Below are 55,139 nucleotides of genomic sequence, written 5' to 3'. Positions count from 1 at the left end.
CCCGCGTTTGGCCTCGGGCGCCTTGACCACCTCCAGGGCGATACCGTGCGCCTGGGCCGCGTCCGCCGCCCGCGCGCCGGTGTAGCCCTGATCGACGAAGCCCGTCTCGACGCTTCCGTCCGTCTCCGCTTGCACAGCGCCGGTCAGGCGATCGACCTCGCCGCGATCGTCGGCATCGGCCGGGGTGACATGCAGCGCCACCACGTGGCCTGGCGTGTCCACCGCCAGATGCACCTTCGAACCGCGCTTGCGCTTGGCCCCGTCGTAGCCCGCCCGCTCGCCGCTCTCGGGCGAGGACCGCAGCGTCCGGCTGTCCAGGATCACCGCAGACGGCTCCGGCTTGCGATCCCCTGCCATGCGTAGAACCGCCCGTAGATCCCCGGCCACATCGGTGAAGCACTCCGCAGCCAGCCAGCGCTGCGTCTGCTGGTACACCGCCGCCCACGGCGGCAGGTCGTGCGGCATGAACCGCCACGGCGCCCCCGTCTTCACGATGAACCGCAAGCCGTTGAACACCTCGCGCAGGTCGTGGTCACGCTGGCCCGAACTCTCCCGCAGCAGCGCCAGATACGGCGCAACCAGCGCCCATTCCTCATCGGACACGTCAGAGGGATAGCCGGCACGACCTGCGCTCATGCCCAAAAACGCAAACCTCACCCATTCAGTTCATAACAGCCTCTAGGTTGCGCGCCCCGTCCGGCGTGTCACGCTCCGAAGCGTCCCCTGTCAAACGGAGGCCGTGCGTCCGGGTCGAATCCTACTCGGCTGGGACCTTCTTGCGTCCCCGCGTCTTCGGTGCGGTCGGAGCCGGCTCCTCCGGCGCAGGCGCGGCCGCCGCTCCCCGGGACTTGCGCCGTTGCTGGCCGAGGCCGAGGGCGCGGGCGAGTTCGGATCTCTGGGCCGAGTAGCTCGCCGCCGTCATCGGGTAGTCCCGCGGCAAGCCCCATTTCTCGCGATACGCCTCCGGGCTGAGCCCGCGCAGCGTCAGATGGCGGCGCAACGTCTTGTAGGGCTTACCGTCTTCGAAACTGACGATGTAGTCGTGCGTGATGGATTTCCGGATCTGCGCCGGGCTCATCTTTTCCACGACGGTCGTCGTCGATGACCCCGAAGCCGCGAGGCTGTTCAGGGCCGCGTGTATGCCGCCGATCAACCCTGGAAGTTCCGAGGGTGGCACCGAATTGTTGGACACATAGGCCGCGATGATATCGACCGCTAGGTCAATGTGTTCGGCCTGCTCAGCTTCAGCGCTATCGTTCACGTTGAACCTCTGTCGTAGCAACTATCCGGTGCGGCGTATCCCGTACGGAATATGACGAATTCTGGGATAGGCTAACGGATCCGCGATAAAAGCTCAATCGCAACTTTCTTGCAGTATCGAAATTTAGGAGTGACTGCACCGGGGCTGTAACAGCCGTCGGGGCTCGGTGTTGACCGCGCATTAACCAAGCGGGCGCTAGCTTGCGTTAACCATATCGGCGACCGCGCAGGCGGCGGCGTGATCTGTTGATCCCGGCTCTTGGCGCCCGGGGCTTAGGTGGAGGCCAAGAACAGGTGCGGATGGCGGGCGCTGATCGGCGGCGACGGCAGGAGATGCGGCTCGCCTTTGCGGCGCTGACGCTCGCGCTCTCCGCATCGCCGTCCGCAGGCCAGCGCTTCGACGCGATCAGCCCGGTCACCGGCCAACCCGACAATCCCGGGATCGGGCAGGACACGGCGCCCAACGGCCTTCCCGCGCTCCGGCGGCGCGTGCCGGACGGACTGTCCCGCGACGACGGACCCGCATCCACCGGTGGTGACGCCACGAGCGGCGAGCGGACCGGCGGCGACAGCCTGCGCTCCCCCCTCTCCCCGGCGATCCCGACCCAGACTCAGCCGGGGCTCTCGCAGCTCGGCACCCGCATCACCGGCGGCGGCCAGCGCACTGGTGGGTCCACCACGGCCCCAAACAACCGGACGCCGTCGAGTCTGCTGCGCACCCGCGCCGCGCCGCCCCGGCGCATCGGCTCCCCGACCCGCCGGGTCACCCAGGAGGTGACACAGGTTCCGGCCCCCGCTCTGCGCCTGACCCCGGTGGTTCAGCAGGCCGTCGTCGGCGTGCCGGTGTCGCAGGTCCTGGCGTCGCGCCCGATCCTTCCGCTCTTCGCGATCACTCCGGCGCTAGGTCTGCTGACGCCCGGCTTCATCCTCGGCACGGACCTGGCGCGGCCGATCCCGACCGACCCGGCCTACGCACCGATCGGCTATCGGATCGGGACCTTCACGGTGCTGCCGAGCTTCACGCAGAGCATCGGGTACGATTCGAACCCGGACCAGACCAGCCGTCAGCTCGCCAAGGGATCGGTGGCCCTGCGTACCGAAGCGGCCGTCGACTTCCGCAGCGACTGGTCGTCGAGTTCGTTCCAGGGAGCGCTACGCGGTTCCTACCTGGAGACGCCCCAGAACGAGGCCGCCAGCCGGCCGGCCGCGGACGGAACGGTGCGCCTGCGTATCGACGTCAACCGCGACCTTCACGTCGATGCCGAAGGCCGGTTCTTGGTCGACACGCAGCGCACGTCGAGCCCGAACCTGCAGGCAGCCGCGGCGACCAGCCGGCCGCTGCTCGCGGTCTACGGCACGTCCCTCGGTGCCACGGAGACGTTCAACCGGCTTTCCGTGACCCTGCGCGGCTCGGTCGATCGCTCCCAGTTCGACAACGCTCAGCTCCCGGGCGGCGTGACCATCAACCAGGCCGACCGCAACCTGAACCAGTACAGCCTGCAGCTGCGCACGGCCTACGAGGTCAGCCCGGACCTGAGTCCATTCGTGGACCTCCTCGGCGATACCCGCGTCTACGACCTGCGCCGCGACACCAACGGCATTCAACGCGATTCCGACGGCATCGCACTCATGGTCGGAGCGAGCTTCGGGCTGGCCCGCTCGATCACTGGCGAAATCTCCGCCGGCATCCAGCACCGCTCCTACGTCGACCCGTCTTTGCGGGCGATCGACGCGCCGCTGGTCAATGCCGCGCTGGTCTGGTCCCTCAGTCCGCTCACCACGGTCCGCCTCACCGCGGCGACGGGTGTGACCGAGACCACCGTGCTCGGCTCCAGCGGCATCTTCACCGAGGTCGCGACCCTGGAGCTCCAGCACGATCTGCTGCGCAACCTGTCGATCGTCTTCGGGGGCTCGTTCCTGAAGAACGACTATCAGGGCAGCACCATCCGCGAGAACGGCTTCTCCGCCACGGCGCGCCTCGACTACCGGTTTACACGCTGGCTGACCTTGCGCGGCACCTACATCTACCAGCAGATCGACAGCACGGTGGCGGGCTCAAGCTTCCGCGACAACACCTTCCTGCTCGGCGTGCGCGTGAATCCCTGAACCACCCTCAGAATCGCTCGACCCAGGGGCGCAGCTCGAGCTCCGTCGTCCAGGCGCTGCGGTCCTGGCGCAGCAGGTCGCGGTAGGCGCGGGCGATGGCATCCGGATCGAGATGGCTGTCGGGGGCGTCCACCGGCTCACCGCCGCGCGCCGGGTTCCGGATGGCGCCATCGATCACCACGTGGGCGACATGGATGCCCTGCGGCTGCAGCTCGCGGGCGAGGCTCTGGCCGAGTCCCCGCAGGGCGAACTTGCCCATCGCGAAAGGCGCTGAGCCGGCAAAGCCCTTCACGCTGGCCGACGCGCCTGTGAGCAGGATCGCCCCGTGCCGGTGCGGCAGCATCCGGCGTGCTGCCGCCTGCGCCACCAGAAAGCCGCCATACGCGGACACCATCAGCGACTGCGCCACCGCTGCCGGATCGAGGTCGACCACCGGGCCGCGCAGCCGACCGCTGGCATTGTAGACCACCACGTCGGGCGGGCCACCCAGCGCCGGCTCCATCCGGGCGAACAGGGCCTCGACCTGGCCGGGGTCGCTCGCATCGCAGGCGTGGATTGCGGCGCCGGTCTCGGCCGCCAGCGCGGCGAGCTTGTCGATATTGCGGGCCGCGAGGCCGACCTTCAGCCCGTCCACCGCCAGCAGTCGGGCGAGCGACGCGCTGAGGCCCGAGCCGGCTCCGACGATCAGCGCGCGGGAATAATGCGGTGTCATGGGCGGACGCTCCGTTCGATCCTGTGAGGATGCCGCGCGGCGCCGCTTCTTCAAGCCCTCGCTCGCTTCAGCCCTCACGCGCGGCGCACGGCGAAGAACCTGCGCAGCAACAGGGCCGCCTCGGTCTCGCGGAACCCGCCATAGACCTCCGGGGCGTGGTGGCAGGTCGGCTGGTTGAAGACACGCGGGCCGTGCTCGACGCCGCCGCCCTTGGGATCGGGGGCGCCGTAATAGAGCCGCCGGATCCGGGCGAACGAGATCGCGCCGGCGCACATCGGACATGGTTCGAGGGTGACGTAGAGATCGCAGCCGGTCAGGCGCTCGTCGCCGATGGCCGCACAGGCGGCGCGGATCGCCAGGATCTCGGCGTGGGCGGTCGGATCGTGCAGGGCCCGCGGCTGGTTATGGGCGACGGCCAGCACCACGCCGTCGCGCACGATCACCGCCCCGACCGGAACCTCGCCGGCCTCAGCGGCCGCGCGCGCCGCTGTGAAAGCACGGTCGAACGCCCCCGCGGTGTTCGCGGTTTCGTGCTCAGCGTCCTGGATCGGATCGACCGTCACGGTGTTTATCACCCCATCGCCGGGACAGGCACCGACCGGCGCCGGAAACCGATCCAGGTCAATGTTAATGCCTGGAACATTCCCCTCATCGTCACCGTTGCCTTTACGATTGCGGCGCCGCCGCGAGAGATTGTACGGAAGGAAACGCCATGAGCAGCACCACGGACAAGATCAAGGGCGCCGCCAACGAGGCCCTCGGCAAGGCCAAGCAGGGCCTGGGCGACGTGACCAACAATGACAAGATGAAGGCTGACGGCGCGGCTCAGGAGCTCAAGGGCAAGGCCCAGAGCACCGTGGGCGACGCCAAGGGCGCCGTGAAGTCGGCCACCGACAAGATCTGATCGTTCAGGCTAGATCTGATCGCTCGGGCAAGATCTGATCCTTGAGGATCGATGGGATCGGAATCCACATCTCGCGGGTTCCGATCCTGAACCGGCTGAACTTCGCGAGGATGCCATGATCGGTTGGGCTATCACGTTTCTCGTCGTCGCCCTCGTGGCGGCGCTCCTGGGTTTCGGCGGCATCGCCGGCACGGCCGTCGAGGCGGCCAAGATCGTCTTCTTCGTGGCGATCGCCCTGTTCCTGATCTCCGCCGTGTTCGGGGTGATGCGGGGGAGATCCCCGAGGCTTTGAACGGCGCTCCGCGGCGCGGATCTTTCGGGGCGGTCCGGCCGGGCCGCCCCTTTTGCGTTCGCGGGCTGCGCGTTGTCAGGTTGTGCATCCGTGGATGCTCAACCCGTCTCGCCTGTCCGGGCCGGCTCTGATATGGCCGGCTCATGAGTGACTTGCCGAAAGACGACGGTCCGGGGGCTTCTGCCCAGCCGGACACCGACACCACGCGGACCGAGCGCTGGACGCCCGCAACCGACGCGGGCAGCGAATCCGAGACGAAGCCGAAGGGTAAGTCTTCGCAGAGCGAACCGCGGCCGCCTCAGCAGCCGGTCGCTGCCGAGCCCGTTGCCGAGGACGCCGCCGAGGCCGCGGAACCGGAGGCCGAGGCGCCGACCCCTCCGGGCGAACGCATCGCCAAGGCGATGGCGCGGGCGGGCATCGCCTCCCGCCGCGACGCGGAGGCGATGATCCTGGCCGGTCGCGTGAGCGTCAACGGCGAGACCCTGACCTCCCCGGCGCGAAACGTCTCCGACGACGATACGATCCTGATCGACGGCGAGCGCATGCCGGCGCGCGAGCGCAGCCGCCTGTGGATCTTCCACAAGCCGCGCGGCCTCGTGACCACGGCCCGGGACCCGGAAGGCCGCCAGACGGTGTTCGAAGTCCTGCCCGAAGATCTGCCACGGGTGGTCGCGGTCGGCCGGCTCGACATCAACACCGAAGGCCTGCTGCTTCTCACCAACGACGGCGGTCTCGCGAAGGTGATCGCCCATCCCGATACCGGCTGGCTGCGCCGCTACCGCGTCCGCGCCCACGGCGACACCGACCAGGCCCAGCTCGACAAGCTGGCGAAGGGCGTGACCATCGACGGGATGGAGTACGGCCCAATCGAGGCGACCCTCGATCGCGTCCAGGGCGACAACCTCTGGCTCACGCTAGGCTTGCGCGAGGGCAAGAACCGCGAGGTCAAACGCATCCTCGAGCATCTCGGCCTTTCGGTGAACCGGCTGATTCGCCTGTCGTTCGGGCCGTTCCAGCTCGGCGACCTCGAAGTCGGCCTGGTCGAGGAGGTGCGCATGCGCGTGCTGAAGGACCAGCTCGGCAAGGCGCTGGCCGAACAGGCCGGGGTCGATTTCGAGAGCCCCGTGCGCGAGCCGATCGGCGCCTTCGGCAGCCCCAAGAAGGCCGAGCGCGCATCGGCGCCCTCGAGCACCCGCAATGCCGCGCGTCCCGCGCCGGCACCCCGGGTCTCGACCGGTGGGGCTGGCTCCGGTCCGCGCCGCTCCGCGTGGCGGTCGGATGAGGAATCCGGCAAGCCGCGGGCGGCCCGCGTACCGCGCCGGGGCGAGGATCCCCGCGCGTCCCAGGCAGCCGCGGCCGAGCGCGGTCACGAGCGGGTCGGCTCGATTCGCACCGGTGATCGTCGCGTCGTGGTCGAGCGCCTGTCGGCGAGCCCGGTTGCGCCGGCGCCGGAGGAGCAGCCCCGGCGTCGCTACGCCGATCGCGGCGCCCCCGATGGCGCACAGCGGGGCGCGCCCGGCCGCTCGGATCGCGAGAGCTGGGGCAATCGCGGGCCGGCTCCGCGGATTGACAGAGGTGCGAGCGATCGGCCGGGGTTCGGTGACCGTTCCGGGCCACGCGACGCCCCCCGGGGCGCGCCTGGCCGACGGGACGACGCGCGACGGGACGACACGCGACGGGACGATCGCCGTGACGGCAGGCCGCCCGAACGCCGGGATCGGCCGTTCGGAGGTTCGACTGCAGACGGCCCGCCCCGCGGCAATGGCGGTTTCCGGAGCGAGCGCTCCGGCCCTGGGGGCAAGCCGGCCTTCGGCGGACCGAAGCCGGCGGGCGCGCGACCCGGCGGCAAGCCCGGTGGATTTGGCGGCAAGCCCGGCGGGTTCGCGGGGAAGAGCGGGGGCTTCGCCGGGAAAAGCTCTGGCGGTTTCGGGGGCAAGAGTGCTGGCGGGTTTGCCGGCAAGGGCCCGGGCGGCAAGCCGGGCGGGCGTCCGGGCGGCTTCAAGGGCGGCGGCAAGCCCGGCGGCGGTGGTGGCGGCGGTGGCGGTCGTCCGCCGCGCGGAGGCCGATGAGGATCGTCGGCGGCGCGTGGCGCGGCCGCAAGCTCGCGACCCCGCGCTCCGACGCGATCCGGCCGACCTCCGACCGGCTCCGGGAATCGCTGTTCAACGTGCTGACCCACGCCTACGACGAGGTCGTCGCCGGGGCGCGGGTGCTGGACCTGTTCGCCGGCACTGGAGCGCTGGGCTTCGAAGCGCTGTCGCGCGGCGCGGCCTACGCCCTGCTGGTCGATGAGGGGGCCGAGGCCCGGGCGGTGATCCGGTCGAACATCGAGGCGTTCGGCGCCGAGGGCGTGACTCGGCTGTTCCGGCGCGACGCGACGCGCCTCGGTCCGGCCGGGACCACGGCTCCGTTCTCGCTGGTCTTCTGCGATCCACCGTACAATCGTGGGCTTGCGCCCCAGGCGCTGGCAAGCGCGGCCGGCGGGGCCTGGCTGTCGCCGGGCGCCCTGGCCGTGGTGGAGGAGGCGGAGGGCGTTCAACTGGACTGGCCCGAGAACTTCACCGCGCTGGAGCGGCGGGTCTACGGCGACACGGCGGTATCGGTGGCGCGCTTCGCCGGCTGACGGCGCGTCGGTCGCGAACGCCCGCCCCGCGTTCGGGCCTGAAATGTATCGCGAGCCAGATCGCCGGCGGATCAGCCTGTTCGACGCGGTGCCGACGACGGGGCTCGATCAGGACGGTTCGCGAGTTCACACGGTTCGCCGGCTCCGTCTCGTCGGCCAAGCGCAACGCGGGAGATCTCTCGCAAGCATCGCAACCCCTTCGCCATGGGGCTGGTCGTCTTCGAATCCAGGCGGGCTCGCCTGTCCCGTCGAAACGATGTGCTCAGCGCAGCCCCAGCGCCGACTACCGAACGGTGACGACGTCCTCAGAGGCCGCAAGGTCGCGATCGGCGTAGAGGTTCGTCAGGTCCAAAGCAGACATCGCCGTCGCCTCCAGAAACAACTTCGCGAGACGACGTGTGCGAACGGCCGGGGCCGGTCAGCCGATGTCGGTCAGGCTATCAGGCCGACGGTGCGGCGGCGCCGTTGGTGACAATCCGCTGCGGGGCGCTGTCCGCGGCAGCGGGACCATGGCCGATCCGGGCCGCGGACTTCACGAGCGCAATGACGTCCCGGCGCATCTGATCGTCGCCGATCTGGTTGTAGGCGCGGAGCAGTTCCACGGCACCGGCGATCCGGAGCAGCGTCGGGCCGTTCTCGGAGGCGGCCTCCGGCTCGGGTTCAAAGAAGCTTGAGACCGGGACGCCGAGGCGCTCGGCAATCGCCTGAAGGCGCCCCGCGCCGACGCGGTTCTTGCCGGTCTCGTACTTCTGGACCTGCTGGAAGCTGACGCCCAGCGCGCTCGCCAGTGCGGATTGGCTCAGCCCGTTGGCCGCGCGCAGGAACGCGATGCGGCTGCCGACCCCGTGATCGATGGCCGTGGTCTGTTTCGGCTTGGGGGTTGGGTTGGACATGGTGGAGAGTCCGAACTTCTTCAGGTTGCGGCAGGCGTGTGGTCGTGCGGAACTTAGCCGCCGCTCACAACCCACAGGTGCAACATTGAGCGGCCAAGGTCCAGCCGAGCCGCATGTTGATGCCACAGTGCAGCCGAGTGTGCAACGAATGGTCACGCTTGCGCGACCATGCAGTGTGAGCATAGCCGCCTCGGTTTCTCAATGACTTCAAGGCGATCGACACAGAGTGCGACGGCCCATCAATTCTGACGACACCGACTACGCAGACGGGGACTTCTCGCAACCGGTCGCCTTTGCACGATTGCCTACTGCGCAAGTGATTCGGTTTTGCCTAAACTGACGGGATGCGGATCGGCGCCGATGCGCTCGGCGCGGATCCTTGACGATCACGCGGCCGGGCCGAGCCAGTCGGTGACGATGCGAAGTTGTTCCGCGTCGAGCAAGGCCGGGGCGTGGCCGCAATCCGGGATCTCGATGCGCTCGGTGGGCGGGCCACGCCGGCTCATCTCGTCCGCGGTCGAGGCGAGGAGCAGCTCCGAGCGCTCGCCGCGCAGCAGCAGGACCGGGCAGGTGATCGCGTCCCAGTCGCGCCACATGCTGACGCTGTAGACCCGGCCCGGCCGGAAGGCGTCACCGATGCCGGGATCGTAATGCGGGCGCCAGCCGCCGTTGGGCTCGGGGAAGAAGCTGTGCTTGGCGATATGCCGCCACTGTTCGTCCGTGAGCGGGCCGAAGGCTGCCAGGACGGTCCGAAGCCGCGACTCGCCCGAGGCCAAGTTGTGGTGAAGCCGCGGAGCATCGCGCAGCCGTGAGCCGATATGGCGGATCGGCGCCCAGGGCAGGAACGGCCCGATATCGTTGATCACCATCCGGCGTATCGGGGTGTTGGCGGAGGCCGCCAGCACCATCCCGGTGAGGCCGCCGAGCGACGTGCCGACCCAGTCGATCTTGCCCGTGATCCGCAGGTGACCGATCAGCGCCGCCATGTCGGCGGCGTATTGGGGCAGGCCGTAGAGTTCCGGATCCTTGAGCCAGCCGCTCAACCCACGCCCGGGCAAATCGGGACAGACCACCCGGTAGCCCATCTTCGCCAGCATGTAGCCGAGGGGATCGAAGTCCCTGCCCTGCCGGCTCAGGCCGTGGACGCACACGACCACGTGCGGGCTGTCCGGGTCGCCCCATTCGACATACGCGATCCGGTGGAAGTCATGCGGCGCGTAGGCGGCGAAATGACCGGTCCGGAACGGAACGTCGGCGCGGCTGAGGTCGTCGAGGCGCGGCATCGCCTCGGGCGCGCCCGCTTCAGGCCTCTCGGCGGCGGAGGAGGTCACGGGGTATCCGTGCGGGATGCGGCCTCACGCGCCAGGCGGGTCGTAGTCTGGTGCAGGTCGACCATCTGGTCGGTGAGGCGACGCGACTGCTCCTGCATGAACGTCACGTGCAAAGCCGCCATCTCGCGGGCGTCGGCCGCCTTCGCGAGGCGCTCGGCGAAATCCAGTGAGGCGCGGACGTTGGTGTCCGAGGCGACCAGCATGCGGTGCCCGATCTCCCGCATCGCCGCCATCGAGTGGCCGGCATTGTCCTCGAACGCGTTGTAGAGGCGCGCCCCGGCGGCCTCCCATTGCTCGCGCATCCTGCGGGTGCCCGCGACGTTGCTGTCGGAAAGCTGGTGCGCGGTCTCCCGGCTCGAGCCCATGACCGAGCGCCAGCCCTCGAACGTCTGGGCCATCGAGGTTTCGAAGGCGTTCAGCGCCATCTCGCCGGCCTCGGCGAAGTGTTCGTAGGCCTCGCGAACCCGCGCAAGACTGCCCTCGGCCATCTCGCGCCCGGCCTGTGGCGGCCGAACCATCGGCAGATTGTCGTCCTTCACGAGCTCCTCCCCCCGTCGACTGCCATGACCGCCCGGTCAGGCACCGGGTCCGGCATCCGTCAGGGCGGGGCCGCCGTCAACCGCAGCGGCGTGACAGACCTCGGACCGCCCCGCCGGGTACTCCGCGCCCGTGCGGCCCATGATGACCGGCACCGGCTGTAACCAGCGCCCCGATTGACAGTCCGGAGGGACGCGACGTCATCTCTCTGCCTGCGCACGCCACGCCAGCCGCCCGATCAGAAGGCCCACCGATGACGGAGACAGTTCCGCCCCAAGCGGGCGCCCGGGACTCCGATTCTCATCCGTTCGAGACCGGGCTCGACCGGAGCCCGGCGAACTACGTCCCGCTCACGCCGGCCAGCCTGCTGGCCCGGGCCGCCGCCTCCGTCGGGGCGCGGGTCGCGGTCATTGATGGGGATCGCCGCCTGTCCTACGCCGAGTTGTACGCGCGGTGCCGCCGGCTCGCCTCCGGCCTGGCCGGGCGCGGGATCGGGCACCTCGACACGGTGGCGATCCTGGCGCCCAACGTACCCGAGATGATCGAGGCGCATTTCGCCGTGCCGATGCTGGGCGCGGTGCTGAACCCGCTCAACACCCGCCTCGATCCGGCGACGATCGCGTTCTCCCTCGACCATGGCGGCGCCCGGGTGCTGATCGTGGAGGCTGAGTTCGGTGCGCTGGCCGCCCGGGCGCTCGCCGACCGCGCGAAGCCGCTCCTGGTCGTGGAGATCGGCGCCACCGGCATCGCCGGCGCGGTCCCGTACGCGACCCTGCTCGCCGAGGGCGACCCGGACTATGCCTGGCCCGGGCCGGCCGACGAGTGGCAATCGCTCTGCCTGCTCTATACGTCGGGCACCACCGGCGATCCGAAGGGCGCGATCTACAGCCATCGCGGCGCCTACCTGCAGGCGCTCGGCAATGCGGTCACGTTCGGCCTCACCACCGAGAGCGCCTATCTCTGGACCCTGCCGATGTTCCATTGCAGCGGCTGGTCGTACCCCTGGGCGAGCGTGGCGGCCTGTGCGACGCAGATCTGCCTGCGCAAGGTCGAGCCGGCGGCGATTTTTTCGCTGATCGCCCAGCACCGCGTGACGCATTTGTGCGGCGCGCCGATCGTGCTCTCGATGATCGCCCACGCGCCGGCCTCGACCCGCGTGCCTTTCCGGCATCGGGTGCGCTGCGCGGTGGGCGGGGCCGCGCCATCCTCGACCATCATCCGCACCATGGAGGAACTCGGCTTCCAAGTGACGCACCTCTACGGCGCCACCGAGAGTTACGGCCCCGCCACCGTCTGCCTGGAACAGCCCGACTGGGCCGACCTCCCGGAGCAGGACCGCTACGCCCGGATGGCGCGCCAGGGCGTCGCGCTGGCGACCCTGGAGGGCGTCGTCGTGTTCGATGCCGCCACCGACCGGCCGGTGCCGCAGGACGGCACCACGGTCGGCGAGATCTGCCTGCGCGGCAACACTGTGATGAAGGGCTATCTCGGCAACCCCGAGGCCACCGCGCGGGCGCTGGCCGGAGGCTGGTACCGCACCGGCGACCTCGCGGTCTGGCACCCAGACGGCTCCGTGGAGATCAAGGACCGGGCCAAGGACATCATCATCTCGGGTGGCGAGAACATCTCCAGTCTCGAGGTCGAGGAGGTGCTGATGCGCCATCCCGCCGTGATGCTGGCGGCCGTGGTGGCACGCCCGGATGAAACCTGGGGCGAGAGTCCCTGCGCCTTCCTGGAGATGAAGCCCGGCGCGGCGGCTCCCACCGACCGCGACCTGATCGATTTCTGCCGGGAGCGGATGGCCAGGTTCAAGGTGCCCAGGACGGTGGTGTTCGGCCCCCTGCCGAAGACTTCGACCGGCAAGATCCAGAAGTTCATCTTACGCGAGCAGGCTCGGGAGCTGTCGGATCCTGTCTGACGCCGGGTACCCCAGCGGCCACCTCAACCCGAGGTGCTGCGCAGCTGCCTCGAAGGAATCCTCCAGTTCGTCGAACGATCGCTGGAGGCTTCCTTCTTCGAGGGCCCCGCTTCGCGGCGGCGTCTCAGGGTTAGGCGCTGGGCTGGATGTCTCCCGATATGAGCGTCACGCCGCGGGCTTCGACGGCTTCCAGATGTCGGCGGCGGCCTCCGTCGCGGCGCTGAGGCGGGTGTGCAGTTCCGGGTCGGCATCGCGCGCGCCGGCTCGAATTGTACCGATCAGGTCGTCCAGGGCGTCATGGCCGGCGCCGCCCAGCAGTCGAGCGCCGGTCTCGCCGAGCCGGTCGGCCTGGGCGATCTCCCGGGCAGCGATTCCGATCGCGTTGGCGACCATCAGGGCGACGTAGCGGGGGCGGCCGGTGAGGCCCGGGGCGACCTCCTCGGTCAGCGCCCGGCGGGCGGCGTCGAGGAGAGCGGCGCCGGAGGGTTCGTCCTGCATGCTCAGCTCCAGTTCTCCGGGGCGGTCGCCCGCAAAATCGTGCGTTCCAGCTCGGGCACCATCCGGCCGGTGAGCGCCAGTTCCAATGAGAATTCCCGGCCCGAGACGTGGCGGGCACCCTGTTCCAGGGCGATCACCGCCCAGCGCAGATGCGCCATCACCTCCCAATAGGCGACGCTGTCCGGATCGATGGTCCGGCCGCTCTCCTGCGTGTAACCCCGGTAGAACGACGCCCGGGAGCCGATGCCGCCGGCCTCCAGATCCGTTCGGCCGAACCGCCAGCAGGTTGCGCAGAACCAGCCGAGATCCTGCGCAGGATCGCCCCAGCCGGCGAACTCCCAGTCGAGGATCGCGGTCAGGCCCGACGCATCCACCATGTAGTTGCCGGTGCGGAAGTCGCGATGCACCAGGGACGGCGCCCGACAAGCCGGGGCCCGCACCTCGCCCCAGCGCAGACCCCACTCGATCGCCGGGCGCTTGGCGCCAATCCCGTCGAGGCTGGCACGCAGGCGGGCGATCTCGGCCAATGCCGGCTGCGGCTCGGGCGCCCCGAGGAAGGCGAGTGCAGCCGGCACCTCGCGCGGGTCGAGCGCGGCGTGGATCCGGGCGAGTTCGCGGCCAAGGGTCTCGGCCAGGATCTCCCGGTCACCGCCGAGGCTCAGGTCCTTGGCGATGCGCGGCCCCAGGCCCACGCCCTCGACGAGGCCCATCAGCGCGAAGGGCGCTCCGACGATTGCGGGATCGGCGCAGAAGGCGACCGGCTCCGGCACCCGGACGCCGGCTTTCCAGACCGCGTCCAGGATGTGGAACTCCTCCGTCCGGGAACGGCTCGACGCGATGGTCGCGGCGGCGTCCATGCGCAGCACGAAGCCCCGAACGGTGTCGCCGATCCGGCAACGGACCAGCCGGTTCTCCTGGATCGAGCCGCCGCCGAGGGGTTGGACCGCCTCGATGGCGAGATCCGGACAGCCGAGATGCGAGGCGATCCAGTCGCGCAGCTGCGCCTGTTCCATCCGCTAAAGCCCCGAGACGAGGTGGCCGCCATCGACCGCGACGACGCTGCCGGTCATGTACGAGCCCGCCCCGGAGGCGAGCAACAGCAGCGGCCCATCGAGTTCGGATGCCTCACCCAGCCGGCGCTGCGGGACGCGCTTGATCAGCGCCTTGCCGGGTTCGGATTCGAAGAACGCATCGTTCAAATCGGTGGCGATGTAGCCGGGGGCGAGGGCATTCACCCGGATCCCGTGGCGGGCCCATTCCAGCGCGAGGCTCTTGGTGAGCTGGACGACCCCGGCCTTGGAGGCGGCGTAGGGCGCCAGCCCACCGGCGACCCGCAGGCCGAGGATCGACGCGATGTTGACGATGCTGCCGCCGGAACCATGCCGGACCATGCGCCGCCCGGTCGCCTGCGCGACGAGCCAGACGCCCTTCAGGTTGGTGTCGAGAACGAAGTCCCAATCGGCCTCGTCCAGCTCGAGGGCCGGCTTCGTTGCGGTGACGCCGGCATTGTTGACGAGCACCGCCACGGGCCCGAACCGCGCCTCGGCGGCATCGAGTGCCCGCTCGACGCTCGCGGCGTCGGTGACGTCCATCACGATTGCCTGCGCCTCGCCGCCCTCCCCTTCGACCCGGGCGACGGTCTCGGCCAGCGCGTCGGCCCGGCGGGCGCAGAGCGACAGGCGGGCGCCGGCTTTAGCCAGCGTGCCGGCGAAGTGGCGGCCGAGGCCGCTGGAGGCCCCGGTGACCAGCACGTGCCGGCCGGTGAGATCGAACAGGCCGGCCATCTCAGTGCAACCGCTCGATGGCCATGGCGATGCCCTGTCCGCCGCCGATGCACATGGTGACGAGGCCGTAGCGGCCGTTCACCCGGGCGAGTTCGTAGAGCGCCTTGACGGTGACGATCGCCCCCGTGGCGCCGAGCGGATGGCCGAGCGCGATGGCGCCACCGTTCGCGTTGACCTTGGCGGGGTCGAGATCCAGGGCGCGGGAGACCGCGCAGGCCTGGGCCGCGAAAGCCTCGTTCGATTCGATCACGTCGAAGTCGGCAGCGCGCAATCCGGTGCGCGCCAGCAGGCGCTCAACGGCCGGCACCGGACCCATGCCCATCTCGGACGGATCGACCCCGGCATGGGCGTACCCGACGATCCGGGCGAGAGGCTTGGACCCATCACGCTCGGCCGCGGCGGCACTCGCCAGCACGACGATCGCGGCGCCGTCATTGAGGCCGGAGGCGTTGCCGGCGGTGACGCTGCCGGTCTTGGAGAAGGCCGGACGAAGCTTGGCGAGATCCTCGACGCTGGTGGCCTTCGGATGCTCGTCGGTCTCGAACGCCACCGTCTCGCGCTTGCGCTGGACCGCGACGGCCAGGATCTGCTCACGGAATCGGCCCTCGCCGATCGCATGGGCGGCCCGGGCCTGGCTCTCGGCCGCGAACGCGTCCTGCATGGCCCGGGAGATGCCGTAGCGCGCGGCCACGTTCTCGGCGGTGACGCCCATATGGCCGTTGCCGAACGGGTCGTTCAGCACGCCGACCATGTAGTCGACCAGGGTCGCGTCGCCCATGCGCTGGCCGAACCGCCCGGTCGTCAGGAGATGCGGCGACCGGCTCATGCTCTCGGCGCCCCCGGCGACCGCCACCTCGGCGTCGCCCAGCATGATCGCCTGCGCGGCCGAGACGATCGCCTGCAGCCCGCTGCCGCACAGGCGGTTGACCGTGAGCGCCGGCACGGCCTGGGGGATCCCGCCCTCGATCGCGGAGACCCGGGCGATGTAGGCGTCGCGCGGCTCGGTCGGGATGACGTTGCCGATCACGACGTGGCCCACCGCCTCCGGCGCGGTCCCGGACCGCTTCAGCGCTTCCGCGATGCATTGCGCTGCCAGCTCGGCCGGCGGGATCGCCGAGAGCGAGCCCCCGAAAGTGCCGATCGCGGTGCGCACCGCGCCGGTGATCACGACATCTGTCATGTCTCGCGGACCTTTCCTCTCGTCGGCTGAACACCGATCCTGGCGTTCCCGCTACCGAATTCTAGTCTTCACCGGCGAATGAGCAGACAAACGGTCCTCTCACCGGCGCCCTCATCCGGAGGCGCCCGTGTCAGGGCGCCTCGGAGTAGCCAAGCATTCCGTTGCGCGATCCCCGGGGCCTCCATCAAGGCGGCTTCGCCGCACATCACGAGTGCGGACGGTGGGTTGTTCTTCCACCCTGCCGAGGTGGAAGAACAACCGTCACCCCTCCACACCCCAGGTCCAAAAAGAATCACCCTCGGCTTCGAGGTTGTGGTTGAGCACCATCTTGTGGACTTCGTCGGCACCGTCCACCAGACGGGCTTGGCGTGCGTAGCGGTAGATCCATTCGAGCGGCGTGTCGGTGGAGTAGCCCCGGGCACCGTTGATCTGGATGGCGATGTCGGCTGCCGCGTGCACCAGGTTGGCGACGTGGACCTTGGCCATCGAGACCTCCTTGCGGGCAAAGCTGCCCTGGTCGAGCGCCCAGGCGGCCTTCATCACCAGCAGGCGGCCGATCTCGATCCGCATGGCGAGGTCGCCCAGCATCAACTGGATGCTTTCGCGGTCGGCAAGACGGATGCCGAAGCCGTGGCGCTCCCCCGCATAGGCCCGGGCGATCTCGACGCAGCGCTTCGACAGGCCGAGCCAGCGCATGCAGTGGGTCAGACGCGCCGGGCCGAGGCGGATCTGCGTCAGCTTCAGCCCGTCGCCCTCGTTCATCAGGACGTTCCCGGCGGGGATCTCCAGCCCGTCGAACAGCAATTCGCAGTGGCCGCCGTGCTCCTCCGGGCCCATGATCGGGATCCGGCGCAGGATCTCCCAGCCGGGCTGATCCTTGTGGAACAGGAAGGCGGTCAGCCCCTTGCGCGCATCGTCGGATGTACGCGCCATCAGGATGAAATGCGCGGCCTCCTCCGCTCCGGTGATGTACCATTTGCGGCCGGTGACCACGTAGGTGTCGCCCCGCCGCTCGGCCCGGGTCTGAATCATGCCGGGATCGGAGCCACCGCCGGGATGCGGCTCGGTCATCGCGAAGGCCGAGCGGACCTCGCCGCGCACGATCGGGTCGAGCCAGCGGGCCCTCTGGTCCGGAGTCGCGACCTTCTCCAGCACCATCATGTTGCCGTCGTCGGGGGCGGCCGAGTTGAACACGACCGGTCCGAAGATCGAGCGGTTCATCGCCTCGTAGCAGACCGCCATGCCGACCTTGTCGAGGCCGGCTCCACCAGTCTCGGGCTTGAGCTGCAGGCACCACAGCCCCTCGGCCTTCGCGAGTCCGCGCAGCCGCGCCAGCTCGGCGAGGCTGATATTGCCGTGCCCGTCATAGGCCTCCGGGTCCGATTCCAGCGGAACGATATGCGCGTCCACGAAGGCCGCGATCCGCGCGCGGTATTCCTCGACGCGGCGGGAGATGGTGAAATCCATGGTCGCGGGCTCCGATGGATGCCTGTTTGCGGGAACTTACCGGCGGCCGAACAGCCGCTCGATGTCGGAGAGCTTCAACTCGATCGAGGTCGGGCGGCCGTGGTTGCACTGCCCGGAATTCGGCGTCGCCTCCATCTCGCGCAGGAGCGCGTTCATCTCCTCCGGACGCAGGCGGCGGCCGGCGCGGACCGAGCCGTGGCAGCTCATGCGCGACAGGATCGCGTCCAGGCGCCGGCCGAGCGGGCCACCCTCGGTGGCGGGGGCGCCGCCCTCCTCCTCTCCGCTGGCCTCCAGCGCATCGAGGATGTCGGTCACGAGATCGCGCACGGACGCGCCGATCAGCGCGGCCGGCACTTCGCGCACCAGCACCGCACCGGTACCGAACGCCTCGATCGACAGGCCGAGCCGGTCGAGGTCCGAAGCCGCGGCGACCAGGCGCTCGGCGGCGTCCGGGCTCATCTCGACCACGTCGGGGATCAGCAGGCCCTGGCGGGCGATGCCGCCCCGGGCCCGCTCCGCCTTCATGCGCTCATAGACCAAACGCTCATGGGCGGCGTGTTGATCGACGATCACCAGGCCGTCCCGGGTCTGGGCGAGGATGTAGGTCTCGTGAATCTGGGCGCGGGCAGCGCCGAGCGGGTGATCGACGGCCTCGGCCGCCTCGACCACCGGCCGGACATCCGCCTGGGGCGGGGCCGCGAGATCCGCCTCGGGCGAGTGCGCGAACGGCGCCTGCGGAGCCTCGCCGAACCCTTGCGCGTCGCCGAAGACGGGCACCGGCTCGCGGTCGTCCGGCTCGGTTGCCGGTTGCCAGCTATCCGGCCGCCAGGCTTGGGCTCGGCTGTAGCCCGACGGCGCCGCCACGGAGGGCGTGTTCGCCGGGAAGAAGCTCGGGCGGGCGGACCGGAACAGGCTCGGCACGGCGGCGCCGGTATGGGTCGCGAGCGCGGGGCCGGCCGGACGCAGGGCGTCGAGGGTCCGGCTGGCCCCGGTGGTGGCCGAGCGGGCGCCGCCCCGGCGCAGGGCGTCGTGGATCGCGCTGACCACGAGTGCCCGCACGAGACCGGGCTCGCGGAACCGCACCTCGGTCTTGGCCGGGTGGACGTTGACGTCGACCAAGTCGGGATCACACGCGATGGCGAGCCCGAGCACCGGATGCCGGTCTGAGGCCAGCGTGTCGGCATAGGCGCCCCGCACCGCACCGAGCAGCAGCCGGTCGCGCACGGGGCGGCCGTTGACCACGAGGTGGATGTAGCCGGCCGCCCCGCGATGATAGGTCGGCAGGCCGACATGGCCGGTGACCGCGAATCCTTCCCGGGCGAGCGATACCGGCAGCGCGTTGGCGGCGAAATCCGCGCCCAGCACCGCTGTTAAGCGGCGGAGCTCGCCCTCGGGTCCGGTCTCGGACGGCAGCAGCAGCGGCTGCCCGGCATCGGCGCGCAACGTGAAACGGATGCCGGGCTGGGCCACGGCGAGCCGCCGCAGAGTCTCCGCGATGGCGGCGTTCTCGGCCCGGTCGGATTTCAGGAACTTCAGCCGCGCCGGCGTCGCTGCGAACAGCTCGGTCACCTCGATCCGGGTGCCGCGCTGGGCCGGGGCCGGACGGACCGGACCCTTAAGGCCGGCCTCGACGGTGAGGCTCGCCCCGGCATCGGCGCCCTCGGGACGGGTCGTGATCGCGAGCCGGGACACGGCACCGATCGAGGGCAGCGCTTCGCCGCGGAATCCCAGCGTGTCGATGGCCGAGAGATCGCCGCCGGGCAGCTTCGAGGTCGCGTGGCGTTCGACGCACAATGCGAGGTCGTCCGGGCCCATGCCGCGGCCGTCGTCGATCACCCGGATCAGCCGGCGACCGCCGTTCTCCACCACCACGTCGATGGTACGGGCGCCGGCATCGATGGCGTTCTCAACCAGCTCCTTCACGGCCGAGGCGGGGCGCTCGACCACCTCGCCTGCCGCGATGCGGTCGACGAGGATCGGGTCGAGACGGCGGATGACGGGCGCAAGGGTGGACATCGACGCGCACGATAGCGGCTGGGCGGCGGCGCTCCTAGCGGACCGGATGACAGGGATCGTGTCGCGACGCCGCGGCGCTCAGGCGCGGCGGCTCGATCCGCCCAACGAGATGCGGCTGCCCGCAGGCCGGGCGCCGTGGCTCGGCGCCTTGTAGGGGCGGCGCGACGCGTCGTAGAGGGCGGTACCGACGACGCCGGCGGCCCGTCGCAGCGTGGCGCCGTCGCAGGTCGCCGCGACGCGCACGCCGATCTCGTGGGTATGGCTGCGGCCATACAGCCAGACCGCGAGGCGTGCTCGGGTCGCCTCGGGGATGCCGTCGAGGATGTACGTCGCGGTGTCGGCGTCGGCCTTGATCAATTGTCCGACGGTTTCTGGCGGGATCGGGCAATCCGCCGCCGGATCGTCGATGCTCAGCGGCTGGGTCTTCGTCATGGTCAAACCTGTCAGCCTGGGAACTGCAGGTTGAGGGGGTGTGGTTAATGATCCGTCAACGAACCGGCACCCGCCGCGTCTCACAGCGGCTTGCGGATGATCCGGGCGATCAGGCCGACGATGCCCTCGCGGAACAGCAGCACGCAGAGCACGAAGACGCAGCCCTGAATGATCGTCACCCAGGCGCCGAACTGCGCCAGATACGTTTCCATCGTGACGATCACCAGCGCGCCCACGATCGGCCCGAACACCGTGCCCATGCCGCCCACCAGCGTCATCAGCACCACCTCGCCGGACATCGACCAGTGGACGTCGGTGAGCGAGGCGAGCTGGAACACGATCGCCTTGGTCGAGCCCGCAAGCCCCGCGAGCGTCGCCGAGAGCACGAAGACCGCGAGCTTGTACTGGTTGGCGCGGTAGCCCAGCGAGATCGCCCGGGGCTCGTTGTCCCGGATCGCCTTGAGCACCTGCCCGAACGGCGAGTGGATGATCCGGTAGATCAGCAGCATCCCGGCCATGAAGACCACGCAGACGACGGCATACATCGCCCGGTCGTCGGCGAGGCTGAACACCCCGAACAGGTTGCCGCGCGGCACCGCCTGGATCCCGTCCTCGCCGCCGGTGAACTTCGCCTGCAGCGAGAAGAAGAACGCCATCTGGGCGAGCGCCAGTGTGATCATCGAGAAGTAGATGCCCTGCCGGCGGATCGCCAGCGAGCCGAAGACCAGCCCGAGCAGGGCCGCGGTGGCGGTGCCCGACAGGATCGCCAATTCCGGCGTGAAACCGAGGCTCTTGGCCGTGTAGGCGCAGAGATAGCTCGCCATGCCGAAATAGGCGGCGTGACCGAACGAGAGCAGGCCGCCGTAGCCGAGCAGCAGGTTGAAGGCGAGCGCGAACAGCGCGAAGCACAGCACCTTCATCAGGTAGACGGGATAGAGGATCAGCGGCGCCGCGGTCAGCACGACCGCGATGCCGACAAAGATCATCCAGTGCAGCGCCTTGTCGTCGCGGCGCGTCGGCAGCGCTGCGGCGATCGGGGCGACGTCGATGGCGGCGGTGTCGGCCATGGGGATCGAGCCTCTGATCTCTTTCAGGCCGTGCGCCCGAACAGGCCGGCGGGTTTGACGAGCAGCACCAGCACCATGATCACGAAGATCACGGTGGCCGACGCCTCCGGGTAGAACACCTTGGTCAGGCCCTCGACCAGGCCGAGGGCGAAGCCGGTGATCACCGAGCCGATGATCGAGCCCATGCCGCCGATCACCACCACGGCGAAGACCACGATGATGATGTCGGCGCCCATGTTCGGGTTCACCGAGTAGATCGGGGCGGCGAGGACCCCGGCGAAACCCGCGAGCGCCACGCCGAACCCGTAGGTCAGGGTCAGGAACAGCGGCACGTTCACCCCGAAGGCCTGGACCAGGGTCGGGTTCTCGGTCGCGGCCCGGAGGTAGGCGCCGAGCTTGGTCTTCTCGATCACCAACCACGTCGCGATGCAGACGGTGAGCGAGGCCACCACCACCCAGGCCCGGTAGTTCGGCAGGAACATGAACGGCAGGCGCTGGCCGCCCGACAGCTCGGCCGGGATCGCGTAGGGCAGCCCCGACACGCCGTACTGGTTGCGGAACAGGCCCTGGATGATCAGCGCCAGCCCGAAGGTCAGGAGCAGGCCGTAGAGGTGATCGAGCTTGTAGAGGCGCGCGATCAGCACCCGTTCCAGCAGAATGCCGAAGGCCCCCACCACCAGCGGCGCCAGCCCGAGCGCCCACCAGTAGCCGAGCCCGACATAAGTCAGCAGCATCCAGGCCACGAACGCGCCCATCATGTAGAGCGCGCCGTGGGCGAAGTTAATGATGTTGAGGAGCCCGAAGATGATCGCGAGACCGAGCGACAGAATCGCGTAGAACGAGCCGTTGATCAGGCCGAGCAGCAACTGTCCGAACAGCGCCTGGGTCGGCACGCCGAAGATCGTGGTCATAGCCGTCCTCCGTGCCGGACCCGCACCGTCAGCCCTTCACCAGCGGGCAATTGCCGTCGTTGAGCGGCCGGAAGACCTGATCGCCCGGGATCGTCTCGAGCTTGTTGTAGAGGTCCCACTCACCCTTCGACTCCGAGGGCTTCTTCACCTCGAACAGGTACATGTCGTGGATCTTGCGGCCGTCCGCGCGGATGGTGCCCTTTCCGAACAGCGGGTCGTCGGTGGGCATGGACTTCATCTTGGCGACCACAGCGGCACCGTCGGCTCCGGATTTCAGCTCGGCCATCGCCTTCAGGTAATGAAGCACGTCGGAGTAGACGCCCGCGTGGTTGGCGGTCGGCTTCGAGTTGCCCTTCATCTGCTTGGCGAACCGGTCCGAGAAGGCGCGGGTCTGGTCGTTCAGGTCCCAGTAGAACGGCTCGGTGAGAACGAGGCCCTGCGCGACCTTGGTCCCGAGCGAATGCACGTCCGAGGAGAACACGAGGAGCCCGGCCAAAGCCTGGCCGCCCTCGGTGATGCCGAACTCGCCGGCCTGCTTGATCGCGTTGATCGTGTCGGTGCCCGCGTTGGCGAGCCCGATCACCTTGGCGCCGGACCCCTGCGCCTGCAGCAGGAACGACGAGAAGTCCGAGGTCGGGAACGGGGTCTTGACCGAGCCGATGACCTTGCCGCCGTTCTTGGTGATCACCGCGCTGGTGTCGCGCTGCAGGGTCTGGCCGAAGACGTAGTCGGCGGTAAGGAAGAACCAAGTGTTGCCGCCGCGCTTGACCATTGCGCCGCCGGTGCCGTTGGCGAGCGCCACCGTGTCGTAGACCCAGTGGATCGTGTTCGGCGTGCATTGCGGGCCGGTGAGGTCGGCGGTCCCGGCGCCGGTATCGATGAAGACCTTGTTCTTCTCTTTGGTCACTTGGCTGATCGCCAGGGCGACCGACGAGGTCACGCCGTCGGTGATCATGTCGACGCCGTCGCGGTCATACCATTGCCGGGCGATGCCGGCCCCGACATCGGGCTTGTTCTGGTGGTCGGCGGAGACGATCTCGACCTTCAGCCCGTGCTCTGTCGGCTTGAAATCCTCCACCGCCAGCTTTGCGGCGACAACCGAGCCTTCGCCGCTGATGTCGGAATAGGCGCCCGAGCGGTCGCCCAGGATGCCGATCTTCACGTTCGTCTGCGCGCTCGCGCCGCCCATCATCAGGGCACCCGCGAGGGCGGCGAGGGACACGGACCCGATGAGACGTCCGAACATCATGGTCTTCCTATCCTCCAGCGGCGCAGCGGATGACCGCCTGCCGAGCGTCCGACGCCGTTCTCCGGCGCTGATCAGGTATTGGTCGTCCGCCTCAGACGCCGAGATAGGCGTGAAGCTTGTCGATATTTGCGTCAAGCTCGGCATTCGGGATCATGTCGACCACCCTGCCCTGCTCGATGACGAAGTGCCGGTCGGCCAAGGTCTGCGCGAAGCGAAAATTCTGCTCCACCAGCACGATGGTGTAGCCCTGTGACTTCAACTGTTGGATCGTCCGGCCGATCTGCTGCACGATCACCGGCGCGAGACCTTCGGTGGGCTCGTCCAGCAGGATCAGCTTGGCGCCGGTCCGCAGGATCCGGCCGATGGCGAGCATCTGCTGCTCGCCGCCCGAGAGCTTGGTGCCCTGGCTGCCCGCACGCTCCTTCAGGTTCGGGAACAGGGTGTGGATCTCGGCCACCGTCATGCCGCCGGGCTTCACCCGCGGCGGCAGCATCAGGTTCTCGTGGACCGTGAGGCTCGCGAAGATGCCGCGCTCCTCCGGGACGTAGCCGAGGCCGAGCCGGGCGATGTTGCGCGAAGCCATTCGGATCGTCTCGACACCGTCATAGACGATCGATCCGGAGCGCTTACCCAGGATGCCGATGATCGCCCGGAGCGTCGTGGTCTTGCCGGCGCCGTTCCGGCCGAGCAGCGTGATCACCTCGCCGGCCCGGACATCGAGGTCGATGCCGTGCAGCACGTGGCTCTCGCCGTACCAGCCCTCCAGGCCGCGGACGGTGAGGAGGGCATCGGTCGCCGCGGCCGGCGCGGGTCTCTTCACGGCGGCCTCAAGCATGTCCCGACCCGATATAAGCCTCGACCACGCGCGGATCCTTTGAGACGGTGGCGTAATCGCCCTCGGCCAGGACCTGTCCGCGCGCGAGAACAGTGATGCGGTCGGACAGCGACGCGACCACCGAGAGATTGTGCTCGACCATCAGGATCGTCCGATCCTTCGAGACCCGCCGGATCAGCTGCGCCGTCCGGTCGACGTCCTCGTGGCCCATGCCGGCCATCGGCTCGTCGAGCAGCAGCATCTCGGGATCGAGCGCCAGGGTCGTGGCGATCTCGAGGGCGCGCTTGCGGCCGTAGGACAGTTCCACCGCGAGCGAGTCGGCGAACTCTGACAGGCCCACGGCCTCGACGAGCGCCAACGCCTCACCGTTGAGCGCCCGCAGCACTTTCTCGGGGCGCCAGAAGTCGAACGAATCCCCCCTGCGCCGGCGCTGGAGCGCGATGCGGACGTTTTCGGTGACCGTCAGGTGCGGAAATACCGCCGAGATCTGGAAGGAACGCACGAGGCCGAGCCGAGCCACGTCGGCGGCGCGCAGCCCGGTGATGTCCCGATCCTTGTACCGGATCGTGCCCGCGGTCGGGATCAGGAACTTCGTGAGCAGGTTGAAACAGGTGGTCTTGCCGGCGCCGTTCGGGCCGATCAGCGCATGGATCGTCCCGCGCTCGACTTCCAACTTAACGCCGTTGACGGCCCGGAATCCCTTGAATTCCATCGTCAAGCCATCGGTCGCCAGGATCACGTCCCGTGCCAAGCGCGTCCCTCCCGCGTATGATTTATTGCCTGCCATATCGCCGATCCGGCCCTGAACAGTCCATCGCAAACGCTCGGCGCGGCGGGACAATCCCCGGCTCATGATATGCTGATGCTTTCCGGGGTCGGGCGAACATCCCGTCGGGATGATGATACCGGCGCGGAGGGCATCTGACGGCCGGTCGATCCGGGCCGACCGGGTGTCGGCAAGCCGCTTGACCCGACTTCGGCCGAGCCTGTAACTCATACAAATCACGGGCAGGGAGGGCGCGCATGGTCGGCCAAGCGGCCTACATTGCCGTCGACTGGGGCACCACCAACCGGCGCGCCTACGCGATGTCGGCGGAGGGCGTCGTGATCGACACCCAGCAGGACGATCGCGGCGTCCTCGCGCTATCGCCCGACGATTATCCCGGCGCCATCGCGCGGCTGCGGGAGCGCTTCGGCGCGCAGGTCGTGGTCGCAGCCGGCATGGTCGGCTCGACGCGCGGCTGGCGCGAAGCTCCCTATATCGATGCGCCTGCAGCGTTGCGGGACCTCGCCGCGGCGAGCCTCGCGGTCGCCCACGACGTGCGGATCATCCCGGGTGTTGCGCTCCGGAGCGGCCCGCGGCCGGACGTGATGCGGGGCGAGGAGGTCCAGGTGCTGGGCGCGATCAGCAGCGGCGCCGCGCCGCCGACGGCGTTGTTCTGCCAGCCCGGCACGCACAACAAATGGATCGCCACGGTGGACGGCGCGATCACCGATTTCGCCACCGTGATGACCGGCGAACTCTTCGCCCTGGTCCGCACCCACGGCATCCTGGCCGGCATGCTGGACGGTGCGGTCGCGGACGGTCCCGCCTTCCGGGACGGGCTCCGCCGCGGGCGCGAGGCGCGCAACCTCGCCGCCGCCCTGTTCGAGGTCCGCGCTGGGGTGCTGCTCGCCCGGCTGGCGCCTGACGATGCCGCCGCCTACGCCAGCGGCCTCATGATCGGCGCGGATGTCGGCACGCGCACCGATCTGGCCGAGCGTCCGGTGCACCTGCTCGGCGGCGGCGCGCTAGCCGCGCTCTACACTGTTGCGATCACGGAAGCTGGCGGCCATGCCGTTGCCGTGCCGGACGGCGCCACGACGGCCGGCATCCACGCCATCTGGCAGGCCATCTCGAAAGCGCGGGCATGACGATCCTCGACCGTTTCGAAGTCGCTTTCGCGGCCTGCCCCCTGGTGGCGATCCTGCGCGGACTCACCCCGGACGAGGCACCCGCGATCGGCGACGCGCTGGTCGAGGCCGGGTTCACCCTGATCGAGGTGCCGCTGAACTCGCCCGATCCGCTCCGAAGCATCGGGCTGCTGGCCGAACGCTTCGCCGGGCGTGCCCTGGTGGGGGCCGGCACGGTTCTGACGCCCGGTCAGGTCGGCGACGTCGCGGCGGCGGGCGGGACCCTGATCGTCTCGCCCAACACCGACCCGGCGGTGATCGGCGCGTCCGTAGCCGCGGGCCTCGTCTCACTGCCCGGTTATCAGACGCCGAGCGAGGCATTCGCCGCCCTCGCAGCCGGCGCGACCGCCCTGAAACTCTTCCCCGCGGACATCGCGACCCCGGCAGCGCTCAAGGCGCATCGGGCCGTGTTCCCGGCCAGCGCCCGCGTGCTCGCCGTCGGCGGCGTCACGCCCGATAGCGTATCCATTTGGCGGCAGGCCGGCGCGGTGGGCTTCGGGCTCGGTTCGAGCCTCTATCGCCCCGGCAAGCCTGCGGATGAGGTCGCCCGGGACGCTTCAGCCTTCATCGCGGCGATCAGCGGACCTGCCTGATTGCGCGTAGCCCCACCGAACCGGGGCTGTCCGTCGAGTATCGTCAATCCTCGTAACCGGAGCGCGACAGAGATGGCGCTGCGGTCTAGAAACGCGCCCGCGTGGAGCAGGCGGGAGCAGGCGGATGGCGGACGGGCGGATCGGACGGGCGGACGGCTTCGACGGACTCGAGACGCCCTGCCTGCTCCTCGATGCGGACAGGCTGGCTGCCAACGTCGCGACCATGCGGGCGGGGCTCGACCGGCTGGGCGTAACGCTGCGGCCGCACCTGAAGACCGCGAAATCGCTCGCCGTCGCCCGCATCGCCATGGCGAGTCCGTCCGGACCCGCGACGGTCTCGACCCTCCGGGAGGCCGAGCACTTTGCCGAGGGCGGCGTGCGCGACCTGATCTACGCCGTCGGGATCGCGCCGCAGAAGCTCGACCGTGTTGGAGCGATCCGGCGGCGCTGGGATGCGGACCTCGCCATCGTGCTCGATTCGGCCGAGCAAGCCGACGCCGTGGCGTCGTGGAGCCGCCGTAACGACGACCCGCTGCCGGTGCTGATCGAGGTCGATGCCGACGGTCATCGTTCCGGCGTCGATCCGCGCGATGCGGATACGCTGGTGGCGATCGGCCGGGTGCTCTCCGACGGTGCCTCCCTGCGCGGCGTGCTGCTGCACGCGGGCGACAGCTACGGCCTCACCGATCCCGCCGCGCTGAAGGCGGCAGCCGAAGCCGAACGCGCCGCCGCCGTGGCGGCGGCCGCGATCCTGCGCGGCGCCGGCCTGCCCTGCCCGGTTGTCAGCGTCGGCTCGACGCCGACCGCGCGCTACGCCGACAACCTCGACGGCATCACCGAGGTCCGGGCCGGCGTATTCATGATCGGGGACCTGTTCCAAGCAGGCGTCGGCTCCTGCCGGGTCGACGAGATCGCCCTGACCGTTTTGACCACTGTGATCGGCCACCAGCGGGAGAAGGGCTGGATCATCACGGATGCCGGCTGGATGGCGCTGTCCCGCGACCGCGGTACGGCGCGTCAGGCCATCGATCAGGGCTACGGCATCGCCTGCGACGGGACGGGACAGCCCTACCCGGACCTGATCGTACGGGACGCGAACCAGGAACACGGGATCCTGGCCCTCCGGCCGGGCTCGTCAGCGCCCCTCCCCGACCTGCCGATCGGGGCACGGCTTCGGATCCTGCCCAACCATGCTTGCGCCACCGGCGCCCAGCACGACCGCTACCATGTCGTCGCCGACGGCGGGCTGACCGGGGCAGTCTGGCCGCGCATCAACGGCTGGTAATGTCGGGTCTTACCGCCCGTTCGAGACAGTCCGCACCGGACGGTCCGACTGGTCCATCACCGTGCGGCAACCGGCGCTCAGATTCGGTCGCTGCTGGCGCAGACAGACCGTGATCGCTGCCACGTTGGGGATCTGGGCTGCGCAGAGACGCATCACGTCCGGGGTGCAGGCCGCGCGGTCGGCACGGGATTGCGCCAGCGCGGGCGCTGCGCCGGCGATCAGGGCGAGCAGAGCGAACGTGGCGGACTTCATCGACGGGAATCCTCAGGCGGATGATGGATGGGCTTTAACGGCCAAGCCTCGAAGTGCGGCGTGAACGCCGCGACACACCGAAATATCCATCGCGCGACCGACCTATTCTGCCGCAGCGCCGCGGATCGTCACCGCCATGCGGCACCTCAGCCGGATATCCTGCAGCGCGTCTCGTACGGTCAGGGTCTTGCCACCGGCGTGATCGCCCCGGTTGCCACAGGCTCGATCTGTGACGCGGCGGCATTGGCTGGCGCCTTCTGCCGATCGAGCTTGTCCGCCGAGACGAGAGCCGCGGTGATCAGGGCCACCGCCGCTATCGTCGCCTTCAAGACCTCCCAGATTCGCGTAAGCATGGCTGAGTCCCAATGGCGTCACTGGATCTTCAGCATGTCTGCCTGGGGCGAAGCTGTTCAACACGCCCGCCCGGCGTCGTCTCATCGATCCGTGACTTCCGGATCTTCGGCGGCGACCCTTCCCAAAACCTTTCCGGGCCACCGGTCCACACTCATCCGCCGGGACCTGATGCATCCGGGCCTCACCTGGAGGCGGAGTCCGCCGCAGCCTCCGCGGCCATCGCCTCGAAGACCAGTGAATGCCGCAGCGCCAGCGCCTCGACATCGTAGGTGTAGCCGCCGCCGATCACCGCAACGACCGGGATAGCGCGGGTGCGGGCCTGCGCGATGACGAACCGATCCCGGGCGAGCAGGCCCGCATCCGTCAGGCAGAGCCGCCCGAGGCGGTCGTCGCGGTGCGGATCGACTCCGGCATTGTAGAACACCAGGTCGGGCGCCAGCGCGTCGAGGAGCGGCGGCATCCGGGCGCGCAGCACGTCGAGGTAGCCGCCGTCATCGAGACGGTCCGGCAGGCCGATATCGAGGTCCCCGGCGATCTTGTGCGCGGGATAGTTGTTCTCGCAGTGGATCGAGAGCGTGAATAGTTCCGGGCAGAGCGCCAGGCAATCCGCGGTGCCATCGCCTTGGTGGACATCCAGATCGACCACCAGGACACGCCTCACCGCGCCCTCCGCCTGCAGCGTGCGGGCGGCGACGGCCACGTCGTTCAGCACGCAGAAGCCTGCACCCTGAAGCCGCCGTGCGTGATGGCTTCCACCGGCCGCGCTTCCGGCCAGCCCCTCGGCCAGGGCCAGGCGGGCGGCCAGGAGCGTCCCGCCCACGGAGGCGCGCGAGCGGCGGACCAGGGCAGCATCCACGGGTAGGCCGATAGCGCGCTCGATCTCCGGCGGGACCGCGATGGCGAGGACGGAAGCCACGTAGGCGGGGTCGTGCGCCTGGACCAGGATCTCGGCCCCGGCGAGCTCCGGGGTGACGAAGCCGAGCGGCGCCAGCCCCTTGGCCACCAGCGTCTCGGCCAGCAAGCCATATTTGCGCATCGGGAAGCGATGGCCCGCCGGAAGGCTCGATTCGTAGGCCGGGTGGAAGGCGATGGGCGGGATCACGCGGCCGGGCCGAGATCGCCGAGGATCGCCTGCGCAAGCGCCAGGCCGCTGTCATGGGCTGCTTCGATCCGCGGCCCGAGACACCAGTCGCCGGCCGCTCCCAGTCGGAGCGCGGGAACGTACTGGCAGGGGCAACCCAAGGCGGTCCCGACCTGGGCGAAGCGCCAGCGATGCGCCTCCGCGTAGCTCGGCCTAAGCGGCGCGGCCAGACACGCCGCCGCAGCCCGCGTCAACTCGGACACGACCGCATCCCGCGACAGTTCCAGATGCGCGCGCGACCAATCGGGCTTCGCGTGTACGGTCAGGCGGATGCCGGCGGGACGGCCGGGTTTCGACGAGTCCGTCGCGATGAGCCCGAGCGGACCGTCCTTCGGCTCGATCAGGGCTGCCGTGGGCGCCTCATCGACCGCGAGCATCAGCGACCAGCACGGTGCGTAGGAGGCATGCTGGATCTCGGGCATCGCGAAACCGGAGGCCGCCAACAGCGTAACGGTCTGTGGCGCCGGAAAGGTGATCGCCAGCGCCGCGAACGGGCCGTGATGCCCGCCCGCGCTGTCGGTCAGTCGCCAGGACGCCTCGTCGCGGACGATACGCGTGATCGTCGTACCGCTGGACACGGGAAGTTCGGCCAGAAGGTCCCGGACCGGCGCGGTCATGCCCGGCACGCCGACGCGGCGCATCGCCCCGCCCCAGGGCGCCGTGATCCCGCGCATGTCCCAGTCGGCAACCCGCGCGGCGAAGGCATCGCCGTGCGCACGTAGGAATTGCGCGCCATGGTCGAACTGCATCGTGCCCGAAAGGCGGGTCGCCATGCGGCCGCCGACGCCGCGTCCCTTGTCGAACACCTGCACGGGCAGGCCGGCCTCGGCGAGATGACGCGCCGCCGTGGCGCCGGCCATTCCAGCGCCCAGGATCGCGACGCGTCTGTTGTGGCTCACGATACCGCCCCCGGCGCAACGCGGACCCTGCATCCGCGTAGACGGCAGAGATAGGGGATGATCCGTCGGGCGTCAGAGCGAACGGGCCGCGACGCAAGCGCTCGCGCGTGAGCAACGATGCGGCTACAACCGGGGACTCTCATGGGCGACGCAGCGAAAGGCCCGGTCCGATGCGCGCTGCTCGATCGCTCGGAAGCCGAGACGATGGTGCGGGTAGAGGGAATCGAACCCCCACGCCTTGCGGCTGGCGATTTTGAGTCGCCCGCGTCTACCAATTCCGCCATACCCGCGCGCGTCGGGCTCTTCGCATAAGTGTGGCCTCCACGCCAAGGGTGCGTGGCCGGGTTTTTTGCCGACACTGCCGATCTGGCCAAGGCGCGGCGCCTGTGCTCAAAGGACGGCCGCTTCCTCACGACCCGGACCCTGAATGCTCCGCCGGCTCTACGCGTGGATCCTCGCGCTCAGCGGCAGGCCCTCCGCGCCCTACGTGCTCGGGGCCGTCGCCTTCGCCGAAAGCTCATTCTTCCCGGTCCCGCCGGACGCGATGCTGGTCCCGATGGCGGTCAGCCGTCCGGATCGGGTCTGGCTCTACGCGACGATCGCCACGGTGGCCTCGGTGCTCGGCGGGCTGGTCGGCTACGCGATCGGGGCGCTGCTGTTCGATTCCCTCGGCGAGTGGCTGATCCGGCTGTACGGGCTGCAGAATTCGGCCGCGACCTTCCAGGATTCCTACGCCCGCTACGGCCATTGGGTGATCCTGTTGAAGGGGCTCACGCCGATCCCGTACAAGCTCGTCACGATCACGTCGGGCTTCGCCCATTACAGCCTGTTCTGGTTCACGGTGCTCTCGATCGTCACCCGCGGGGCCCGGTTCTTCATCCTGGCCGGACTGCTGGGTCGCTACGGCGTCCAGATCCGCGGCGTGCTCGATCGGCATCTCAACGTGGTCGTGGCGATCTCGGTCGCCGTGATCGTCCTCGGCTTCCTGCTGTTCAAGGTGATCCTGTAGCCATGAACTTCGCGTCGGCACTGCGCCTCAAGAAGGCGGGTCTTGGGCTGGCTCTCGGCTCGGCATTGGTCCTGGCCGCCGTTCTGGTGCTGCAGTACGGCTACGGCTATGCGCCGTGTAAGCTCTGCCTGACCGAGCGCCTGCCCTTCTACGCCGCCCTGCCCCTTGGGCTCGCCGCGCTGTTCTTGCCCGAGCGCCTGGCTCGCCTGGCGCTCGGGCTCGCAGCCCTGGGGCTCCTGTATGGCGCCGGGCTCGGCGTCTACCATGGTGGCGCGGAATGGGGATTCTGGCCGGGCCCGAGCGATTGCGGCGGCGGCACGGGTGCGAACCCGGGACAGGTCGGCGAATTCCTGAATGCGCTTCAGAACACGAAGGTCGTGGATTGCTCGGTGGCGGCCTTGCGCATCCTCGGGATCTCCCTGGCCGGGTGGAACGCCGTCGTCGCCTTCGTCCTGGCCTCGTTCGCCGGCACCGCAGCCCTGCGGTCCTGAGTTCCCGCGGTACGGTGCGCCTCAGTTGCGGTCGTCGGGCATGATCGGGATCGGCGCGACGTCGATCCCCTCATCGATGAGGGCGCGCGCTTCGGCCGGGCTGGCCTCGCCGTAGATCGAGCGGCCCTCGGCCTCACCGTAGTGGATCTTGCGCGCCTCCTCTGGGAAGCGCGTCCCGACATGCTCGGAATTGGCAACGACCTGCTCGCGCAGCGCCCGCAGCATCGCCCGTACCTGCCGCTCGGGCTCCGCGATCATCGCCATCGGAGCTTCGGCCTGGGGCGCCGCCGGCGCCGGACGCTCATTGCGATCGCTGCGGGCCACGTTGGGCGCCATCAGCGCCTTCGTGACATTCGCGCTCTCGCAGATCGGGCAGGTCACCAGCCCACGCTCCGCCTGCGCATCGTAGGATTCGGAGGACGGGAACCAGCTGTCGAAGCCGTGCGCGGATTCGCAAACGAGACTGTACCGGATCATGGGTTTGCTTACTGTACGGCCTGAACCTGAGGCCCGATGCGCTCGATTGTGAACGCGCGCGTGTGTTGCAGGGCGGGAATCCGCGCCCGGGCGTCAGCGACCTGAGCGAGGTCGATCTCGGCCAGGATCACGCCCGGCTCGGACCCGCCGGCATCGGCGAGCACCCGCCCCCAGGGATCGACGATCGTGGAATGGCCGAAGGTCTCGCGGCCGTCCTCGTGGATTCCACCCTGGGCCGCCGAGATCATGAAGGCGCCTGTCTCGATCGCCCGCGCCCGCTGGAGGATGTGCCAATGCGCCTCACCGGTCTGGCGGGTGAAGCAGGCCGGTGCGGTGAGCACCTCGGCCCCAGCCTCTGCGAGGGCGCGGTACAAGGCCGGGAAGCGGATATCGTAGCAGATCGTCAGGCCGAGCGTCGCCCAAGGGGTCGCCGCCACCACCGCGCAGGCGCCGCCGGTATAGGTGGCCGATTCACGCCAGCGCTCGCCGCTCGGCAGGTCGACATCGAACAGGTGCAGCTTGTCGTAGGACCCCAGGATCTCCCCATCCGCGCCGATCAGGAAGGCCCGGTTGGCAATCTTGTCGCCCGACCGCACCGCCAGCGAGCCGATATGCACCATCACCCCGGTGTCCCGGGCGGTCTGCCGCAGGCCGGCCAGGGTCGGATCCTGCTCGGCCTCGGTAACGTGCGCGAACAGGCGCTCGCGGCTGCGCTCGACCAGCGACGTCATCTCGGGAGTCTGGACGTAATGCGCGCCGCGGTCGGCAGCCTCGCGCACCCCGGCAACAGCCGCGTCGCGATTGGCGCCCGGGTCGCGGCCCGAGCGCATCTGCACGCAGGCGGCGGTGAAGCGCCTCTCAGGCATCGGCCTTGTCCGTCAGCAGCGGATCGAGCTTGCCGGCACGATCCAAGGCGTAGAGATCGTCGCAGCCGCCGACATGGGTCGATCCGATGAAGATCTGCGGTACGCTGGTGCGGCCACCGGCGCGCTCGACCATCACGGCCCGGCCACCCTGGGCGCGCTCGACGTCGATTTCCTGGAAGGCGACGCCCTTCTCCTTCAGCAGGCTCTTGGCCGCCGAACAGTAAGGGCACCAGGCCGTGGTGTAGATCGTGACCGGCTGCATGGCGGGCGTCATCTCGCGCGGGAACTCCCGTCATATAGGAGTACGCCCGTCGATTTACCTATGCCCGTGTGGTCACAGCCGAACCGAGCCGCAACCGCAGCGGCCCCTGGTGAATCCAGAGCCGATCGGCCGGTCAGGCGGCCATCAGCTTCTCGACCTCGTTGACGAGATCGCGCAGGTGGAACGGCTTCGACAGGACCTTGGCATCCTTCGGAGCCTTCGAATCCGGGTTGAGCGCCACCGCGGCGAAGCCGGTGATGAACATCACCTTGATGTCCGGGTCGAGCTCGGTGGCGCGCCGCGCCAGCTCGATCCCGTCCATCTCGGGCATCACGATATCGGTCAGCAGCAGCTCGAACGGCTCCTCGCGCAGCCGGTTGTAGGCCGAGAGGCCGTTGTCGAAGGACAGGACATCGTAGCCCGCGTTCTGCAGCGCCTTGGCCAGGAACCGGCGCATGTCGTTGTCGTCTTCCGCCAGCAGGATTTTCATCGGCCGTTTCCGAGCCCTCGAGTCGAAATGTTGATCCCATAAAGGGACGCGATGGTAAACAAGGTGTTAGGATTGGAGCCCGCAGCCGTCGCCGCGTGTCTCGAAAACGGCCCTGTGGGCCGTCGGCATCAGGGTGGACAGGCGATCATCCGCATACCACACTGCGTATCCGCCGCGCTTTTCCAGACGCCGGGGTGTGCACGCAACCCATGACCGCGCCCGAAACGGTACAGCCCGACGCCCTCGGTTTCGCCCCGGCTTTCGCGGTCGAAGAACCGGCGACGCACATCCTGCCCTTCGTCTTCAATACCGGCCATTCCGGCGCCGTCTACCCCCCCGATTTCGTCGCCGCCTCGCGCCTGGACGCGCTCACTCTGCGCCGCTCCGAGGATGCCCATGTCGATCGCCTGTTCGCCTCCGTGGTCGAACTCGGCGCACCGCTGCTCCGGGCGAATTTCCCGCGGGCTTTCCTGGACGTGAACCGCGAGCCCTACGAGCTCGACCCACGCATGTTCGACGGCCGTTTGCCGCCCTTCGCCAACACCCGGTCGATGCGGGTCGCGGGCGGGCTTGGCACCGTTCCGCGGGTCGTGGCGGACGGCCAGGAGATCTACGCCCGGCGCCTGCCGGTCGGCGATGCGATCGCCCGCATCGAGGCCCTGTACAAACCCTACCACCGAGTCCTGCGCGGCCTGATCCAGCGCACGGCGCGGACGCACGGCCATTGCATCCTGATCGATTGCCACTCGATGCCGTCCTCAAGTCTCGGACGCGATACCGAGATCAAGGCCGACATGGTCCTGGGCGACCGCTACGGCACCGCGTGCGCGCCGGGCCTGATCGAGGCGTTCGAGGCCGCGTTCCGCGCCAAGGGTTTCCGGGTGGTCCGCAACAAACCCTACGCGGGCGGCTTCATCACCGAGCATTACGGCGAGCCCAACCTCGGGCGGCATGCTCTGCAGATAGAGGTCAACCGGGCGTTGTACATGGACGAGGCGAGCCTCACGACGACGCCTGATTTCCCGAGCCTCGTGAAGGCACTGCGGTCGGTTGTGGCCGGCGTGGCGGCCGATCTCGGTGACCTTACGCCCAGCCGGATCGCCGCCGAGTAGGCTGCACACAGTCCACGTCCGGCGCCGCCACGAAAATCGGCGTTCGAAACGGCCTTCCTCACCCATAGCCTTGGGAAGGTCCGCCGCGGCGAGACCACGGGCCCGTCGATCAATCGACGGAGCACGCAACGAGGAGGTCGAGACAAGAAAAAAGGCCACTCCCGAAGGAGCGGCCCGAAGTCTAGGGAGGAAACGCCCAAGAAGGGCTACGGGACCGCGACGCCATCGCGATCTCGCAATGCACAAATGACAGTGCGGCGCACAAGACGCAAGGGCAAAATCGTCTCCGCCCGCGCGTCGAATGCATGGCTCAAGCGCGCAAAGCGCAAAGGCCTCAGCTCTGCTTCAGGAGTTTTTCCATCTCGGCGCGCAGCGGGCCGGCGAGATCCGGCCGCTCCAGCGCGTAAGCCAGGTTCGCAGTCAGGAACCCGATCTTCGAGCCGGTGTCGTAGGTCCGGCCCTCGTAGTGCATGCCGAAGAAGTCCTGCGTGCCCATCAGGTCGATCATGGCGTCGGTGAGCTGGATCTCGCCGCCGGCGCCCTTCTTCCCGTGCTCCAGGATCCCGAAGATCTCGGGCTGGAGGATGTAGCGGCCGGAGATGATGAAATTCGATGGTGCGGTGCCCTGTTTCGGCTTCTCGACCATGCCGGTGATCTCGAACGACTGACCGTAGGTCTCGCCGACGCTGACGATACCGTATTGGTGCGTCTCTTCGGGCGCCACCTCCTCGACCGCGATGACGTTGCCGCCATGGCGCTCATAGGTTGCGAGCATCTGCTGCATGCAGCCGCGGCTCAGCATATCCGGCAGCAGCACCGCGAAGGGCTCGTCGCCGACGATCTCCCGGGCGCACCAGACCGCATGACCGAGGCCGAGGGGGGCCTGCTGGCGGGTGAAGCTTGTTTGGCCGGCCTTGGGCAGATCGCGTTTCAGCTCTTCGTAGGCAGCGGTCTTCCCGCGTTCCTGAAGGGTGTGCTCGAGCTCGAAGGCAATATCGAAATGGTCCTCGATCACCGCCTTGCCGCGTCCCGTGACGAAGATGAAGTGCTCGATGCCGGCTTCGCGCGCTTCATCGACGACATGCTGGACGACCGGCCGGTCCACGACCGTGAGCATTTCCTTCGGGACCGCCTTCGTGGCGGGCAGGAATCGCGTGCCCAGCCCCGCGACGGGCAGGACAGCCTTGCGGATCGGTTTCATCAAGCGGCAACCTCGGAAACAGAATGGGATGACACGGTCAATGGTTCAGGCAGTGAGATAGCCTAACACGATGCTTCGCAAGGCCTCTACGTCGATAGTATGAGGCAAAGCACCGTAAATATCCCGTCTGCGACCACCTAAAGTGGCCGTTACCAGATGATATCTCACCGGGCGTTTGAACGCGCGATGAAGCGGGGTGGGCGCCTTGCCTGCCCGTGCCCGGTTCGGGCAAGGCTCCCGGCAGCTTCCCTCGGAGCGGCTTCGGAGCGGACGACATGACGGGTCTGGTGACAGGCGGGGCCGGATCCATCGGCGGCCGCATGGTTTGGGACCTGCTGGATACCGGCCGCACGAGAATCGTGCCGCGCGACGACCGGGCCACCGGGCTCGACCAGTCGCTGGCCCGAACGGGCAAATCCAGTCCGCGAACCGGGGCTTGAGGCGATGCCATCGCGCCGCGCCCTGCTCGCTGCCGCCCTCTCCCTCTGCCCCGCGGTAGCCCGGGCCGCGAAGCCGTCGGCACCGAACGGCGCCTTCCAGGCGTTCATCGCGTCCCTGCGTCCGGAGGCCGAAGCCCGCGGCGTCTCGGCCGAGACCTTCGCGGCCGCGTTCCGGGGCATCACGGCACCCGATCCAGGCGTCCTGGCGCGGACGCGCCAGCAGGGCGAGTTCGTGCGGCCGGTCTGGGATTACCTGGTCGGCGCGGTCTCGGCAGGCCGCATCGCCCACGGACGCGCACGAGCGGGCACCCTCGCGCGCGCGCTGAAGGCGATCGAGGCGCGCTACGGCGTCCCGGCGCCAATCGTGCTGGCGTTCTGGGGCGTCGAATCCGATTTCGGCGCGAGCGCCGGCAACCTTTCCACGATCCGGGCGCTGGCCACCCTGGCGGAGGCACGGCATCGCGGCACGCTGTTCCGCGACGAGTTGCTGGCCGCCCTGGCGATCCTCCAGCGCGGCGATATCGCGCCCGAGCGCATGAGCGGAAGCTGGGCGGGGGCCATGGGGCAGGCGCAGTTCCTGCCGTCCACCTACCTAGCCCACGCGGTCGATTTCGACGGCGACGGCCGCAGGGACATCTGGACCAGCGAAGCGGATTCGCTTGGATCGATCGCGGCCTATCTCAGAGACCTGGGCTGGGATCCGACGCTGTCCTGGGGCTATGAGGTGCGTCTGCCCGAAGGTTTCGACCTGACCGCCTATGCCGGGCCGATCTCCGGCTTCGCCGCGCGGGGTGTCGGGCGGACGGACGGAAAGCCGTTGCCCGGGCGTGGGGACGCCGCGCTGTTCCTGCCCGGCGGTCTCGGGGCGCCGGCTTTCCTGATCACCGGCAACTTCGAGGTGATCCGCCAATACAACACCTCGGATTCCTACGCGCTGGCCGTCGGCCACCTCGCCGACCGCCTGGACGGCGCCCCCGCGCTCGCGGCGCCCTGGCCTACAGGACCACGCCTCGACGGTGCGGGATTGCGCGCGCTGCAAACAGGTCTGGCGACCGCCGCCTTCTACGAGGGCCCGACCGATGGCCGCGCCGGGCCGAAGCTGCGCGACGCCGTGCGGCGCTACCAAATCGCGGCCGGCCTGCCGGCGGATGGGTATGCCTCGCCGGCGTTGCTCGCCCACGTCCAGGGCCGGCACGATCCGGCGCGGTAATCGGCCTCCGAGGGCGGGTTTAGACGCGCAAGTCGGTCTCCCGTATAGTGCCGCCTACCGACCGGTGTTTTTCGGTCCCCTTCAAGGTGCGGGATCTGCATGGGAGTCGCAGTCTGGCGTCGTACGGCGCGTCCGGCCATCCTCGGATTCGCCGTCCTGTTGAGCCAAGCGGGCCTGTCCCTGGTCGGCGGCACGCCCGCTCAGGCACAATGGGGCGACAGCTATCAGCGGCCCGAGGGCGGCGCCTATTACGAGGCCCCGCCGCGGCGGCGCCCGCGCGATGCCTATTATCGCGACGACGGCTCCAGCGCCCGCCAGCCCCGCTACGCACCGCCCCAGGAAGCGCCGCGGCAGTTCTACTGGCCGTGGGAGGACCGGCCCCAGCCGGTCGCTCCACCGCCGGAGCGCACCTACCGGGCGCCGCGTCCGCGCAGCACGATCGGAAACGCGGATGCGCAGCGGCCCTCGCCGTCCGTCAAGCGCCGGGAGCGGCCCGCCCGGGCGCCGGTGGCGCCGAAGCCCGCCATCGCCAAGACCGCGCCGAACGTCCAGATCGCGGTGTTCGGCGATTCGCTGGCCGACCACCTTGCCCACGGTCTGGACGACGTCTTCGAGGACAACGCCGACATCGCGGTCGTCGATCGGGCGAAGGGCGACAGCGGACTCGTGCGCAGGGACGTGGTCGATTGGCCCAAGAGCGCAGAAGACTACCTGCGCACCAATCCCAAGGTCCGCTACGCGTTGGTCATGCTGGGCGCCAACGACCGCCAGCCGATCCGTGAAGGTGACGAGACCGTCGATCCGCTCACCGATCGCTGGAAGGCCCTGTACCGCGCCCGGGTCGAAGCCCTCGTGAAGGTGTTTGCCGACCACAAGGTGCCGCTGGTCTGGGTCGGGCTTCCGCCGGTGCAGAGCGAGAGCTTGAGCCGTGATCTCGCGAGCCTCAACGACATCGTCCGGGACACCGTGACGAAGGCCGGCGCGACCTATGTCGACATCTGGCCCGGCTTCGTCGACGACCGCGACCGCTACGCGGCCTCGGGCCCGGATCCGGAAGGTCAGATCGCCAAGCTGCGGACCGCCGACGGCGTGCACTTCACCAAGGCGGGCGACCGCAAGCTGGCGCATTTCGCCGATGTCGAGCTGAAGCGCCTGATGGGAACGGCCACGCCGGCGCTGACCGATCCGCCGCCCACCGCGACTATCGCGCCGGGGGCGCCGAGCGCGACGCCCGGTCCGAGCCTCGACGGTTCCGGCCAGCCCACCGACACCGCGGCGATCGATCGGCAGATCACCGCGATGCTGCCGAGCCTGCCGGAACCTCCGGGCGTCCCAGCGCTGCCGGTCAAGCCCGCGGCCGGGCCGGTCGTGCCCCTCGGGCGCACCGAGGTCTCCCCCGGCGGGACGCTGCTGACCGGCCGTCCGCGCGATTCGGACAACCTCGGCACCGTGGAGCGGACGCTGGTCCGCGGCAATGCGCCGATGCCCCAGCCCGGCCGCGCCGACGATTTCCGCTGGCCCCCCGGCTGAGTGGTGATCCCGGCGCTGCGCTCGCACCGAGCGCCGGGACTGAACCTACCTCACCGCGGTAGGACGCTCGCACCCATCAAGGCCTCGTCGATGGCACGGGCCGCCTGACGGCCCTCTCGGATCGCCCAGACAACCAGGGACTGACCCCGGCGCATGTCGCCGGCGCTCCAGATCTTCGGATCCGAGGTGCGGTAATCCTCCTCGTTCGCCTCGACGTTCCCGCGCTTGCTGACGCTGATGCCGGACTGGTCGAGCAAGCCCTTCTGCACCGATCCGGCGAAACCGATCGCCATGAAGACGAGATCGGCCGGCAGGATGAATTCGGTCCCGGGCATCGGCTGCCGCTTGGCGTCGACCCGGGCGCAGACCACGCCGGTCAGCCGGCCCTTCTTGTTGCCGTCGAGCCGCAGCGTCGCCGCCTGGAACTCGCGCTCCGCACCTTCCGCCTGGCTGGACGAGGTCCGCATCTTGGTCGGCCAGTACGGCCACACCGTCAGCTTGTCCTCGCGCTCGGGCGGCCGGGGCCGGATGTCGAGCTGCGTCACCGACAGCGCGCCCTGGCGGAACGCGGTGCCGACGCAATCGGAGGCGGTGTCACCGCCGCCGATCACGACGACGTTCTTGCCCGACGCCAGGATCGGGGCTTCGCCGTTGCCGCGCATCGGCTCCGCGGCCACGCGGCGGTTCGACTGGATCAGGTAAGGCATGGCGTAGTGGACGCCCTCGAGTTCCTGCCCGGGCAGCTGCGGGTTGCGGGGATCCTCCGCACCGCCGCAGAACATCACCGCATCGAACTCGGCCTTCAGCTCGTCGACCGGCTTGGTCACGCCGACGTTCTGGTTGTAGTGGAAGACAACGCCCTCGCCCTCCATCTGCCGGACGCGGCGATCGATGTGGCGCTTCTCCATCTTGAAGTCGGGGATGCCGTAGCGGAGCAGGCCACCGGCCTTCGGCTCGCGCTCGAACACGTGCACGTCGTGGCCGACCCGGGCCAGCTGTTGGGCCGCCGCGAGACCCGCCGGGCCGGAGCCGACGACGGCCACGCGCTTGCCGGTGCGCATCGACGCCGGCTCGGGCTTGATCCAGCCCATGTTCCACGCGCGGTCGGCGATCGCCTGCTCGATCGTCTTGATCGCCACCGGCTGATTCTCGAGGTTGAGCGTACACGCCTCCTCGCAGGGCGCCGGGCAGACGCGACCGGTGAATTCCGGGAAGTTGTTGGTCGAGTGGAGGTTGCGCGACGCCTCCTCCCAATCGGACTGGAACACGAGGTCGTTCCAGTCCGGGATCTGGTTGTGGACCGGGCAGCCGGTCGGGCCGTGGCAGAACGGGATGCCGCAATCCATGCAGCGCGCGGCCTGTTTGGTCAGGTCGTGCTCGTCGAGCGGCAGCGTGAACTCGCGGAAGTGCCGCACGCGATCGGCTGCGAGCTGGTACTTCTGCTCCTGCCGGTCGAACTCGAGGAAACCCGTGATCTTGCCCATCGATCAACCCTTGAGGCCCGCAGATCGACCGATGCTGCAGCCTATTAAACCGTCATTCCGCGATCGGCGCCCGCGTCGCACGGGCGCCGATACCGATAGCCTTACTCCGCTGCCACCGGCATCCGCGCCATCTCCATCTCGCGCAGCGCGCGGCGGTATTCCACCGGCATCACCTTGACGAACTTGGTGCGGAAGCTCGCCCAGTCGTCGAGGATCTGCTTCGCCCGCGGGCTGCCCGTATACTTGAGATGGTTGGTGATGAGCTGGCTGAGGCGCTCCTCATCGTGGCCGGACATGTCGGCCAGGATATCGACGCGCCCCTTGGTCTCGAGATCGCCGTCCTGGTGGAAGCGGCGCATCAGGTCGTCTTCCTCCTCGACGGGCTCGAGATCGACCATCGACAGGTTGCAGCGGGCCGAGAACGAGCCGTCCTCGTCAAGGACGTACGCGATGCCGCCCGACATGCCGGCCGCGAAGTTGCGTCCGGTCTCGCCGATCGACACCACGACCCCGCCGGTCATGTACTCGCAGCCATGGTCACCCATGCCTTCGACCACCGTGATCGCGCCGGAATTGCGGACCGCGAAGCGCTCGCCCGCGGAGCCGCGGATGTAACACTCTCCGGCGATCGCCCCGTACAGCACGGTGTTGCCGACCATGATGGTCCGGTCGGGTGGCGACCGCAGCGCATCGCTCGGGCGGATGATCAGCTTGCCGCCCGAAAGGCCCTTGCCGACGTAGTCGTTGCCGTGGCCGGTCAGCTCGATGGTGACGCCGGCCGCGACCCAGGCGCCGAAGCTCTGGCCGGCGGTGCCCGACAGCTTCACCACGATAGTGTCGTCCGGCAAGCCCTCGTGACCGTGCGCCTTGGCGACCATGCCGGACAGCATCGCACCGGCGGCCCGGTCCGAGTTGCGGATCACGTCGGTGACGACCACCGGCTCGCCGGTCTCGATGGCGTTCCGGGCCCCCTCGATCAGGCGCCGGTCCAGGACCGTGTCGATCGGGTGGTGCTGCTTCTCAACGTGCCGGATGGCGATGCCGTCCGCCACCTTGGGGCGATGGAACAGCTTGGTGAAATCGAGCCCGCGCGCCTTCCAGTGGGCTATGGCCTCGACCTTGTCGAGCACGTCCGAACGCCCGACGAGCTCTTCCAGCTTGGTGAAGCCGAGGGAGGCCAGGATCTCGCGCACCTCCTCGGCCACGAAGAAGAAGTAGTTCACCACGTGCTCGGGCGTGCCCTTGAAGCGCTTGCGCAGCACCGGATCCTGCGTGGCGACGCCCACCGGGCAGGTGTTGAGGTGGCACTTGCGCATCATGATGCAGCCGGCCGCGATCAGGGGAGCGGTCGAGAAGCCCATCTGGTCGGCGCCGAGCAGGGCCGCGATGACCACGTCGCGACCGGTGCGGATGCCGCCGTCGGCCTGGAGGGCGACGCGGCCGCGCAGGCCGTTGAGCACCAGCGTCTGCTGGGTCTCGGCGAGACCGGTCTCCCACGGTCCGCCCGCATGCTTGAGCGAGGTCAGCGGCGCGGCGCCGGTGCCGCCGTCGTAGCCCGAGATGGTGATGTGGTCCGCCCGCGCCTTGGCGACGCCGGCCGCCACGGTACCGACGCCGACCTCGGAGACGAGCTTCACCGACACGTCCGCGGACGGGTTCACGTTCTTCAGGTCGAAGATCAGCTGGGCCAGATCCTCGATCGAGTAGATGTCGTGGTGCGGCGGCGGCGAAATCAGGCCGACGCCCGGGGTGGCGTAGCGGACCTTTGCGATCTTGGCGTCGACCTTGTGGCCGGGCAGCTGGCCGCCCTCGCCGGGCTTGGCGCCCTGCGCGACCTTGATCTGCATCATGTCGGCGTTGACGAGATATTCCGTCGTAACGCCGAATCTGCCCGAGGCGACCTGCTTGATCGCGGACCGGCGCGAACGCCCGTCCGGCAGCGGCTTGAATCGCTCGACCTCCTCGCCGCCCTCGCCCGAGTTCGAGCGACCGCCGAAGGAGTTCAGCGCGATGGCGAGCGTCTCGTGCGCTTCCTTCGAGATGGACCCGTACGACATCGCCCCGGTGGCGAAGCGCTTGACGATCTCGGAGGCCGACTCGACCGAATCCAGCGGCACCGGCTGGCGGCCGAGTTCGGTTGCGCTCCTGAGGCGGAACAGGCCCCGCAGGGTCTTGAGCTGGTTCTCCTGCCGGTTCACCAGCGCGGCGTATTCGCGGTAGCGCTCCGGCACGTTGAGGCGCACCGCGTGCTGGAGCGTCGCGATCGTGTCGGGCGTCCAGGTATGAGCCTCGCCGCGCAGCCGGTAGGCGTACTCGCCGCCGACATCGAGGGCGTTGCGGTAGATCGGGGCGTCGCCGAAAGCGTCGCGGTGACGGCTGACGGTCTCCTCCGCGACCTCGGCCATGCCGACGCCCTCGATGGTCGTGGCCGTGCCGAAGAAGTCGCGGCCGACGAAGGTCGAGTTGAGCCCGACCGCGTCGAAGATCTGGGCGCCGCAATACGACTGGTAGGTCGAGATGCCCATCTTCGACATGACCTTGAGCAGGCCCTTATCGATCGCCTTGATGTAGCGGTAGATGATCTCGTCGTCGGTGAGGTCCGGCGGGAACTCGTCCTTCATCGCCAGCAGCGTCTCGAAGGCGAGATAGGGATTGATGGCCTCCGCGCCGTAGCCGGCCAGGCAGGCGAAGTGGTGCACCTCACGCGGCTCGCCCGATTCGATCACGAGGCCGACCGAGGTGCGCAGACCCTTGCGGATCAGGTAGTTGTGCACCGACGCGGTCGCCAGGAGGGCCGGGATCGGCACCCGATCCGGACCGACCGCGCGGTCGGTCAGCACGATGATGTTGTAGCCGCCGCGCACCGCCGCCTCGGCCCGGTCGCAGAGGCGGTCGAGCGCCCCGTCCATGGCCTGCGCGCCCATCTCGGCCGGGTAGGTCATGTCCAGGGTCTTGGTGTCGAACCGGTCCTCGAAATGGCCGATCGAGCGGATCTTCTCCAGGTCGCCGTTGGTCAGGATCGGCTGGCGGACTTCCAGGCGCTTGCGCCGGGACGCGCCCTCCATGTCGAGCAGGTTCGGCCGCGGCCCGATGAATGAGACGAGGCTCATCACCGCCTCTTCGCGGATCGGGTCGATCGGCGGGTTGGTGACCTGCGCGAAGTTCTGCTTGAAGTAGGTATAGAGCAGCTTCGACTTCTCGGAGAGCGCCGAGAGCGGCGTGTCCGTCCCCATCGAGCCGACCGCCTCCTGGCCGGTGACGGCCATGGGCTGCATCAGCAGCTTGAGGTCTTCCTGGGTGTAGCCGAAGGCCTGCTGGCGATCGAGCAGGCCCACGTCGGAGCGCGTCTCCCGCGCCACGACGGGCTTGAGATCTTCCAGCACGATCTGGGTGTTCTTGACCCAGTCGGCGTAGGGATGCGCGGCGGCGAGCTCGCCCTTGATCTCCTCGTCGGAGACGATTCGGCCCTTCTGCAGGTCGATCAGAAGCATCCGGCCCGGCTGCAGGCGCCAGGACTGAACGATCTTCTCGTCGGGGATCGGCAGCGTGCCCATCTCCGAAGCGAGCACGACCAGCCCGTCATCGGTGACGATGTAACGGGCCGGGCGCAGGCCGTTGCGGTCGAGGGTGGCGCCGATCTGGCGGCCATCCGTGAAGGCCACGGCCGCGGGGCCGTCCCAGGGCTCCATCAGGGCGGCGTGGTACTCGTAGAAGGCGCGCCGCTCCTCGCTCATCAGCGGGTTGCCGGCCCAGGCCTCCGGGATCAGCATCATCATGGCGTGGGCGAGCGGGTAGCCGCCCTGCACCAGGAACTCGAGGGCGTTGTCGAAGCACGCGGTGTCGGACTGGCCCTCGTAGGAGATCGGCCAGAGCTTCGAGATGTCGTTGCCGAACAGGTCCGAATCGACGCTCGCCTGCCGGGCCGCCATCCAGTTGACGTTGCCGCGCAGTGTGTTGATCTCGCCGTTATGGGCGACCATCCGGTAGGGGTGCGACAGGCGCCAGGTCGGGAAGGTGTTGGTCGCGAAACGCTGGTGGACCAGGGCGATCGCCGAGACGAAACGCTCGTCCTTCAGGTCGAGGAAGTAGTCGCCGATCTGGGTGACCAGAACCATGCCCTTGTACACGATGGTCCGGGTCGAGACGGAGACCGGGTAAAACTCTTTCACCCGCGGGTCGTCCAGGGCGTAGACCTTGTTGGAGATCACCTTGCGGGCGACGAAGACGCGCCGCTCGAACGTGTCCTGGTCGGAGACGGAGCCCGGTCGGCCGATGAACACCTGCCGGTGATGCGGCTCGGTGGCCTTCACGGCGACGCCCAGATCCTCGGGGTCGACCGGGACATCGCGCCAGCCGAGGAGCGGCAGGCCCTCGTCGGCCAGGGCCGCCTCGATGATTCCCTGGATGATCGCCCGGGGCTCCTCGGCCTTGGGCAGGAAGAACTGGCCGATGGCGTACTGCCCGGCGGGCGGTAGCTCGAAGCCGAGGCGCGAGCACTCGTCCGCGAAGAAGCCGTGCGGGATCTGCGTGAGGATACCGCAGCCGTCGCCCATCTTGGGGTCGGCACCCACCGCACCGCGGTGGTCCAGATTCTCGAGGATCTTCAGGCCCTGCTGAACGATGGCATGGGTCCGACGATCGTGCATGTCGGCGATGAAGCCGACGCCGCAGGCATCACGCTCGTTGGCCGGATCGTAGGCGCCCTGGGCTTTGGGCAGAGCGGGATCGCGCACCGTGATCGGCATCGCGCCGCCGCGCGGGGCGGAAGCCTGGAACTCGGAAGCAGCAAACTCTTCGGCGGGTCCGCGCTGTGCCATGCTTCGTCTCGTCCTTCCCTCGATCCCCTTCGCCGCACCTCGGCCCGCGAGCATGTTCCATGCCCGTGAGTCGCAACCGTGCGGCGTCCCGACCCGATGCCGCAGGCGATCCGGTCGGTCCCCGCGAGGACGTGCCCGTCGACCTTCGTTCATCGAAAACCCGGACCGCTCCAGGAGCGGCGTGCTGGCGCGCTCGAGACCGCCAACCGGACTTCCCGCTGGCGCGCGGGACGGCGACGGCCGGCATGCGCGGCCAATGGGACAGTTCTGCTGTCCTAAGTCGCGAAATTGGCAGATTGAAACCGTTTCAGCAAGGGATCGCGCGGGCATGCGGGCGCGGCATCCGCGACTGCAACTTAAACCGCCGTTCACCAATCGCTTCCGCAATCTCGCCCGAATCACGCGGTCTACGACCTGTGCCGAGCACAAGCGGCATGCGGGGCAACGACCTCGCCGGCATGGTCGAGGTCTGGGCAAACCGGCCCGGACCATGCCGGAACCGGATACTCTGCCGGGTCTCCAGAACGGGAACGCATCAGAGTGATGATCGAGAACGGAACGTCTCGCCGCGCAGCGCAGCGGGTTCTCAGTGCAGCCCTTCTGTCGGGCGGATTGATGCTGGGCCTCTCCCAGAGCGCCCGCGCGCAATTCGCCTTCGAGGACGAGATCCTGCCGCCACGGGTGATCGCATGGCGCCTGGCTGATCACGGCTTCAGCGGTGTCAGCCGTCCGCGGTTCGACGGGCGCGTCTACGTCGTCGACGCCGTGAGCCCGACGGGCGCCCCGGTCCGTCTGTTCGTCGATCCGGCCGCCGGCGCGATCGTGGGACGCCAGCGCATCGGTGCGCCCGAGAGCTACGCCCGGTTGGAGCAGCCGCGCGCCGGCTTTGGATGGACCGAGGAGGATGCGGCGCCGCAGCGTCTCCTGCGGCCGGCGATGCCCGACGGCGTCCCGGCTCGGGCCGCGCGTCCGGCACGCCGCCAGAGCCCGGAGGCACTGCGTCCCGAGTTCAATCCCGATGGCCTGAATCCGGATGGCCGTGCGCGGCCTGAGGCGCCCCACAAGGTCGCCCGGGCCCCGGCGCCTGGGCGCGCGCCGGAGCTGAAGCCGGCACTTCGCAACGTTCCGGAGGCGCCAGCTCCGAAGGTCGCCCCCGTGGAGGCATCCAGGGTGGATCCTGTGCCTGAGCCGAAATCCGCAGCCATCGAAAAGGCGCCTCCGGCCGGTCCGGCCCAGGCGGGACCGGCCAAGCCCGCAGCGGGCACGGTTGCCGAGGCGGCCAAGCCCCCATCTGCCGATTGGAAGGATCCGCCGCCGGACAAGAAGCCGGTGCGAATCATCGGCGGTGCGACGATCGTCCCCGGCGCCTCAGAGAAAGAGCCCGCCGGAGCCCAGTAGCGCTGGCCCGAACGCTCGCCGCCCAAGATCGATACCGGTGCGACGCAAGCGAGCGCGTCGACGCGAGGACTGAGAGACGTCCTCGATTGCGACGTGATCTGGGACTCTTCTAGTCGGTGGGGCTCAGACGCTCCGAGCCGGTAAAGACGGTCAGCGTATCCGCGCGGGCAATGGCGCAAAGTGTGATCCCGTGCGCTTGGGCACGCTCCAACGCCAGCGAGGTCGGCGCCGAGATCGCCACGATCACGGCCGCACCGAGGCGCGCGGCCTTCTCGACCATCTCGAACGAGCACCGGCTGGTGATCACCAGGAAACCGTCTGCTGGATCGGTGCCGGCCCGCATGGCGGCGCCAATCAGCTTGTCCAGAGCGTTGTGGCGGCCGACATCCTCGCGGACGGACGCCAGGGTGCCGTCGAGCCGAGCCCAGGCGGCGGCGTGCACGGCGCGGGTCTCGGCGCCCAGCACCTGCGCCGCGTCGAGCCCGGCGAGAGCCCGCGCGATCGCCGGGAGCGAGACCTGGATGTCGGGGGCGCCCCGCATGTCCGCGCGTGGCAATTCCGCCAGATCCTCGATGCCGCAGACACCGCAGCCCGTCCGCCCGCTGATGGCGCGCTTGCGCGCGAGGTGCTCGCGCAGACGTCCGGGGGCCAGCTCGACATGGAGGCGCAGCCCGTCCGGGCCAACCTCCACGCGCGTGCTGCGAATCTCGTCGGCGGATTCGATGATCCCTTCCGTCAGGCTGAAGCCGTAGGCGAAATCCTCCAGGTCGGCCGGCGACGCCATCATGACGGCATGCGGCACGCTGCCGTAGACCAGGTTGACCGGCGCCTCGACGGCGAGCACCCGCGTCCCCGGCCGGGGCGCGGCATCGGCGTAGGCCACGACCTGCATCGGAGCCGGGACCGCGCTAGCCGGCAGCTCGGCCGGAAAATCCTGGGGTGTCGTCAACATCCACGGCTCCGAAAGGCCCGTCCGGTGCTGCGATCGCACCGGACACGAAGCCACGCTAGCGAATCGAACGCAGCGAAAGACCGGTGCGGGGCGTCTAAGAGGCCACCCGAATCAGCCGGAAACCACCCTCTGCGACGCTTGTGCGGTTGCACCTGGCACGTCCTTGTGATCTGAAGCCGCGATCGGATACATGCCGGATGACACAACCGGCAGTCCGTCACGTCGGCACCATCCCGCGCTCATTCAAGACGGGAAAGTCCGACGGGAAATCAAATTGCAGGGGAGCAACGAGAGGCAGATGCGGACGGTGCGGACGATCACCCGATCACCCTTGAGCCTCGCCGCCCTCGGCGCCCTGCTCGCCTCGACATCCGGGGCGCTCGCCGCCGGATTCGGTCAGCCGGTGCCGTGGGAGATGAGCCGGCAGATCCCGGTTACCGAGAACGCGCGCGACATCCTCAGCTTCGAGATCGGCCTGCACTGGCTCTCGCTCGTGATCTCGGTCTTCGTGCTGGGGCTGATCCTCTGGTGCGTCTTCCGCTTCAACGAGAAGACCAACCCGACCCCGTCGCGCACCACCCACAATACCGCGATCGAGATCGCCTGGACGATCGTGCCGGTGCTGATACTCGTCGCCGTGGCGATCCCGTCCTTCCGTCTGCTGCGCACGCAGCTGGCGGATCCGAAGGCCGACATGATCGTCAAGGTCATCGGCCATGCCTGGTACTGGTCCTACGAGTACCCGCAGACCGAGGCCGGCGGCGGTTTCACGTTCGATGCCAACATCGACGAGGACAAGCAGCCCCGCCTGCTCCAGACCGACAATGAGATGGTCGTGCCACTCGGCAAGATCGTGAAGATCCAGGTCACGGCGGCGGACGTGCTGCATTCCTGGGCGATGCCGGCCTTCGGCTTCAAGATCGACGCCGTGCCGGGCCGCCTGAACCAGATGTGGTTCCGGGCCGACAAGGAAGGCACCTTCCACGGTCAGTGCTCGGAGCTGTGCGGACAGCGTCACGCCTACATGCCGATCGTCGTCCGCGTCGTCAGCGAGCAGGCCTACGCCGACTGGCTGAATGAAGCGAAGACGAAGTACGCGCGCATCGACAACGGAACGAGCTTCGCCGAAGCCCGCTGAAGTCCGGTTGACCGAATAGAACCCGTCAGATCCACAAGGCACCCGAATCCATGGCTACAGCCGCAGCCCATGCCGAGGCCCACGAGGTCCACGACCATAAACCGTCGTTCTTCGCCCGCTGGTTCCTGTCGACGAACCACAAGGACATCGGCACGCTCTACCTGCTCTTCGCCTTCTGCGCCGGCATGATCGGCGCGTTCCTCTCCTTCGGTATCCGGATGGAGATGGAACAGCCGGGGCTGCAGTTCTTCTCCAATCCGGCGACGTACAACGTGTTCGTCACCGGACACGGCCTCATCATGGTGTTCTTCATGGTGATGCCGGCACTGATCGGCGGCTTCGGCAACTGGTTCGTGCCCCTCATGATCGGCGCGCCCGACATGGCGTTCCCGCGCATGAACAACATCTCGTTCTGGCTGACGGTGGCGGGCTTCTGCTCCCTGCTGTGCTCGCTGTTCGTCGAGGGCGCCCCCGGCGCATCCGGCGCCGGCACCGGTTGGACCGTCTATCCGCCGCTCTCCACTGCCGGCCATCCCGGTCCGGCCGTCGACTTCGCAATCTTTGCCCTGCACCTGTCCGGCACTGGCTCGATCCTGGGGGCGATCAACTTCATCACCACCATCCTGAACATGCGCGCCCCGGGCATGACGCTGCACAAGATGCCGCTCTTCGCCTGGGCCGAGCTGGTCACCGCCTTCCTGCTGCTGCTCTCGCTGCCGGTGCTCGCGGGCGCCATCACGATGCTGCTGACCGACCGTAACTTCGGCACGACCTTCTTCGACCCGGCCGGCGGCGGCGACCCGATCCTGTACCAGCATCTGTTCTGGTTCTTCGGTCACCCCGAAGTCTACATCATGATCCTGCCGGCCTTCGGCATCGTCTCGCACATCATCGCCACGTTCTCGCGCAAGCCGGTCTTCGGCTACCTTGCGATGGCATACGCCATGGTCGCGATCGGCGTCGTCGGCTTCGTCGTGTGGGCGCACCACATGTACACCGTGGGCCTGTCGCTTCAGACGCAGTCCTACTTCGTGTTCGCCACGATGGTGATCGCGGTGCCCACGGGCGTGAAGATCTTCTCCTGGATCGCCACCATGTGGGGCGGATCCATCCGCTTCACCGCCGCCATGCACTGGGCCGTGGGCTTCATCTTCCTGTTTACCGTCGGCGGCGTCACCGGCGTGGTGCTCGCCAACTCGGCGGTCGATAAGTACCTGCACGACACCTACTACGTCGTGGCGCACTTCCACTACGTGCTGTCACTCGGCGCTGTGTTCATCATCTTCGCCGGTGTCTACTACTGGTTCCCGAAGATGACCGGCCACATCATCCCGGAATGGGCTGGCAAGCTGCACTTCTGGCTGGCCTTCATCGGCGCGAACGTCCTGTTCTTCCCGATGCACTTCCTCGGCCTGGCCGGCATGCCGCGTCGTTACGCCGACTACCCGGACGCCTTCGCGGGCTGGCACAAGGTCTCCACCTACGGCGGCCACATCTTCGGCCTCAGCATGTTCGTCTTCGTGATCGGCGTCGTGCTGGCCTTCCGCTCGAAGGAGCGGGCCGCCGACAACCCGTGGGGCGAAGGTGCCACCACCCTCGAGTGGACGCTCCCCTCCCCGCCGCCGTTCCACCAGTTCGAGACGCTGCCCCGCATCGTCGACGAGCCGGGCGCGCACTGACCAGTCTCCGCGAGGGCCGCATCCGCGGCCCTCGCCCTTCCCCGGAAGCCGCCACGGCGACTTCCCGGCAAGGGCGACCAAGACGGGTGTTCCGCACAAGCCGAGTGTCCCGCTCGCGCTGACCCTTGGACCGAATCGATTTCGAAACACGACTCGGCCGTGACGCGCGTGGCCGGGCGCCGACACAACAGCGGCAGACGCGATGACGAGCCTGACGAACACGATCAGACCGGACGCACCGGCCCCGGCCTTTACGGCGGTCGGCGGCGACGTGCCGGACTATTTCGCGCTGCTCAAGCCGCGGGTGATGGTCCTCGTGATCTTCACCGCGCTGGTCGGCATGGTCGTCTCCCAGGGCCACGTTCCGCCGGCCATCGGCGTGATCTCGCTCTTGGCCATTGCGGTCGGCGCCGGGGCGTCGGGCTGCCTCAACATGTGGTGGGATGCCGACATCGACGCGGTCATGACCCGCACCGCGCAGCGGCCGATCCCGGCCGGGCGGATCTCGCCCGAGGAGGCGCTCGGCTTCGGGCTGTTCCTGTCGGTGGCATCGGTTCTTGTGCTGGGCCTCGCGGCGAACTGGCTCGCCGCCGGTCTGTTGGCCTTCACCATCGTGTTCTACGCGGTGATCTATTCGATGTGGCTGAAGCGGGCGACCGCGCAGAACATCGTCATCGGTGGCGCCGCCGGTGCCCTGCCGCCGGTGATCGGCCAGGCCGTCGTCTCCGGCTCGGTCGGGATCGAGTCGCTCGTACTCTTCGCGATCATCTTTATCTGGACGCCGCCGCATTTCTGGGCGCTGGCACTGATCAAGGCCGAAGAATACGCCCGCGCCGGCATCCCGATGATGCCCAACGTCGCCGGGCCGGCTTCGACCCGCCGGCAGATCGTCTGGTACTCGGTGTTCCTGTTTCCCCTCGGGCTTGCGCCCGTGGCGCTCGGGTTCGGCGGCCTGCTCTACGCGGTGATCGCCGTGATCGGCGGGCTCGGAATGCTGGCCTTCAGCGTCCGCGTCCTTAGGAATCGCACCGGCGATGCCGAGAAGCGGGCTGCGATGGGCATGTTCGGCTTCTCGATCCTGTACCTGTTCGCGCTGTTCTCGGCGCTGCTTGCCGAGCAGAGCTTCGGCCTCTTCCTGCCGGTCTTGGTCTAATCGCCATGCCGGATCCGGAAGTCCCCTATCGCCAGCTCACGCCCGTCGAGGAGGCGCGCCGGCGTAAGCGCTCGGTGGCCATCGCGTTGGCCCTGGGTGCGTGGGTCCTGCTGTTCTTCGTGCTGACGATCGTCAAACTCGGCCCGCAGATCCTCAGCCGTCCGCTCTGAGGGGCACGATGACAAAACCTCATTCCGATCCGCTTCGCGGCGCCAAGCGCACGGCGATCGCGTGTGCCGGCCTGGCGGTCGGCATGGTTGGCCTCGCCTTCGCGTCGGTGCCGCTCTACGACGCGTTCTGCAAGGCAACGGGCTACGACGGCACGCCGCGCCAGGGCCCGGCCCTTGCGTCGGCTGCGCGCACCGACGACAGCATGGTGGTGCACTTCGATACCAACGTCGCACCAGGCCTGAGCTGGAAGTTCGCCCCCGAAGCCAACACCGTCGAGGCGAAGCTCGGCGAAACCAAGACGGTTTTCTTCCGGGTGCAGAACACTGGCGCCAAGCCATCGACCGGCGTCGCGACCTTCAACGTCCAGCCCGGCCTGATGGGCAGCTACTTCGTCAAGATCGCCTGTTTCTGCTTCAACGAGCAGACGTTGCAGCCCGGCGAGACGCTGGACGTGCCGGTGGTCTTCTACGTCGACCCGGCGGTGCGGGAGGATTCGAACACCGCGCATCTTTCCGAAATGACGCTGTCCTACACGTATTTCGCCTCCAAGAACGGCCAGCCGGTGACGGCGGCGGTCGCGACCACGGGGGCTTCGGGCACGAAGCGCGATTTCTGATCGCGAACGCGTGACAACACAGGTCGGCACCGACTAAGTGTGCTGACAAGCTTGGGGGTCCCGTATGTGGCGCCCAGCCAAAGAGCGATAGGCCGGATGCCGGGAACGGCGCGGGGCGTCAGGGTGAGGAGCGACGGGACGATGGCCGAGGCGCACGCCAAGAATCACGATTTTCATATTCTAAGCCCGAGTCCGTGGCCGCTGATGGGCGCCTTCTCGGGCTTCCTGATGGCGTTCGGCGCCGTGTTCTGGATGAAGAGCCTCCAGATCGGTACCCTGACCCCGGGTCCCTACATCTTCGGGGCTGGCGTTTTCGGCGTGCTCTACACCATGTTCGCCTGGTGGAAGGACGTGGTGCACGAGGCCAATTCCGGCGATCACACCCGCGTGGTCCAACTCCATCACCGGTATGGCATGATGATGTTCATCGCCTCCGAGGTGATGTTCTTCGTCGCTTGGTTCTGGGCCTACTTCGAGGCGGCCCTCTACACCGCCGACCCGATCCAGGCCTCCCGGGTCGAGTTCACGGGCGGCGTCTGGCCGCCCAAGGGCATCGAGGCGTTCGATCCGTGGCACTTGCCGCTGCTGAACACCCTGATCCTGCTGACCTCCGGCACGACCGTCACCTGGGCCCACCATGCCTTGCTGCATGGGGACCGCAAGGGTCTCAAGTACGGCCTGTGGCTGACCATCGTGCTGGGCGTGCTGTTCACGGCCTGCCAGGCCTACGAGTACAGCCACGCCGAATTCGGCTTCGCGGGCAGCATTTACTCGTCGACCTTCTACATGGCGACGGGCTTCCACGGCTTCCACGTCATCATCGGCACGATCTTCCTGGCCGTATGCCTGTACCGGACCTACGCGGGCCAGTTCACCCCACGCCAGCACCTCGGATTCGAGTTCGCCGCCTGGTACTGGCACTTCGTCGACGTCGTGTGGCTGTTCCTGTTCGCCGCGATCTACGTCTGGGGCTCGGGCGTATTCCACGGCGCCGCGCACTGAGCGCTGCTATCCCGTCACCGCATGGCGGGGGTGTGAAAGGGCGGCTCAGGCCGCCCTTTTTCGTGTGAGACTCGGCGTGATCCCCATATCGAGGGAATGGCTGTGAGGCGGCGAGCATGCGCTCGCCTGGGCCGGTCTGGAGTGCTCACGTGGACCAACGAACCTATCCGCAGCTGCCGCCCGTCCCCACCGGCCTCCGCGGCCGGTGCCCCCGCTGCGGCGAAGGCCATCTGTTCAAGGGCTACCTGACCCTGCGGCCGTCCTGCGAATCCTGCGGGCTCGACTATTCGGGTTTCGACTCGGCGGACGGGCCGGCTTTCTTCGTGATGTCGATCGTCGGCCTTCTGGTGGTGGGTCTGGCTCTGTGGCTGGAGATCACCTACGAGCCGCCGATTTGGGTCCACGCGCTGGTAGCCGGCAGCCTCTCGATCGGTCTGAGCCTGATCCTGGTCCGGCCGCTCAAGGGCATGCTGATCGCCCTCCAGTACAGCAACAAGGCCGAGCAGGGACGTTTCGAGCAGTGAGTCGCACATCGCCGCGTGCGGCCGCCTGGCGTGACCTCGTCGCACCCGGGCTCGCATCCCTGATCGCGCTGGCGATCCTGCTGGGTCTCGGGACGTGGCAGATCGAGCGCAAGACCTGGAAGGAAGAGCTGATCGCCCGCATCGTCCGGCAGACGAAGGCGGAGCCTGTGGCGCCCCCTGAACCCGGCACCTGGGATCCCGGCCGGGACGAGTTCCGCCATGTGCGGGTCTCTGGCCGGTTCGACAACGATCGCGAGGCGCTGGTCCACGGACTTGCGGCCGGCGAGACGCCGGGCCGGGCGCTCCAGGGCTATTACGTGATCACGCCGTTTCAGCGCGCGGATGGCGGTGTCGTCCTGATCAACCGCGGCTTCGTGCCCACGGAGTTGAAGGCCCAGGCCGACCGCCGGGATGGCCTCATCGAGGGCCCGACCACGGTCACCGGGATTCTCCGGGCCAGCGAGGCGCGGGGGATGTTCGTGCCGGAGGCGGATCCGGCACGGGGCGAATGGTTCACCCGCGACGTCGACAGCATCGCTGCCGCGCGCGGGGTCGCCGACGCGGCACCCTACCTGATCGAGGCCGACGCGGTGCCGGGTCAGACCACGTGGCCACGGGGCGGTCA

At 68.8% G+C, this 55,139-nt stretch carries 55 protein-coding genes and 1 tRNA gene (2 of these 56 running past the window's edge); 24 read left to right on the top strand and 32 right to left on the bottom strand.

Annotated features, from left to right (window positions below; translation table 11 throughout):
* A protein-coding gene (locus ACYQPG_RS10685; RefSeq protein ID WP_461230899.1) for an IS5 family transposase crosses the window boundary here: on the bottom strand, positions 1-636 show its 5' portion. 174 nt of this gene lie to the left of the window's left edge; only the first 636 of its 810 coding nucleotides appear in the window; its start codon is at positions 634-636; its stop codon lies beyond the left edge, outside the window.
* Between the two features lie 121 nt (positions 637-757).
* Positions 758-1,261, bottom strand: a complete 504-nt coding sequence (locus tag ACYQPG_RS10680; RefSeq protein WP_461230898.1) for a Ros/MucR family transcriptional regulator — start codon at positions 1,259-1,261, stop codon at positions 758-760.
* Positions 1,262-1,593: 332 nt separating this feature from the next.
* Here ACYQPG_RS10680 and ACYQPG_RS10675 point away from each other — a divergent pair, with 332 nt between their 5' ends.
* Positions 1,594-3,366, top strand: a complete 1,773-nt coding sequence (locus ACYQPG_RS10675) for an outer membrane beta-barrel protein (RefSeq protein ID WP_419830017.1) — start codon at positions 1,594-1,596, stop codon at positions 3,364-3,366.
* 7 nt (positions 3,367-3,373) lie between these two features.
* Here ACYQPG_RS10675 and ACYQPG_RS10670 read toward each other — a convergent pair whose 3' ends face one another.
* Positions 3,374-4,078: an SDR family NAD(P)-dependent oxidoreductase gene (locus tag ACYQPG_RS10670; RefSeq protein ID WP_461230896.1), complete on the bottom strand. Its 705-nt coding sequence runs from the start codon at positions 4,076-4,078 to the stop codon at positions 3,374-3,376.
* 74 nt (positions 4,079-4,152) lie between these two features.
* Positions 4,153-4,641: a nucleoside deaminase gene (locus ACYQPG_RS10665; RefSeq protein WP_419829383.1), complete on the bottom strand. Its 489-nt coding sequence runs from the start codon at positions 4,639-4,641 to the stop codon at positions 4,153-4,155.
* Positions 4,642-4,790: 149 nt separating this feature from the next.
* On the opposite strand from ACYQPG_RS10665, the gene ACYQPG_RS10660 reads away from it, so the two are divergent.
* From ACYQPG_RS10660 to rsmD, 4 genes are all read left to right on the top strand, one after another.
* A complete protein-coding gene (locus ACYQPG_RS10660) occupies positions 4,791-4,982 on the top strand; it encodes a CsbD family protein (RefSeq protein WP_147857530.1) in 192 nt (63 codons plus the stop codon).
* A gap of 115 nt (positions 4,983-5,097) precedes the next feature.
* A complete protein-coding gene (locus ACYQPG_RS10655; RefSeq protein WP_007558816.1) occupies positions 5,098-5,274 on the top strand; it encodes a DUF1328 domain-containing protein in 177 nt (58 codons plus the stop codon).
* A gap of 143 nt (positions 5,275-5,417) precedes the next feature.
* Positions 5,418-7,343 carry a pseudouridine synthase gene (locus ACYQPG_RS10650; protein WP_461230895.1) on the top strand — a complete coding sequence of 642 codons (1,926 nt, stop codon included), beginning with the start codon at positions 5,418-5,420 and terminating at the stop codon, positions 7,341-7,343.
* Positions 7,340-7,897 carry a 16S rRNA (guanine(966)-N(2))-methyltransferase RsmD gene (gene rsmD, locus ACYQPG_RS10645; RefSeq protein WP_147908484.1) on the top strand — a complete coding sequence of 186 codons (558 nt, stop codon included), beginning with the start codon at positions 7,340-7,342 and terminating at the stop codon, positions 7,895-7,897. Before ACYQPG_RS10650 ends, rsmD begins: the two co-directional genes overlap by 4 nt.
* 440 nt (positions 7,898-8,337) lie before the next feature.
* Here rsmD and ACYQPG_RS10640 read toward each other — a convergent pair whose 3' ends face one another.
* The 3 genes from ACYQPG_RS10640 to ACYQPG_RS10630 all read right to left on the bottom strand — a co-directional run bounded on the left by ACYQPG_RS10640 (position 8,338) and on the right by ACYQPG_RS10630 (position 10,660).
* Positions 8,338-8,790, bottom strand: a complete 453-nt coding sequence (locus ACYQPG_RS10640; protein WP_147908485.1) for a helix-turn-helix domain-containing protein — start codon at positions 8,788-8,790, stop codon at positions 8,338-8,340.
* Between the two features lie 386 nt (positions 8,791-9,176).
* Complete coding sequence (locus ACYQPG_RS10635; RefSeq protein ID WP_461230894.1) at positions 9,177-10,121, bottom strand: alpha/beta fold hydrolase; 945 nt, start codon at positions 10,119-10,121, stop codon at positions 9,177-9,179.
* The gene (locus tag ACYQPG_RS10630; RefSeq protein WP_461230893.1) at positions 10,118-10,660 is read right to left on the bottom strand and encodes a phasin family protein; all 543 of its coding nucleotides are present in this window, start codon (positions 10,658-10,660) and stop codon (positions 10,118-10,120) included. Before ACYQPG_RS10630 ends, ACYQPG_RS10635 begins: the two co-directional genes overlap by 4 nt.
* 251 nt (positions 10,661-10,911) lie before the next feature.
* Here ACYQPG_RS10630 and ACYQPG_RS10625 point away from each other — a divergent pair, with 251 nt between their 5' ends.
* A complete protein-coding gene (locus ACYQPG_RS10625) occupies positions 10,912-12,576 on the top strand; it encodes an AMP-binding protein (RefSeq protein WP_461230892.1) in 1,665 nt (554 codons plus the stop codon).
* A 165-nt stretch (positions 12,577-12,741) separates the two neighbouring features.
* On the opposite strand, the gene ACYQPG_RS10620 is transcribed toward ACYQPG_RS10625, so the two are convergent.
* The 12 genes from ACYQPG_RS10620 to ACYQPG_RS10565 form a co-directional block, all read right to left on the bottom strand.
* Complete coding sequence (locus ACYQPG_RS10620) at positions 12,742-13,074, bottom strand: DUF6285 domain-containing protein (protein ID WP_147908488.1); 333 nt, start codon at positions 13,072-13,074, stop codon at positions 12,742-12,744.
* Positions 13,075-13,076: 2 nt separating this feature from the next.
* On the bottom strand, positions 13,077-14,087 hold the full coding sequence (locus tag ACYQPG_RS10615) for a phosphotransferase family protein (RefSeq protein WP_461230891.1): 1,011 nt from the start codon (positions 14,085-14,087) through the stop codon (positions 13,077-13,079).
* A 3-nt stretch (positions 14,088-14,090) separates the two neighbouring features.
* Positions 14,091-14,858 carry an SDR family NAD(P)-dependent oxidoreductase gene (locus ACYQPG_RS10610; RefSeq protein WP_147940160.1) on the bottom strand — a complete coding sequence of 256 codons (768 nt, stop codon included), beginning with the start codon at positions 14,856-14,858 and terminating at the stop codon, positions 14,091-14,093.
* Between the two features lies 1 nt (position 14,859).
* Positions 14,860-16,038: a beta-ketothiolase BktB gene (gene bktB / locus ACYQPG_RS10605; protein WP_461230890.1), complete on the bottom strand. Its 1,179-nt coding sequence runs from the start codon at positions 16,036-16,038 to the stop codon at positions 14,860-14,862.
* 261 nt (positions 16,039-16,299) lie between these two features.
* A complete protein-coding gene (locus ACYQPG_RS10600; protein ID WP_461230889.1) occupies positions 16,300-17,505 on the bottom strand; it encodes an acyl-CoA dehydrogenase family protein in 1,206 nt (401 codons plus the stop codon).
* 36 nt (positions 17,506-17,541) lie between these two features.
* Complete coding sequence (gene mutL, locus ACYQPG_RS10595; protein WP_461230888.1) at positions 17,542-19,521, bottom strand: DNA mismatch repair endonuclease MutL; 1,980 nt, start codon at positions 19,519-19,521, stop codon at positions 17,542-17,544.
* A gap of 78 nt (positions 19,522-19,599) precedes the next feature.
* Complete coding sequence (locus ACYQPG_RS10590; RefSeq protein ID WP_147855164.1) at positions 19,600-19,953, bottom strand: hypothetical protein; 354 nt, start codon at positions 19,951-19,953, stop codon at positions 19,600-19,602.
* A gap of 80 nt (positions 19,954-20,033) precedes the next feature.
* Positions 20,034-21,020 (bottom strand): branched-chain amino acid ABC transporter permease, encoded by a 987-nt coding sequence (locus ACYQPG_RS10585; protein ID WP_419829374.1) that lies wholly within the window; start codon positions 21,018-21,020, stop codon positions 20,034-20,036.
* A gap of 23 nt (positions 21,021-21,043) precedes the next feature.
* Positions 21,044-21,931 carry a branched-chain amino acid ABC transporter permease gene (locus ACYQPG_RS10580; RefSeq protein ID WP_147855162.1) on the bottom strand — a complete coding sequence of 296 codons (888 nt, stop codon included), beginning with the start codon at positions 21,929-21,931 and terminating at the stop codon, positions 21,044-21,046.
* A gap of 28 nt (positions 21,932-21,959) precedes the next feature.
* Positions 21,960-23,177: an ABC transporter substrate-binding protein gene (locus tag ACYQPG_RS10575; protein ID WP_461230887.1), complete on the bottom strand. Its 1,218-nt coding sequence runs from the start codon at positions 23,175-23,177 to the stop codon at positions 21,960-21,962.
* 94 nt (positions 23,178-23,271) lie between these two features.
* Positions 23,272-24,015 carry an ABC transporter ATP-binding protein gene (locus tag ACYQPG_RS10570; RefSeq protein WP_147938215.1) on the bottom strand — a complete coding sequence of 248 codons (744 nt, stop codon included), beginning with the start codon at positions 24,013-24,015 and terminating at the stop codon, positions 23,272-23,274.
* Positions 24,008-24,766: an ABC transporter ATP-binding protein gene (locus ACYQPG_RS10565; protein WP_147908496.1), complete on the bottom strand. Its 759-nt coding sequence runs from the start codon at positions 24,764-24,766 to the stop codon at positions 24,008-24,010. The genes ACYQPG_RS10570 and ACYQPG_RS10565 overlap by 8 nt, the downstream gene beginning before the upstream one ends.
* 272 nt (positions 24,767-25,038) lie before the next feature.
* Between ACYQPG_RS10565 and ACYQPG_RS10560 the strand changes: the two genes are divergently transcribed.
* From ACYQPG_RS10560 to ACYQPG_RS10550, 3 genes are all read left to right on the top strand, one after another.
* On the top strand, positions 25,039-25,929 hold the full coding sequence (locus tag ACYQPG_RS10560) for a 2-dehydro-3-deoxygalactonokinase (protein WP_147938216.1): 891 nt from the start codon (positions 25,039-25,041) through the stop codon (positions 25,927-25,929).
* Positions 25,926-26,561 (top strand): 2-dehydro-3-deoxy-6-phosphogalactonate aldolase, encoded by a 636-nt coding sequence (locus ACYQPG_RS10555; protein ID WP_461230886.1) that lies wholly within the window; start codon positions 25,926-25,928, stop codon positions 26,559-26,561. Before ACYQPG_RS10560 ends, ACYQPG_RS10555 begins: the two co-directional genes overlap by 4 nt.
* Positions 26,562-26,685: 124 nt before the next feature.
* Complete coding sequence (locus ACYQPG_RS10550) at positions 26,686-27,846, top strand: alanine racemase (protein WP_461230885.1); 1,161 nt, start codon at positions 26,686-26,688, stop codon at positions 27,844-27,846.
* 9 nt (positions 27,847-27,855) lie between these two features.
* On the opposite strand, the gene ACYQPG_RS10545 is transcribed toward ACYQPG_RS10550, so the two are convergent.
* The 5 genes from ACYQPG_RS10545 to ACYQPG_RS10525 all read right to left on the bottom strand — a co-directional run bounded on the left by ACYQPG_RS10545 (position 27,856) and on the right by ACYQPG_RS10525 (position 30,782).
* Complete coding sequence (locus ACYQPG_RS10545) at positions 27,856-28,098, bottom strand: hypothetical protein (RefSeq protein WP_147908500.1); 243 nt, start codon at positions 28,096-28,098, stop codon at positions 27,856-27,858.
* A gap of 179 nt (positions 28,099-28,277) precedes the next feature.
* Complete coding sequence (locus ACYQPG_RS10540) at positions 28,278-28,451, bottom strand: hypothetical protein (RefSeq protein WP_187193556.1); 174 nt, start codon at positions 28,449-28,451, stop codon at positions 28,278-28,280.
* A gap of 182 nt (positions 28,452-28,633) precedes the next feature.
* Complete coding sequence (locus tag ACYQPG_RS10535; protein ID WP_461232451.1) at positions 28,634-29,551, bottom strand: histone deacetylase family protein; 918 nt, start codon at positions 29,549-29,551, stop codon at positions 28,634-28,636.
* Positions 29,551-30,492, bottom strand: coding sequence for an NAD(P)/FAD-dependent oxidoreductase (locus tag ACYQPG_RS10530; RefSeq protein WP_461230884.1), 942 nt, complete (start codon positions 30,490-30,492; stop codon positions 29,551-29,553). The genes ACYQPG_RS10535 and ACYQPG_RS10530 overlap by 1 nt, the downstream gene beginning before the upstream one ends.
* Positions 30,493-30,697: 205 nt before the next feature.
* Positions 30,698-30,782 (bottom strand) — tRNA-Leu (locus ACYQPG_RS10525).
* A gap of 137 nt (positions 30,783-30,919) precedes the next feature.
* Here ACYQPG_RS10525 and ACYQPG_RS10520 point away from each other — a divergent pair.
* The gene (locus ACYQPG_RS10520; protein WP_147853841.1) at positions 30,920-31,501 is read left to right on the top strand and encodes a YqaA family protein; all 582 of its coding nucleotides are present in this window, start codon (positions 30,920-30,922) and stop codon (positions 31,499-31,501) included.
* Between the two features lie 2 nt (positions 31,502-31,503).
* On the top strand, positions 31,504-31,992 hold the full coding sequence (locus tag ACYQPG_RS10515; protein ID WP_461230883.1) for a disulfide bond formation protein B: 489 nt from the start codon (positions 31,504-31,506) through the stop codon (positions 31,990-31,992).
* A 21-nt stretch (positions 31,993-32,013) separates the two neighbouring features.
* On the opposite strand, the gene ACYQPG_RS10510 is transcribed toward ACYQPG_RS10515, so the two are convergent.
* The 4 genes from ACYQPG_RS10510 to cpdR form a co-directional block, all read right to left on the bottom strand.
* Positions 32,014-32,469, bottom strand: a complete 456-nt coding sequence (locus ACYQPG_RS10510) for a DUF1178 family protein (RefSeq protein ID WP_147908503.1) — start codon at positions 32,467-32,469, stop codon at positions 32,014-32,016.
* A gap of 8 nt (positions 32,470-32,477) precedes the next feature.
* A complete protein-coding gene (locus ACYQPG_RS10505; protein WP_461230881.1) occupies positions 32,478-33,335 on the bottom strand; it encodes a carbon-nitrogen hydrolase family protein in 858 nt (285 codons plus the stop codon).
* Complete coding sequence (gene grxC, locus ACYQPG_RS10500; protein ID WP_147908522.1) at positions 33,328-33,597, bottom strand: glutaredoxin 3; 270 nt, start codon at positions 33,595-33,597, stop codon at positions 33,328-33,330. The genes ACYQPG_RS10505 and grxC overlap by 8 nt, the downstream gene beginning before the upstream one ends.
* Before the next feature lie 133 nt (positions 33,598-33,730).
* Positions 33,731-34,087 carry a cell cycle two-component system response regulator CpdR gene (gene cpdR, locus ACYQPG_RS10495; RefSeq protein WP_007558883.1) on the bottom strand — a complete coding sequence of 119 codons (357 nt, stop codon included), beginning with the start codon at positions 34,085-34,087 and terminating at the stop codon, positions 33,731-33,733.
* Positions 34,088-34,296: 209 nt separating this feature from the next.
* Here cpdR and ACYQPG_RS10490 point away from each other — a divergent pair, with 209 nt between their 5' ends.
* The gene (locus tag ACYQPG_RS10490; RefSeq protein ID WP_147908505.1) at positions 34,297-35,199 is read left to right on the top strand and encodes an N-formylglutamate amidohydrolase; all 903 of its coding nucleotides are present in this window, start codon (positions 34,297-34,299) and stop codon (positions 35,197-35,199) included.
* Between the two features lie 334 nt (positions 35,200-35,533).
* Here ACYQPG_RS10490 and galU read toward each other — a convergent pair whose 3' ends face one another.
* Positions 35,534-36,400 (bottom strand): UTP--glucose-1-phosphate uridylyltransferase GalU, encoded by an 867-nt coding sequence (gene galU, locus ACYQPG_RS10485; protein WP_147908523.1) that lies wholly within the window; start codon positions 36,398-36,400, stop codon positions 35,534-35,536.
* Between the two features lie 275 nt (positions 36,401-36,675).
* Here galU and ACYQPG_RS10480 point away from each other — a divergent pair, with 275 nt between their 5' ends.
* The 3 genes from ACYQPG_RS10480 to ACYQPG_RS10470 all read left to right on the top strand — a co-directional run bounded on the left by ACYQPG_RS10480 (position 36,676) and on the right by ACYQPG_RS10470 (position 39,580).
* On the top strand, positions 36,676-36,840 hold the full coding sequence (locus tag ACYQPG_RS10480; protein ID WP_461230880.1) for a hypothetical protein: 165 nt from the start codon (positions 36,676-36,678) through the stop codon (positions 36,838-36,840).
* Between the two features lie 4 nt (positions 36,841-36,844).
* Positions 36,845-38,050, top strand: a complete 1,206-nt coding sequence (locus ACYQPG_RS10475) for a lytic murein transglycosylase (protein WP_461230879.1) — start codon at positions 36,845-36,847, stop codon at positions 38,048-38,050.
* Between the two features lie 99 nt (positions 38,051-38,149).
* Positions 38,150-39,580, top strand: a complete 1,431-nt coding sequence (locus ACYQPG_RS10470; protein ID WP_147908507.1) for an SGNH/GDSL hydrolase family protein — start codon at positions 38,150-38,152, stop codon at positions 39,578-39,580.
* Positions 39,581-39,630: 50 nt separating this feature from the next.
* Here the strand turns inward: ACYQPG_RS10470 and ACYQPG_RS10465 are convergent, their stop codons facing one another.
* Positions 39,631-41,064 carry a glutamate synthase subunit beta gene (locus ACYQPG_RS10465; RefSeq protein WP_147938224.1) on the bottom strand — a complete coding sequence of 478 codons (1,434 nt, stop codon included), beginning with the start codon at positions 41,062-41,064 and terminating at the stop codon, positions 39,631-39,633.
* A 101-nt stretch (positions 41,065-41,165) separates the two neighbouring features.
* Entirely contained in the window at positions 41,166-45,881 is a 4,716-nt protein-coding gene (gltB, locus tag ACYQPG_RS10460; protein ID WP_461230877.1) for a glutamate synthase large subunit, read from the bottom strand.
* Positions 45,882-46,496: 615 nt separating this feature from the next.
* Between gltB and ACYQPG_RS10455 the strand changes: the two genes are divergently transcribed.
* Positions 46,497-47,279, top strand: a complete 783-nt coding sequence (locus tag ACYQPG_RS10455) for a hypothetical protein (protein ID WP_461230876.1) — start codon at positions 46,497-46,499, stop codon at positions 47,277-47,279.
* 109 nt (positions 47,280-47,388) lie between these two features.
* Here ACYQPG_RS10455 and fdhD read toward each other — a convergent pair whose 3' ends face one another.
* On the bottom strand, positions 47,389-48,231 hold the full coding sequence (fdhD, locus tag ACYQPG_RS10450) for a formate dehydrogenase accessory sulfurtransferase FdhD (protein WP_419829366.1): 843 nt from the start codon (positions 48,229-48,231) through the stop codon (positions 47,389-47,391).
* Positions 48,232-48,529: 298 nt separating this feature from the next.
* Between fdhD and coxB the strand changes: the two genes are divergently transcribed.
* From coxB to ACYQPG_RS10410, 8 genes are all read left to right on the top strand, one after another.
* Positions 48,530-49,369 (top strand): cytochrome c oxidase subunit II, encoded by an 840-nt coding sequence (gene coxB, locus ACYQPG_RS10445; RefSeq protein ID WP_147908512.1) that lies wholly within the window; start codon positions 48,530-48,532, stop codon positions 49,367-49,369.
* Positions 49,370-49,419: 50 nt separating this feature from the next.
* Positions 49,420-51,048, top strand: a complete 1,629-nt coding sequence (gene ctaD / locus ACYQPG_RS10440; RefSeq protein WP_147908513.1) for a cytochrome c oxidase subunit I — start codon at positions 49,420-49,422, stop codon at positions 51,046-51,048.
* Positions 51,049-51,250: 202 nt separating this feature from the next.
* Positions 51,251-52,201, top strand: coding sequence for a heme o synthase (locus ACYQPG_RS10435; RefSeq protein ID WP_147908514.1), 951 nt, complete (start codon positions 51,251-51,253; stop codon positions 52,199-52,201).
* 5 nt (positions 52,202-52,206) lie between these two features.
* The gene (locus ACYQPG_RS10430; protein ID WP_187193554.1) at positions 52,207-52,371 is read left to right on the top strand and encodes a hypothetical protein; all 165 of its coding nucleotides are present in this window, start codon (positions 52,207-52,209) and stop codon (positions 52,369-52,371) included.
* Between the two features lie 8 nt (positions 52,372-52,379).
* Entirely contained in the window at positions 52,380-52,988 is a 609-nt protein-coding gene (locus ACYQPG_RS10425; protein WP_461230875.1) for a cytochrome c oxidase assembly protein, read from the top strand.
* A gap of 141 nt (positions 52,989-53,129) precedes the next feature.
* Positions 53,130-53,990 (top strand): cytochrome c oxidase subunit 3, encoded by an 861-nt coding sequence (locus ACYQPG_RS10420; RefSeq protein WP_147908516.1) that lies wholly within the window; start codon positions 53,130-53,132, stop codon positions 53,988-53,990.
* Between the two features lie 149 nt (positions 53,991-54,139).
* Complete coding sequence (locus ACYQPG_RS10415) at positions 54,140-54,514, top strand: DUF983 domain-containing protein (RefSeq protein ID WP_187193553.1); 375 nt, start codon at positions 54,140-54,142, stop codon at positions 54,512-54,514.
* On the top strand, positions 54,511-55,139 hold the 5' portion of the coding sequence (locus ACYQPG_RS10410; protein ID WP_461230874.1) for an SURF1 family protein. 136 nt of this gene lie beyond the right edge of the window; only the first 629 of its 765 coding nucleotides appear in the window; its start codon is at positions 54,511-54,513; the stop codon falls past the right edge of the window. The genes ACYQPG_RS10415 and ACYQPG_RS10410 overlap by 4 nt, the downstream gene beginning before the upstream one ends.

Source organism: Methylobacterium sp. CM6246 (assembly GCF_054818005.1).
The sequence above is the reverse complement of the archived record's forward strand: the minus strand, read 5'-3'. Positions and strand labels throughout refer to the sequence as shown.

Bases quoted from the DNA above. Each gene is read 5' to 3' on its own strand.
- ACYQPG_RS10675 (WP_419830017.1), top strand. From the start codon at position 1,594: ATGCGGCTCGCCTTTGCGGCGCTGACGCTCGCGCTCTCCGCATCGCCG.
- ACYQPG_RS10670 (WP_461230896.1), bottom strand. From the start codon at position 4,078: ATGACACCGCATTATTCCCGCGCGCTGATCGTCGGAGCCGGCTCGGGC.
- ACYQPG_RS10660 (WP_147857530.1), top strand. From the start codon at position 4,791: ATGAGCAGCACCACGGACAAGATCAAGGGCGCCGCCAACGAGGCCCTC.
- ACYQPG_RS10655 (WP_007558816.1), top strand. From the start codon at position 5,098: ATGATCGGTTGGGCTATCACGTTTCTCGTCGTCGCCCTCGTGGCGGCG.
- ACYQPG_RS10650 (WP_461230895.1), top strand. From the start codon at position 5,418: ATGAGTGACTTGCCGAAAGACGACGGTCCGGGGGCTTCTGCCCAGCCG.
- rsmD (WP_147908484.1), top strand. From the start codon at position 7,340: ATGAGGATCGTCGGCGGCGCGTGGCGCGGCCGCAAGCTCGCGACCCCG.
- ACYQPG_RS10640 (WP_147908485.1), bottom strand. From the start codon at position 8,790: ATGTCCAACCCAACCCCCAAGCCGAAACAGACCACGGCCATCGATCAC.
- ACYQPG_RS10625 (WP_461230892.1), top strand. From the start codon at position 10,912: ATGACGGAGACAGTTCCGCCCCAAGCGGGCGCCCGGGACTCCGATTCT.
- ACYQPG_RS10620 (WP_147908488.1), bottom strand. From the start codon at position 13,074: ATGCAGGACGAACCCTCCGGCGCCGCTCTCCTCGACGCCGCCCGCCGG.
- ACYQPG_RS10615 (WP_461230891.1), bottom strand. From the start codon at position 14,087: ATGGAACAGGCGCAGCTGCGCGACTGGATCGCCTCGCATCTCGGCTGT.
- ACYQPG_RS10610 (WP_147940160.1), bottom strand. From the start codon at position 14,858: ATGGCCGGCCTGTTCGATCTCACCGGCCGGCACGTGCTGGTCACCGGG.
- bktB (WP_461230890.1), bottom strand. From the start codon at position 16,038: ATGACAGATGTCGTGATCACCGGCGCGGTGCGCACCGCGATCGGCACT.
- ACYQPG_RS10600 (WP_461230889.1), bottom strand. From the start codon at position 17,505: ATGGATTTCACCATCTCCCGCCGCGTCGAGGAATACCGCGCGCGGATC.
- mutL (WP_461230888.1), bottom strand. From the start codon at position 19,521: ATGTCCACCCTTGCGCCCGTCATCCGCCGTCTCGACCCGATCCTCGTC.
- ACYQPG_RS10590 (WP_147855164.1), bottom strand. From the start codon at position 19,953: ATGACGAAGACCCAGCCGCTGAGCATCGACGATCCGGCGGCGGATTGC.
- ACYQPG_RS10585 (WP_419829374.1), bottom strand. From the start codon at position 21,020: ATGGCCGACACCGCCGCCATCGACGTCGCCCCGATCGCCGCAGCGCTG.
- ACYQPG_RS10580 (WP_147855162.1), bottom strand. From the start codon at position 21,931: ATGACCACGATCTTCGGCGTGCCGACCCAGGCGCTGTTCGGACAGTTG.
- ACYQPG_RS10575 (WP_461230887.1), bottom strand. From the start codon at position 23,177: ATGTTCGGACGTCTCATCGGGTCCGTGTCCCTCGCCGCCCTCGCGGGT.
- ACYQPG_RS10570 (WP_147938215.1), bottom strand. From the start codon at position 24,015: ATGCTTGAGGCCGCCGTGAAGAGACCCGCGCCGGCCGCGGCGACCGAT.
- ACYQPG_RS10560 (WP_147938216.1), top strand. From the start codon at position 25,039: ATGGTCGGCCAAGCGGCCTACATTGCCGTCGACTGGGGCACCACCAAC.
- ACYQPG_RS10555 (WP_461230886.1), top strand. From the start codon at position 25,926: ATGACGATCCTCGACCGTTTCGAAGTCGCTTTCGCGGCCTGCCCCCTG.
- ACYQPG_RS10550 (WP_461230885.1), top strand. From the start codon at position 26,686: ATGGCGGACGGGCGGATCGGACGGGCGGACGGCTTCGACGGACTCGAG.
- ACYQPG_RS10545 (WP_147908500.1), bottom strand. From the start codon at position 28,098: ATGAAGTCCGCCACGTTCGCTCTGCTCGCCCTGATCGCCGGCGCAGCG.
- ACYQPG_RS10540 (WP_187193556.1), bottom strand. From the start codon at position 28,451: ATGCTTACGCGAATCTGGGAGGTCTTGAAGGCGACGATAGCGGCGGTG.
- ACYQPG_RS10520 (WP_147853841.1), top strand. From the start codon at position 30,920: ATGCTCCGCCGGCTCTACGCGTGGATCCTCGCGCTCAGCGGCAGGCCC.
- ACYQPG_RS10515 (WP_461230883.1), top strand. From the start codon at position 31,504: ATGAACTTCGCGTCGGCACTGCGCCTCAAGAAGGCGGGTCTTGGGCTG.
- ACYQPG_RS10510 (WP_147908503.1), bottom strand. From the start codon at position 32,469: ATGATCCGGTACAGTCTCGTTTGCGAATCCGCGCACGGCTTCGACAGC.
- ACYQPG_RS10505 (WP_461230881.1), bottom strand. From the start codon at position 33,335: ATGCCTGAGAGGCGCTTCACCGCCGCCTGCGTGCAGATGCGCTCGGGC.
- grxC (WP_147908522.1), bottom strand. From the start codon at position 33,597: ATGCAGCCGGTCACGATCTACACCACGGCCTGGTGCCCTTACTGTTCG.
- cpdR (WP_007558883.1), bottom strand. From the start codon at position 34,087: ATGAAAATCCTGCTGGCGGAAGACGACAACGACATGCGCCGGTTCCTG.
- ACYQPG_RS10490 (WP_147908505.1), top strand. From the start codon at position 34,297: ATGACCGCGCCCGAAACGGTACAGCCCGACGCCCTCGGTTTCGCCCCG.
- galU (WP_147908523.1), bottom strand. From the start codon at position 36,400: ATGAAACCGATCCGCAAGGCTGTCCTGCCCGTCGCGGGGCTGGGCACG.
- ACYQPG_RS10480 (WP_461230880.1), top strand. From the start codon at position 36,676: ATGACGGGTCTGGTGACAGGCGGGGCCGGATCCATCGGCGGCCGCATG.
- ACYQPG_RS10475 (WP_461230879.1), top strand. From the start codon at position 36,845: ATGCCATCGCGCCGCGCCCTGCTCGCTGCCGCCCTCTCCCTCTGCCCC.
- ACYQPG_RS10470 (WP_147908507.1), top strand. From the start codon at position 38,150: ATGGGAGTCGCAGTCTGGCGTCGTACGGCGCGTCCGGCCATCCTCGGA.
- ACYQPG_RS10465 (WP_147938224.1), bottom strand. From the start codon at position 41,064: ATGGGCAAGATCACGGGTTTCCTCGAGTTCGACCGGCAGGAGCAGAAG.
- gltB (WP_461230877.1), bottom strand. From the start codon at position 45,881: ATGGCACAGCGCGGACCCGCCGAAGAGTTTGCTGCTTCCGAGTTCCAG.
- ACYQPG_RS10455 (WP_461230876.1), top strand. From the start codon at position 46,497: ATGCTGGGCCTCTCCCAGAGCGCCCGCGCGCAATTCGCCTTCGAGGAC.
- fdhD (WP_419829366.1), bottom strand. From the start codon at position 48,231: ATGTTGACGACACCCCAGGATTTTCCGGCCGAGCTGCCGGCTAGCGCG.
- coxB (WP_147908512.1), top strand. From the start codon at position 48,530: ATGCGGACGGTGCGGACGATCACCCGATCACCCTTGAGCCTCGCCGCC.
- ctaD (WP_147908513.1), top strand. From the start codon at position 49,420: ATGGCTACAGCCGCAGCCCATGCCGAGGCCCACGAGGTCCACGACCAT.
- ACYQPG_RS10435 (WP_147908514.1), top strand. From the start codon at position 51,251: ATGACGAGCCTGACGAACACGATCAGACCGGACGCACCGGCCCCGGCC.
- ACYQPG_RS10430 (WP_187193554.1), top strand. From the start codon at position 52,207: ATGCCGGATCCGGAAGTCCCCTATCGCCAGCTCACGCCCGTCGAGGAG.
- ACYQPG_RS10425 (WP_461230875.1), top strand. From the start codon at position 52,380: ATGACAAAACCTCATTCCGATCCGCTTCGCGGCGCCAAGCGCACGGCG.
- ACYQPG_RS10420 (WP_147908516.1), top strand. From the start codon at position 53,130: ATGGCCGAGGCGCACGCCAAGAATCACGATTTTCATATTCTAAGCCCG.